The 57,671-nt window shown below is 43.5% G+C and carries 55 protein-coding genes and 6 pseudogenes; 47 read left to right on the forward strand and 14 right to left on the reverse strand.

Annotated elements, in window-relative coordinates:
* Positions 1 to 1,039: 1,039 nt before the first annotated feature.
* Together PR766_RS14515 and PR766_RS14520 are read right to left on the reverse strand one after the other, a co-directional pair.
* The gene (locus tag PR766_RS14515) at positions 1,040 to 2,062 is read right to left on the reverse strand and encodes a ParB family protein (RefSeq protein ID WP_036954454.1); all 1,023 of its coding nucleotides are present in this window, start codon (positions 2,060 to 2,062) and stop codon (positions 1,040 to 1,042) included.
* 5 nt (positions 2,063 to 2,067) lie between these two features.
* Complete coding sequence (locus PR766_RS14520; protein ID WP_036954451.1) at positions 2,068 to 3,312, reverse strand: ParA family protein; 1,245 nt, start codon at positions 3,310 to 3,312, stop codon at positions 2,068 to 2,070.
* 242 nt (positions 3,313 to 3,554) lie between these two features.
* On the opposite strand from PR766_RS14520, the gene PR766_RS14525 reads away from it, so the two are divergent.
* A complete protein-coding gene (locus PR766_RS14525) occupies positions 3,555 to 3,782 on the forward strand; it encodes a hypothetical protein (RefSeq protein ID WP_154635826.1) in 228 nt (75 codons plus the stop codon).
* Between the two features lie 890 nt (positions 3,783 to 4,672).
* On the opposite strand, the gene PR766_RS14535 is transcribed toward PR766_RS14525, so the two are convergent.
* From PR766_RS14535 to PR766_RS14550, 4 genes and pseudogenes are all read right to left on the reverse strand, one after another.
* Complete coding sequence (locus tag PR766_RS14535; RefSeq protein ID WP_036954448.1) at positions 4,673 to 5,221, reverse strand: toxin; 549 nt, start codon at positions 5,219 to 5,221, stop codon at positions 4,673 to 4,675.
* 14 nt (positions 5,222 to 5,235) lie between these two features.
* Complete coding sequence (locus PR766_RS14540; RefSeq protein WP_080675667.1) at positions 5,236 to 6,045, reverse strand: cytolethal distending toxin nuclease subunit CdtB; 810 nt, start codon at positions 6,043 to 6,045, stop codon at positions 5,236 to 5,238.
* Positions 6,046 to 6,065: 20 nt separating this feature from the next.
* Positions 6,066 to 6,815, reverse strand: coding sequence for a cytolethal distending toxin subunit A/C (locus PR766_RS14545; protein WP_036954445.1), 750 nt, complete (start codon positions 6,813 to 6,815; stop codon positions 6,066 to 6,068).
* Positions 6,816 to 6,995: 180 nt separating this feature from the next.
* Positions 6,996 to 7,142, reverse strand: a pseudogene (locus PR766_RS14550) (transposase); the annotation flags it as partial.
* Positions 7,143 to 7,192: 50 nt separating this feature from the next.
* On the opposite strand from PR766_RS14550, the pseudogene PR766_RS14555 reads away from it, so the two are divergent.
* A pseudogene (locus PR766_RS14555) lies at positions 7,193 to 8,223 on the forward strand (RNA-guided endonuclease InsQ/TnpB family protein); the annotation flags it as partial.
* On the opposite strand, the pseudogene PR766_RS14560 reads toward PR766_RS14555, so the two are convergent.
* Positions 8,210 to 8,901 (reverse strand): annotated as a pseudogene (locus PR766_RS14560) (transposase); the annotation flags it as partial. The pseudogenes PR766_RS14555 and PR766_RS14560 sit on opposite strands and share 14 nt — an antisense overlap.
* A gap of 172 nt (positions 8,902 to 9,073) precedes the next feature.
* Here PR766_RS14560 and PR766_RS14565 point away from each other — a divergent pair.
* A protein-coding gene (locus PR766_RS14565) for an IS3 family transposase (protein ID WP_154635825.1) occupies positions 9,074 to 10,302 on the forward strand; the annotation gives its coding sequence in 2 pieces (ribosomal slippage) (positions 9,074 to 9,389 and positions 9,389 to 10,302; 1,230 coding nt in all).
* Positions 10,303 to 10,343: 41 nt separating this feature from the next.
* On the opposite strand, the pseudogene PR766_RS14570 reads toward PR766_RS14565, so the two are convergent.
* The 3 genes and pseudogenes from PR766_RS14570 to ccdA form a co-directional block, all read right to left on the reverse strand.
* Positions 10,344 to 10,906 (reverse strand): annotated as a pseudogene (locus PR766_RS14570) (transposase); the annotation flags it as partial.
* 443 nt (positions 10,907 to 11,349) lie between these two features.
* Complete coding sequence (gene ccdB / locus PR766_RS14575; protein ID WP_036954433.1) at positions 11,350 to 11,655, reverse strand: type II toxin-antitoxin system toxin CcdB; 306 nt, start codon at positions 11,653 to 11,655, stop codon at positions 11,350 to 11,352.
* Position 11,656: 1 nt separating this feature from the next.
* A complete protein-coding gene (gene ccdA, locus PR766_RS14580) occupies positions 11,657 to 11,875 on the reverse strand; it encodes a type II toxin-antitoxin system antitoxin CcdA (protein ID WP_036954430.1) in 219 nt (72 codons plus the stop codon).
* 197 nt (positions 11,876 to 12,072) lie between these two features.
* Between ccdA and PR766_RS14585 the strand changes: the two genes are divergently transcribed.
* A complete protein-coding gene (locus tag PR766_RS14585; protein ID WP_036954428.1) occupies positions 12,073 to 12,666 on the forward strand; it encodes a recombinase family protein in 594 nt (197 codons plus the stop codon).
* 160 nt (positions 12,667 to 12,826) lie between these two features.
* On the opposite strand, the gene PR766_RS14590 is transcribed toward PR766_RS14585, so the two are convergent.
* Positions 12,827 to 13,123 (reverse strand): hypothetical protein, encoded by a 297-nt coding sequence (locus tag PR766_RS14590; protein WP_071992167.1) that lies wholly within the window; start codon positions 13,121 to 13,123, stop codon positions 12,827 to 12,829.
* 69 nt (positions 13,124 to 13,192) lie between these two features.
* Complete coding sequence (locus tag PR766_RS14595; protein ID WP_036954426.1) at positions 13,193 to 13,846, reverse strand: AAA family ATPase; 654 nt, start codon at positions 13,844 to 13,846, stop codon at positions 13,193 to 13,195.
* A gap of 289 nt (positions 13,847 to 14,135) precedes the next feature.
* Here PR766_RS14595 and parM point away from each other — a divergent pair, with 289 nt between their 5' ends.
* The 13 genes and pseudogenes from parM to PR766_RS14660 all read left to right on the forward strand — a co-directional run bounded on the left by parM (position 14,136) and on the right by PR766_RS14660 (position 25,091).
* Positions 14,136 to 15,107, forward strand: coding sequence for a plasmid segregation protein ParM domain-containing protein (gene parM / locus PR766_RS14600; protein WP_036954423.1), 972 nt, complete (start codon positions 14,136 to 14,138; stop codon positions 15,105 to 15,107).
* Between the two features lie 4 nt (positions 15,108 to 15,111).
* Positions 15,112 to 15,498 (forward strand): plasmid partitioning/stability family protein, encoded by a 387-nt coding sequence (locus tag PR766_RS14605; RefSeq protein WP_036954420.1) that lies wholly within the window; start codon positions 15,112 to 15,114, stop codon positions 15,496 to 15,498.
* Between the two features lie 77 nt (positions 15,499 to 15,575).
* Positions 15,576 to 15,959, forward strand: coding sequence for a translesion error-prone DNA polymerase V autoproteolytic subunit (gene umuD / locus PR766_RS14610; protein WP_036954415.1), 384 nt, complete (start codon positions 15,576 to 15,578; stop codon positions 15,957 to 15,959).
* A 6-nt stretch (positions 15,960 to 15,965) separates the two neighbouring features.
* Positions 15,966 to 17,233, forward strand: a pseudogene (gene umuC, locus PR766_RS14615) (translesion error-prone DNA polymerase V subunit UmuC).
* A gap of 114 nt (positions 17,234 to 17,347) precedes the next feature.
* Positions 17,348 to 17,578, forward strand: coding sequence for a hypothetical protein (locus PR766_RS14620; protein ID WP_036983749.1), 231 nt, complete (start codon positions 17,348 to 17,350; stop codon positions 17,576 to 17,578).
* Positions 17,579 to 18,281: 703 nt separating this feature from the next.
* A complete protein-coding gene (locus PR766_RS14625) occupies positions 18,282 to 18,533 on the forward strand; it encodes a hypothetical protein (protein WP_036954407.1) in 252 nt (83 codons plus the stop codon).
* 41 nt (positions 18,534 to 18,574) lie between these two features.
* Positions 18,575 to 18,913, forward strand: a complete 339-nt coding sequence (locus PR766_RS14630; protein ID WP_036954403.1) for a hypothetical protein — start codon at positions 18,575 to 18,577, stop codon at positions 18,911 to 18,913.
* A gap of 91 nt (positions 18,914 to 19,004) precedes the next feature.
* Entirely contained in the window at positions 19,005 to 19,238 is a 234-nt protein-coding gene (locus PR766_RS14635; RefSeq protein WP_036954400.1) for a hypothetical protein, read from the forward strand.
* A 43-nt stretch (positions 19,239 to 19,281) separates the two neighbouring features.
* Positions 19,282 to 19,890 carry a type I restriction-modification system subunit M gene (locus PR766_RS14640; RefSeq protein WP_051422759.1) on the forward strand — a complete coding sequence of 203 codons (609 nt, stop codon included), beginning with the start codon at positions 19,282 to 19,284 and terminating at the stop codon, positions 19,888 to 19,890.
* A gap of 71 nt (positions 19,891 to 19,961) precedes the next feature.
* Positions 19,962 to 21,416, forward strand: coding sequence for a restriction endonuclease (locus tag PR766_RS14645; protein WP_036954397.1), 1,455 nt, complete (start codon positions 19,962 to 19,964; stop codon positions 21,414 to 21,416).
* Positions 21,417 to 21,467: 51 nt separating this feature from the next.
* Positions 21,468 to 23,654 (forward strand): hypothetical protein, encoded by a 2,187-nt coding sequence (locus tag PR766_RS14650; RefSeq protein WP_036954393.1) that lies wholly within the window; start codon positions 21,468 to 21,470, stop codon positions 23,652 to 23,654.
* A 98-nt stretch (positions 23,655 to 23,752) separates the two neighbouring features.
* Positions 23,753 to 24,091 (forward strand): hypothetical protein, encoded by a 339-nt coding sequence (locus PR766_RS14655; RefSeq protein WP_051422756.1) that lies wholly within the window; start codon positions 23,753 to 23,755, stop codon positions 24,089 to 24,091.
* A gap of 580 nt (positions 24,092 to 24,671) precedes the next feature.
* Positions 24,672 to 25,091, forward strand: coding sequence for an antirestriction protein (locus PR766_RS14660; RefSeq protein WP_080675665.1), 420 nt, complete (start codon positions 24,672 to 24,674; stop codon positions 25,089 to 25,091).
* Positions 25,092 to 25,996: 905 nt separating this feature from the next.
* Here the strand turns inward: PR766_RS14660 and PR766_RS14665 are convergent.
* Complete coding sequence (locus tag PR766_RS14665; RefSeq protein WP_270104049.1) at positions 25,997 to 26,329, reverse strand: transglycosylase SLT domain-containing protein; 333 nt, start codon at positions 26,327 to 26,329, stop codon at positions 25,997 to 25,999.
* Between the two features lie 460 nt (positions 26,330 to 26,789).
* Here PR766_RS14665 and PR766_RS14670 point away from each other — a divergent pair, with 460 nt between their 5' ends.
* From PR766_RS14670 to PR766_RS14780, 23 genes are all read left to right on the forward strand, one after another.
* Entirely contained in the window at positions 26,790 to 27,185 is a 396-nt protein-coding gene (locus tag PR766_RS14670) for a relaxosome protein TraM (protein WP_051422754.1), read from the forward strand.
* Between the two features lie 113 nt (positions 27,186 to 27,298).
* A complete protein-coding gene (locus PR766_RS14675) occupies positions 27,299 to 27,514 on the forward strand; it encodes a YbjQ family protein (protein ID WP_148444771.1) in 216 nt (71 codons plus the stop codon).
* Positions 27,515 to 27,650: 136 nt separating this feature from the next.
* Complete coding sequence (locus PR766_RS14680; protein ID WP_036954385.1) at positions 27,651 to 28,355, forward strand: response regulator transcription factor; 705 nt, start codon at positions 27,651 to 27,653, stop codon at positions 28,353 to 28,355.
* 46 nt (positions 28,356 to 28,401) lie between these two features.
* Positions 28,402 to 28,593, forward strand: a complete 192-nt coding sequence (locus PR766_RS14685; protein ID WP_051422751.1) for a TraY domain-containing protein — start codon at positions 28,402 to 28,404, stop codon at positions 28,591 to 28,593.
* A 276-nt stretch (positions 28,594 to 28,869) separates the two neighbouring features.
* A complete protein-coding gene (locus PR766_RS14690; RefSeq protein ID WP_036954383.1) occupies positions 28,870 to 29,241 on the forward strand; it encodes a type IV conjugative transfer system pilin TraA in 372 nt (123 codons plus the stop codon).
* A 15-nt stretch (positions 29,242 to 29,256) separates the two neighbouring features.
* Positions 29,257 to 29,562 carry a type IV conjugative transfer system protein TraL gene (traL, locus tag PR766_RS14695; RefSeq protein WP_036954381.1) on the forward strand — a complete coding sequence of 102 codons (306 nt, stop codon included), beginning with the start codon at positions 29,257 to 29,259 and terminating at the stop codon, positions 29,560 to 29,562.
* A 13-nt stretch (positions 29,563 to 29,575) separates the two neighbouring features.
* Positions 29,576 to 30,145, forward strand: coding sequence for a type IV conjugative transfer system protein TraE (gene traE, locus PR766_RS14700; RefSeq protein ID WP_036954377.1), 570 nt, complete (start codon positions 29,576 to 29,578; stop codon positions 30,143 to 30,145).
* Positions 30,129 to 30,902 carry a TraK domain-containing protein gene (locus PR766_RS14705; protein WP_036954374.1) on the forward strand — a complete coding sequence of 258 codons (774 nt, stop codon included), beginning with the start codon at positions 30,129 to 30,131 and terminating at the stop codon, positions 30,900 to 30,902. The genes traE and PR766_RS14705 overlap by 17 nt, the downstream gene beginning before the upstream one ends.
* On the forward strand, positions 30,889 to 32,250 hold the full coding sequence (locus PR766_RS14710) for a TrbI/VirB10 family protein (RefSeq protein WP_036954369.1): 1,362 nt from the start codon (positions 30,889 to 30,891) through the stop codon (positions 32,248 to 32,250). The genes PR766_RS14705 and PR766_RS14710 overlap by 14 nt, the downstream gene beginning before the upstream one ends.
* A gap of 59 nt (positions 32,251 to 32,309) precedes the next feature.
* The gene (locus PR766_RS14715; protein ID WP_148444772.1) at positions 32,310 to 32,504 is read left to right on the forward strand and encodes a hypothetical protein; all 195 of its coding nucleotides are present in this window, start codon (positions 32,310 to 32,312) and stop codon (positions 32,502 to 32,504) included.
* Positions 32,505 to 32,508: 4 nt separating this feature from the next.
* The gene (gene rfaH, locus PR766_RS14720) at positions 32,509 to 33,000 is read left to right on the forward strand and encodes a transcription/translation regulatory transformer protein RfaH (protein WP_036954364.1); all 492 of its coding nucleotides are present in this window, start codon (positions 32,509 to 32,511) and stop codon (positions 32,998 to 33,000) included.
* Between the two features lie 194 nt (positions 33,001 to 33,194).
* On the forward strand, positions 33,195 to 33,749 hold the full coding sequence (gene traV, locus PR766_RS14725; RefSeq protein WP_036954360.1) for a type IV conjugative transfer system lipoprotein TraV: 555 nt from the start codon (positions 33,195 to 33,197) through the stop codon (positions 33,747 to 33,749).
* A 2-nt stretch (positions 33,750 to 33,751) separates the two neighbouring features.
* Positions 33,752 to 36,463 (forward strand): type IV secretion system protein TraC, encoded by a 2,712-nt coding sequence (gene traC / locus PR766_RS14730; protein WP_230086701.1) that lies wholly within the window; start codon positions 33,752 to 33,754, stop codon positions 36,461 to 36,463.
* Positions 36,439 to 36,864: a type-F conjugative transfer system protein TrbI gene (trbI, locus tag PR766_RS14735; RefSeq protein WP_154635824.1), complete on the forward strand. Its 426-nt coding sequence runs from the start codon at positions 36,439 to 36,441 to the stop codon at positions 36,862 to 36,864. Before traC ends, trbI begins: the two co-directional genes overlap by 25 nt.
* A gap of 8 nt (positions 36,865 to 36,872) precedes the next feature.
* On the forward strand, positions 36,873 to 37,505 hold the full coding sequence (traW, locus tag PR766_RS14740) for a type-F conjugative transfer system protein TraW (protein WP_036954356.1): 633 nt from the start codon (positions 36,873 to 36,875) through the stop codon (positions 37,503 to 37,505).
* The gene (gene traU, locus PR766_RS14745; protein WP_036954353.1) at positions 37,505 to 38,491 is read left to right on the forward strand and encodes a conjugal transfer pilus assembly protein TraU; all 987 of its coding nucleotides are present in this window, start codon (positions 37,505 to 37,507) and stop codon (positions 38,489 to 38,491) included. Before traW ends, traU begins: the two co-directional genes overlap by 1 nt.
* 15 nt (positions 38,492 to 38,506) lie before the next feature.
* Positions 38,507 to 39,241: a type-F conjugative transfer system pilin assembly protein TrbC gene (trbC, locus tag PR766_RS14750; RefSeq protein ID WP_051422746.1), complete on the forward strand. Its 735-nt coding sequence runs from the start codon at positions 38,507 to 38,509 to the stop codon at positions 39,239 to 39,241.
* The gene (locus PR766_RS14755) at positions 39,238 to 41,079 is read left to right on the forward strand and encodes a conjugal transfer protein TraN (protein WP_036954350.1); all 1,842 of its coding nucleotides are present in this window, start codon (positions 39,238 to 39,240) and stop codon (positions 41,077 to 41,079) included. Before trbC ends, PR766_RS14755 begins: the two co-directional genes overlap by 4 nt.
* Positions 41,079 to 41,864: a type-F conjugative transfer system pilin assembly protein TraF gene (gene traF / locus PR766_RS14760; RefSeq protein ID WP_036954346.1), complete on the forward strand. Its 786-nt coding sequence runs from the start codon at positions 41,079 to 41,081 to the stop codon at positions 41,862 to 41,864. The genes PR766_RS14755 and traF overlap by 1 nt, the downstream gene beginning before the upstream one ends.
* 10 nt (positions 41,865 to 41,874) lie before the next feature.
* Positions 41,875 to 42,177: a hypothetical protein gene (locus PR766_RS14765; protein ID WP_036954342.1), complete on the forward strand. Its 303-nt coding sequence runs from the start codon at positions 41,875 to 41,877 to the stop codon at positions 42,175 to 42,177.
* A complete protein-coding gene (trbB, locus tag PR766_RS14770) occupies positions 42,174 to 42,710 on the forward strand; it encodes a type-F conjugative transfer system pilin assembly thiol-disulfide isomerase TrbB (RefSeq protein WP_036954339.1) in 537 nt (178 codons plus the stop codon). Before PR766_RS14765 ends, trbB begins: the two co-directional genes overlap by 4 nt.
* Positions 42,711 to 42,789: 79 nt before the next feature.
* A complete protein-coding gene (locus PR766_RS14775) occupies positions 42,790 to 43,068 on the forward strand; it encodes a type II toxin-antitoxin system RelE/ParE family toxin (protein WP_036954335.1) in 279 nt (92 codons plus the stop codon).
* Positions 43,068 to 43,382 (forward strand): HigA family addiction module antitoxin, encoded by a 315-nt coding sequence (locus PR766_RS14780; RefSeq protein ID WP_036954329.1) that lies wholly within the window; start codon positions 43,068 to 43,070, stop codon positions 43,380 to 43,382. Before PR766_RS14775 ends, PR766_RS14780 begins: the two co-directional genes overlap by 1 nt.
* Positions 43,383 to 43,579: 197 nt before the next feature.
* Here the strand turns inward: PR766_RS14780 and PR766_RS14785 are convergent.
* A pseudogene (locus PR766_RS14785) lies at positions 43,580 to 43,936 on the reverse strand (transposase); the annotation flags it as partial.
* 408 nt (positions 43,937 to 44,344) lie between these two features.
* On the opposite strand from PR766_RS14785, the gene traH reads away from it, so the two are divergent.
* The 7 genes from traH to traI all read left to right on the forward strand — a co-directional run bounded on the left by traH (position 44,345) and on the right by traI (position 57,331).
* The gene (traH, locus tag PR766_RS14790) at positions 44,345 to 45,721 is read left to right on the forward strand and encodes a conjugal transfer pilus assembly protein TraH (protein ID WP_036954325.1); all 1,377 of its coding nucleotides are present in this window, start codon (positions 44,345 to 44,347) and stop codon (positions 45,719 to 45,721) included.
* 5 nt (positions 45,722 to 45,726) lie between these two features.
* Positions 45,727 to 48,618 carry a conjugal transfer mating-pair stabilization protein TraG gene (gene traG / locus PR766_RS14795; RefSeq protein WP_154635823.1) on the forward strand — a complete coding sequence of 964 codons (2,892 nt, stop codon included), beginning with the start codon at positions 45,727 to 45,729 and terminating at the stop codon, positions 48,616 to 48,618.
* A gap of 41 nt (positions 48,619 to 48,659) precedes the next feature.
* Complete coding sequence (locus PR766_RS14800; RefSeq protein WP_036954320.1) at positions 48,660 to 49,157, forward strand: hypothetical protein; 498 nt, start codon at positions 48,660 to 48,662, stop codon at positions 49,155 to 49,157.
* Positions 49,158 to 49,244: 87 nt separating this feature from the next.
* Positions 49,245 to 49,451, forward strand: coding sequence for a TraR/DksA C4-type zinc finger protein (locus tag PR766_RS14805; protein ID WP_036954316.1), 207 nt, complete (start codon positions 49,245 to 49,247; stop codon positions 49,449 to 49,451).
* A gap of 57 nt (positions 49,452 to 49,508) precedes the next feature.
* Positions 49,509 to 49,901: a hypothetical protein gene (locus tag PR766_RS14810; RefSeq protein ID WP_036954313.1), complete on the forward strand. Its 393-nt coding sequence runs from the start codon at positions 49,509 to 49,511 to the stop codon at positions 49,899 to 49,901.
* A 63-nt stretch (positions 49,902 to 49,964) separates the two neighbouring features.
* Positions 49,965 to 52,205 carry a type IV conjugative transfer system coupling protein TraD gene (gene traD / locus PR766_RS14815; RefSeq protein WP_051422742.1) on the forward strand — a complete coding sequence of 747 codons (2,241 nt, stop codon included), beginning with the start codon at positions 49,965 to 49,967 and terminating at the stop codon, positions 52,203 to 52,205.
* Positions 52,205 to 57,331 carry a conjugative transfer relaxase/helicase TraI gene (gene traI / locus PR766_RS14820; RefSeq protein WP_036954310.1) on the forward strand — a complete coding sequence of 1,709 codons (5,127 nt, stop codon included), beginning with the start codon at positions 52,205 to 52,207 and terminating at the stop codon, positions 57,329 to 57,331. Before traD ends, traI begins: the two co-directional genes overlap by 1 nt.
* The last annotated feature ends 340 nt before the right edge of the window (positions 57,332 to 57,671 follow it).

The raw sequence follows: 57,671 nt of genomic DNA on the forward strand, positions 1-57,671 counted from the left end.
AGTAGAATTCGGTAATGACGAGGATGATGGTCTCCCCGGGGCTTGTGTATTAACATTTCGTACCGAGAGTAATAAGAGAGAAATCCTCTGTGTAGGTGTAGTTGTATTTTGAGCTCTGTTTAAATTAACAGAGTTACTCCGGAGAGAGCTTATTAAAGAGCTACATAATTGTGGAATTTTCATATTTAAAAAACCTATATAAATAAATTGTCACCTATTATCTTATTTTTGTTTTCTTTTTTCTTTCAAGAAACGTTCATGTACCCATTCGGGGTGATATATAACTTTATATATCAACTAAAGTTTGGTTTTTATTAAAAGGAAATTATGTGTTTCTTTACTCTCCGTGTGATTGAGAGAATGTGTAATATTCTATTTTAGTATTAATGTATAACTAGTATGGGATACACATTGTTATCAAGATTTTTGTGTTTTGATTAGTATGTGAGAGAGTGATCTTTTATTTTTTAAATTTCATTTTTCTTTTTCAGAAAATAAATGAAGTTTAAGTAAAAATATACAAGATTTTCAAAATCATTACCTTAGATTGCTACTTTTTGACAATTTTAGGAGTTAAAACTAGATCATTCATAGCATGAAAATGAGATGAAGAAATGGTTATTTGCAAAACTATTAGAGTTCAATTTTTGGTGTGTAGTTTAACTATGCGAGGGGGTAACAGTATTTATTATTCGATTCATCGATAAAACCGAGTGCGATTCTAGAATGTGTCATACGGTTACACCGTATTGATAAGTTATCACTAGCCAGCTTGACTATAATACCTAATATCCTCTACTTGAATGCAAAGTTTAATTGCGTGTTGGATAAAGTAAATACTTTGTAGTTTTTGACGAACAAGGGGGGTGTTTTATTACGGGAAAATGAAAATAAAATCATAATGCATTGTTTATATTGGTTTAATTTTCTTAGTTGTTTTGGCGAAATACGGTTGGTTTCGATATGCTATTTTGCGGCATGTTACCTCTGTAAAGGAACGCCTCGCCATTTACGGCAAGACGTAGCCACATTATTCTGTTTATTCTTTACTTTTTTCTTGAACCATTTTAGACAGCTTTAGCTTTATCAAGCGTTCAAGCTCTTGAATAACGGTTTGATTAAGCCTATTAAATTCAAAACGCACTTTTCTACCGTTTCCACTGTAGCTAATACGGGCATATTGATCCTTATTATTGAATTCGACAATATCAGAGGTTTTCCATGCTGATGTGGGTTTAGTTTTGTCTGTCATCAACTCTAAAATAGTTGATAAATCGTCTAATATATTTTTTTGTGTTTCCTGGATATTGTCGATTACTAAGCCTTTACGATTATCTTTAACCTCTTTGCATAGTGCTGCTAAATCTATGCCCTCTTTATTTGCATTACTTTGGAGTTTAGAAAGACGGGCATAGAATGTATTGGGAATTCCTTCGCAGTCAGGAAATAAATTAATTAGACGCACATCAATTAATGCTGCCTGAATGCGTTTACGAACTGACTCAGTACTTATACCAATATATTGGGCTAGTTGTTCATTAGTTGTGAAGTTATTATCCTCCATTAGCTTTTGATACTGTATACCTACCTCGCGGTAAGATAGCTTTCGAGAACTCTGCGCAGCACTAATGATAGAGAAAATATCTTCATTGGATATGTCGTTTGGTAAAACCCATAATGGCAGATCGGTAGATAATTTTATGCAGCAATAGCGACGCCGACTTCCTTCAATTAAGTGGTAAATACCATCCTTTCTGACAGCAATACCTTCAGTATCCACTCCCCGTTGTTTTATTTGTTCCAGAATATCGCCCATGGAGTTCTCATCCAATGCTTCCTGGTTACGTGGATTAAGAGAATGAACAACAGTTTGTTCAGAGATTTTATCCCCTGCGACTATGATGTGTTCAGCATCAACTTTACGCCCGTCTTTCAGTGTAAAGGCTCTTTTGGGGATATTTTCCCCTTTTAAAGAGGGGAGTCCATTTCTCTGCTCAAAACGTGTTTTTTTCGAATTTCCTAAATACATATCTTTGTTTGTATCTCTTTCTACATCAGCCATGTGGATTACTCACTTTTTGCAGAGAAACTTTTGATTTCATTTATAAATTGTTGATATACTGAATTTACTGACATTTCAGCTATATCGAATTGTTTTGCAGGACATAAATCCTCTGATTTTTTGATATCTAAGATTGTCCTGCCCCTTTCCGCTGCTGCAACAAAAGCCTCTGAATGTTTTATATTAGTTGTCATGAATTTGTCTTGTACGGTACGTACAAGCTTGTTTAATGTTCGAACTTCATGCTGGCTTCTGTCATCGACATTAACAGCTAGTACCTTCATCCATTTGATATTTTCTCCCCTAGATGGCAGCTGCTGTAAACGTGCACCAATCGTTAGCATATAATTTGTTGTGGAAGCAAAGTCATATTCACGCGGCGTTATTGGCACTAGTAGTGCATCAGCAGCTTCATTTGTTGACCATATGATTGGCGAGTCTTGTGGGGGGGTGTCGATAAAGATAAGATCATAATGCTCTTTTAGAACAGGAACGACAATATCTCTAAAACGAGTGAGAAGCTTATTTCGTTCATCTTTGCTTAAACGCCAGTATAGGTCAGTGAATCTATCATCTGTGGGAAATGCTGTAATAACATCCATATTCGGAAGATGTGTACTGAATGGAATATTGGCGATGATATCTGCCTCAGAATAACCTGCGGCTATATATTGAGAATAATCACCATCAGGTTCGTATTCAGCCAGCAAAACATCCGTAATTGTCAGATAAATATCGTCATCATTAGTCGCTCGGATAAGATTATTTCCGAGTGATCCTTGAGGGTCTAAGTCTACGATGCAGCAGCGGGCGTTTAGGTGTAGATCTAATGCTGCCGCTGTTGCAATTGTTGCTGTAGTTGTACTTTTGCCTGTTCCACCTTTATGGTTTTCTATGACGATGACTCTTGGCTTATACATATCTGAGTAACGATGAGCACCCAGTTCTTCCATGATCACTTGAACGTCGAATCGAGTATAAAGATGGTTTTTATTTTGAAAAATAGGTTCGCCAATGATTTTTTTAGCCTGCATTTCAGTCACAATCTTTGAGAATGTATTGCGGGATTTTCCAAAAAAATCAGCCAAAGCTGTTTTGTTTAAACAGTGGTTATATATAAGCCGGTCCAGACCATCTACTTGTTCATCAGTAACTTTAATCGTATTTACTTCAGCGATCGATTCTTTTAGTGAAATTTGTTCAGCTTTCATCCGCTGACCAATTATTAGTATTTGATCTAAAATTGACATTGTTTACCCCGTGTTTGTTTTTTTATATTATTAATGTGAATTGAGCATATAACAAGTGAGTTTTTTGTTTTAATGCGCAAAATAAAGTTTTACGCTTGGTTATTTGCCTGTGATATCTTGGCGAACAAGGGGGTTGTTTTTATGGGGAATAGGAAATTTTTTGAAAGGTCTGTAATAGCAAGGGATATGGTATAACTTTTTTGATATCCTCCACCCCCTAAAGGAAGTCGATTCTTACAAGGTTGAGACTTCAGTCTGATTCGCCTCGATGGTTTCCTGCTTCTACAGGCTGCTCCCTCCCTCCACAGGCAAGTACGGCATGTCCTATTGCTAAGATGTTACATGTCCAAATTATTTGCTTACGTTCTCTTGGTCATAAAGTGGTGGATTACGAGTTAGTTCGCCAATCGATGTGTGTGTTTGCTGAACGCGCTGCAGAAAAACTGCGTGAAGAAAAACAGTATTATTGATTAGTGACATTGTGGGGGGCAGAGTAGCCTTTTTCTCATCATAAGCCGCCTATTATTGGCAAGAACTCCAAGCACTCATTTATCCCTCACAAGATACGCAGAATATTATTTAGGTGCAGTCACTTTGTTTGACCGACTTTGGCTTCTGAATGTGAAATACAGTAAAAGTGGCATATTGCTCAGTGAATTTTCCCCTTCAGGGTAACTGAATTTATTTGAGAGTGGCTATATGTGGTGAACTGATTCAGACGATTGACCAGATTAATCGAGGTAAAGGCTCTATCTGGTTTGCAGGTTAGGGTATTCAAGCTCATAATAATAAGAAAATAATTAACTTTATTTCGTACTTAAAAGAGCCCTATAAGTATCATATTAAAGCGTATATACATGAGCCAAGATCAAATAATAACGAAAATAAAAGAGTGCTTGAGACCTAAAACTCTACACGGAAAAGAGAAAATTCGGGGGAAGAAAATCCCCGCTAGGAATCACCGTTCTTCGTAAGAAAGACTAGCCTAAACAACTGTATTCCCACTAGAGTTTATCGCGCATTAACAAAGAAAAACACAGTACCGTTAAACAAACGGCAATTCGCCCTATCAGGGCGTACTTAGTCATTTTCCTTGCCTCCTACTTCTTAGAAGGCAAAATCTTCATTGCTAAGTAAAGAGTCTTGTCTCGTTGGTTGAACTTAAAAAACAACTAACGGGGCTTTCTTTTTTCTAGCTCTCACTAAATGCTTTATCCCGAGAGGATAAAGCATCCACAGAAAGATCCCTGTAACTTATCTATTATCCAATGATCCGTAAAACTCTGTTATTTATTGAGGTTAGGATGTCAATACGATAATGCTTTTTATGTGCCCGGCGAAATGCCGGGCAATGATGAGGTTAAATAACGGGGGACTCAGTATTTAATGGATTCAACATCCACAAATGGCTCTGTGGTACAACTTCAAATGGTTTTTTTATGTCAGCAATACATTCCCCTGTTTCAAAACTTAGCCCGCTATTTTTACTATCTAAGAAACAACGTTCGGATAGAACACTTTTGATTTGTACCGCCCCTGTTGTTGACGGTATGAATGAAAACAGAGTTTTCTTATCTGTTGGATTACACGTCATTTTTAGCAGATTTCTTCCATCAGGAGTTCCTAAACATTGGTCTGTATTTGGTGTTCGAATCATTATCCACCCGCTTTGATCGGTAACAAGAGCTTCAGCGGGTGTTTTTACTGGTACTACTTCCCATCCAGTGGTTTCTTTGCCATGCAGATCTAAGCTGTTATGAAGCATCTGACCACTTTGAATATTGCGGAATGTAAATAGAGAATTATTTTCTTTTCCTAATTCTTCATCTATCAGATTATTGGCTGCTTCCTGTGATGAAGAACACCCTGCCATTAGTAGTACAGTAAAAATAATCGCTAATCTTTTCATTATGATAACCTCTCTTACCTTCTGAATACGCCAACAGGGTAATGATCTGAAGATATCTGAGTCCTTCTGGCTCCATACACAATTCCAGCTTGTAGCGGTAATGGTCTAAAGGCTACAGCGTTTCCTGCTACAGCATAATCTAATGTTCGTTGACTGGTTTGTGTTGCTGCTGCAGGGAAAATAATTTCAGATGCATTTCTTACAGGAACGGTAAGGTTCATCTCTAAATCATCCGGTTCACGGTTGAAATCACCAAGAATCATCCAGTTAAGAGCTTGGTGTAGTGGATCTCTGCTGTCGCGGAAGAAGTTATATACCTCTTCAACAAGAGCAGGTGCATCATTGTTTCGCGTAGCTATTGCATGTGCAGTGAAAAAAGCATCATTACCAATTCGTATACCAAGCAACGGTCGTCCTCCTTGCCTTACTGGGCTCAGAACAAACACTTCATCGGCTCGCCGATTGCTAATCAGAGCAAGATTAACCCTTCCTCCAAGGGCATCAACAGCAGAAAAATATATATATACTTGCTCTGGTCTACTATTTGTAGATAAGTTCCAGATAAGCTCTCGGATAGGAATTCCTGGGGAATGAATAACTCTCCCTGTATCTACAGCAGTTGATGGTGGGGAACCTGCCTCTTGTATAGCTAAAATGTCTACGGCATTTTCACCCGAAATTAATTGCCGGACATTTATATTCCATTTACTTTCAGTAGTCGCTGATGCTCCTTGAAGATTCCAAGTAGCAACACGAAAATCAGTTAAATCTGCTTGAGCGTAAAACGATAAAAACACTATCAGAGATATAATATATTTTATCATTGTTCTCCTCCAGTTGAATGCTAATCTAGTTCTATTAGCTGTGGTGGAAATGGGCGTATTTCTGGCTTAGCAATAGTGGCTAGAGCCGGTCTTAATGGTTCGCTTATTGACCACATAAATTTAAAGTTTTTCTCTCCACTTGAGGGGCAACGCTCCATTGTTAATGTTGTTGCGTATGGAGATGAGGGGGTTCTTCCTAAAAAATTTGCTCTGATGCATAAACCTGTAGATAAAGATTTTAACTGGTAATTACCATTGTGTGTTGCCATTGGCTGGAAATCGAAGCGTTGTGATCCAAATTGGCAAGGTGCAGTAGAAAGTTGCACTCCTCCTTTGAATCTCGGGAAGGTTGTCATACAAGTACCAACATCTGCATTACGAAACTGTATTGTATTTGGTCTGGTTCCTGTAATAATCTGCCAATTACGTAGTTCTCCGAATGAATTGGAATCGCTGATATAATACGCCCATAATGATGAACCAGCTCCGCGGCTCCACATTGTTAGAACTGAGCCATCCATATTCATTAAAGAGACGGCTGGGGCAGTACCAGGTACAGGGATAGGGATTGGCGCATTTGTGGAAAGTGCAGCCCCTGGTCCGGGCAATGGAAGTCCGGGCTCATCGGGAGACGGAATTGTTGGTCCTCCTTCTCGTTGAGGAGGGAAAACTTTGGGGTCAAGATGAGTTTTTTTTCCTGATGAGCAGCCATTTAATAAAATGGGTATCAATGCTCCAACTATAAAAATAGATGTGTGTTTATTATCCATTATTATGATCCTGTTTATGATGTTGACGAAACAAAATTTGGTAACTCGCATCATTTTATGGTCCAGACATAAACACTCCGCATTTTTATCCAACACGCTGTAAAGCCACGACTTTCCTGGGGGGGATAGCGTCGGGCTATATCTAGTCGGTCACGACGAGGCAGTCTGCTGAAGACGCTTTTTAAGGCTGTTGACCAGATTTGATATTGCCAGCTTTGGCGGGGAGTTGATCAACAAATGAACATGGTCTCTTTCTCCATCCATTTCAGCCTGTTCAACATCAAAATCAGTGCAAATGCTGGCAAAGTGGCTGAGTAGCTTTTCGATGGCATCCAAATCAAATATCTTTTGTCATAGATCAAAGTATAATGATAATCATGAAACGACTTCAAGCCTTCAAATTCTAATTAAGATCAAATGAGCAGCAGGAGCGCCCGTTTTGTTTTCAATCGGGCGTTAGCGGCTTCAAAAAGAGAATCACAAAGCAGGGAACAAATATATTCCCTACACAAAAATGGCTTCATGGCTCGTTGAATGGAAATCTGACACAGAGACACAATGGATAAAAGAAGCACTATCACAACCGCTTCAACAGTCACTTAAAGACCTTGAGCGAGCCTACAAAAATTTCTTTCAGAAACGCACGGTTTTCCCCTCGCTTCAAAAAACGCGGGCAAAATGACGCATTTCGTTACCCACTGGGAGTGAAGCTCGACCAAACTAATAGCCGTATATCCTTGCCAAAGTTTGGTTGGATACGTTACCACAACAGCCGTGAAGTCACTGGTGAAGTGTCAACTGTTTTAAAGCAAGCCTACACAAGCTGGCAAAGCTCCAGCGTCTGCACTCGCATATCGCCAACATACGCAAAGACTAACCAGGGGGGAGCTGGCAATGTGTCTGCAGGATACTGTCAGGGGCGGGATTATCGTCAGTTGAGTTATCCTATGCGCCGTAAAACCCCGTCCTTCAGGGCGGGGATATCACGCTTTCAGATGGCACGATATATCCGCCAGTCAACAGCTTCAACGGCAGCTAAGTCGCAAAGTTAAATTCAGCGCCAACTGGCAGAAACAGAAACGAAACATCCAGCATCTGCATTCACGCATGCCAACATTCGCCGCGACTACCTTCACAAAGTCACCACGACAATCAGCAAAAAACACGCGATGATCGTCATTGAGGGCTTGAAGGTCAGTAATATGTCGAAGTCGGCAAAAGGCACGGCAGATCAACACGGGCGGAACGTCAAAGCCAAATCAGGATTGAACCGTGCGATACTGGTCAGGGCTGGTATGAACTACGTCGCCAGCTTGAGTACAAGCAGCTTTGGCGTGGTGGTCAGGTGCTGGCAATCAACCCAGCCTACACAAGTCAAAAATGTGCCTGTTGTGGTCACCTACCCAAACTTGGTTTGGCTCAGTGACCGCAAATTGTCGCCTGAGATGATTCGGTATTTCAACGTGCTCTTGAGTTGATTTTGTATATCGATGCTTCCGTGTTTGGCAACTCACCAAGCCAAGTGATTTCATAATCTGAGTAGCACGATAGCGCGTTAAAGGAACCTGTTTTGTCTTCGATACAATATCAGCAATAGTACGAGCACCAGCAGAACCGTGACTGCTTTTATGAGCTTCTCGAACAAGGGCCCGAAGCCGAATTTGTTCCGTTGATGGTGTTTTTGCACGGTGACGCCAGCATTGATAGCTACTGCGATGAACACTGAACACGTTACATAGTTGTTTAATACTAAAGCGCCGGCTGAGTTTCTCGATCAGCGAGAATTGTTCAGAGAGTCGGACATCACCAGCGCTGTAGCCTTTTTTAAGATCTCATTATGCTCTTCAAGTTGCACGATTTTCTTTTTCAATTCACGGATTTCAACCTGCTCAGGCGTCATGGGTGACGCTTTCGGTGAAATGCCTTTGCGTTCTAGTTTGAGTTGCCGAACCCATTTGTCCATAGTTGATTTACCAACACCCATCGCGTTGGCAGCCTCGACCACAGAATAGTTTTGGTCAAGCTCCAGTTGGGTCGCTTCAAGTTTGAATTCAGCACTGAAAAGCCGCCTTATACGTTTTGCCATAATTGTCACCTATCTGTTTGTGAGGTGATGATATCCCCTCTGAGTTGGTGACCAAATTAACTATGCCACTACCCCCCAAAATAGACTGACCCCTTAGATCTCCAGACAGTTGGTATCACTTAAATTAGTGATAATCTTAATACTAGTTTTTAGACTAGTTCTTGGAGATAACATGATCGAGATATTAGGTCCTGAACGCAGAAAACGACATTCCCCACAAGAAAAAATGGCCATTGTTCAGCAAAGCTTTGAGTCAGGTATGAGTGTTTCCATAGTTGCTCGACAACATGGTGTCGCTGTAAGCCAGCTTTTCCTTTGTCGTAAACAGTATCAAGAAGGAAGCCTGACCGCGGTAACAGCAGGTGAACACGTTGTTCCTGCTTCTGAGCTCGCATCAGCAATAAAGCAAATTAAAGAGCTACAGCGGTTGCTCGGCAAAAAAACAATGGAAAATGAACTTCTTAAAGAAGCCGTCGAGTATGGCCGTGAAAAAAAGTGGATAGCGCTCGCGCCCTTATTACCCAAGGATGGAAAATAAGCTTAGTGAGCCGAACCTTATGTGTGTCACGAGCGCAGTTATACGTTCTAGCAAAACGAAAAAGTGATTGGAAAGATAAACGAGGCCGCCGCCCTCAAGATGATAGCGAGGCGCTTGCTCGTATACACAACGTAATTGATAAGCTCCCTACGTATGGCTATCGGCGTGTCTGGGCGATGTTACGTCGGCAATCTGAGCATGAAAATATCGCAATGATTAATGCCAAACGTGTTTACCGTATGATGAAGCAATCCGCATTATTGTTGGAGCGTAAACCAGCAATCCCGGTCTCGAAACGAGCTCATACAGGAAAAGTGGCGGTAAATGAAAGCAACCAACGTTGGTGTTCAGATGGTTTTGAGTTCCGATGTGATAATGGTGAAAAACTGCGCGTCACGTTCGCTTTAGACTGTTGTGATCGCGAAGCCCTGCATTGGGCGGCTAGCTCGGGAGGCTTCAACAGTGAAACCGTGCAAGATGTCATGATGGGCGCAGTGGAGCATCGCTTCGGTAACGGGTTACCGACAAAGTCAGTAGAGTGGTTGACCGATAATGGTTCAGCATATCGAGCCCATGAAACGCGGTGGTTCGCTAAACAAGTTGGATTATCCCCTAGACATACGGCGGTACGTAGTCCACAAAGTAACGGTATTGCAGAAAGCTTTGTAAAAATCATGAAGCGAGACTACATAAGTTTAATGCCAAAACCTAATGGATTAACGGCAGTAAAGAATCTAGCGGCAGCCTTCGAGCATTACAATGAATGGCATCCTCACAGTGCACTGGGTTATCGTTCTCCGCGAGAGTATCTGCGGCGTCGAACTCATAATGAAATAAGTGATAAAAAGTGTCTGGAAATATAGGGTCAAATACACAAAATAAAATTCCCCCTGAAACCACTGTATATTATATGCAAGTACACCATCAGTTTTGCTGCCAGCCAGCGCCCCATTTTTATACCATTATTGGCAGCCATTGACACAATACTGCGCACGCCGGCTGAACCATGACTGGTATTATGATATTCCAGCACCTGACTGCGCAGAGATAGTCGTTCAGCATCTGGTCCGGCAGGACGCTTCTGCTGATACTGGTAGCTGCTGCGGTGAACCCCGAACTCGCGACAAAGAACTGCCACGGGATAACGCGCTCTGAGTTTTCCTATTACCGAGAATTGTTCAGGGAGTCTGACATTAAGAGCTCGGTAGCCTTTTTTAGAATATCGTTTTCCATTTCAATACGTTATACTTTTTTCTTTAGCTCACGTATATCAATTTGCTCCGGCATGATGGGCGACGCTTTCGGTGTTTTGCCTGCCTGTTCATCCCGCAACTGCTTTACCCATCGGGTCATAGTGGAAAGCCCGACATTCATGGCGTTTGCCGCATCAGCAACGGTATAATTTTGGTCAACAACCAACTGAGCCGATTCCCGTTTAAATTCTGCACTGAAACTTCGTCTTCTCATCAGATCACCTGTAATGTTTTGAGGTGAGCATATCACTTCTGTTCAGGTGACCAAATTCATTAAACCACTTCAAAGACTCATTTAAAGGTGGTGGGATAGGTGCATATGTAGTTAATCGTAAACCTGTAAAACATCAATTAATTGGTGAGGGAAGTATAATATTTAACGTTATTACTAATAAACCTGCTAGCAAATCAACTTTCTCTGTACCAATAGGGAGGCTAAGGATTGATGCGGGAATAGTAGGAGAGCCTTCTAAGAGATGCTTATCTTGAGATTTTTTAGGCCTCATTTTTTCAATATTCCAATCGCATAGCTTTAGGTAAAGTGCATTTAGTGAACAGAGCTTTCGGTTTGTAATCCGCTTTGAGTAGAGAAAGGTTCCTCTTTATTATTTTATTAAACAGTGCCGAAAAATCTGGGATCCCGGCATAGAATTTCATTTAAACTCCCCAGAACATAAGATTAATGGCATTTTTTATGATATCTGCATCAGTGCAGATATCAGCAGTGACGTTCCCCATCATGGTTTCAGACACACTGGTTAGCTCGGTGGTCATTACACGGTAGTCATTACCATTAATGTTGACTACTGGAAATAAGGAATGGCTTACTTTTTCTGACAGGTTATGGGATTCAATTAACGGGATAACCATACGGCGGCCTGGTGTATCAACTATGTCGCTCTGTACATCAACTAACATTTTATAATGGCTTACTCGTTTATATTCATAAACAATGAATTGCATATCACCAGTTCCTGTTTTCATCTGCAAAGGAGCCATATTGCGCAATAAAATTTGCAACTTCCTGCATACCTTCGCGGTTATCAGCTTTCCACCGTTCACGCTTTAACTTATCAGCTTCTTTACGCATAGCATCATTGACGATGCCTGAAATATTTATGCCTGAAGCACTAAGAAGCTGATAATTTTCTTTGTCTACAGTAACACTGATTCTATGTTTCATAAGTATGCCCTCATAGTATGTATTTGCACTATATACTTATGGTGAAGTAAATAAAAGTAGAAAAGTAATCGTATTAAATTAATATACGAAAATGTTCGGTTTTGTACATGGGGGAATAATTGTGTCCGAAAATGAGATTAATTTATTTCGTACACATGCTATTATTCGGACATCTATTTCGGATGGATAATCACGTTATGTCACGAATTTTTGCTTATTGTCGGGTTTCGACGTTGGAACAAAATATAGAAAACCAAAAAAGGGAAATTGAATCGGCAGGTTTTAAGATAGAACCTTATCGAATTATTGAAGAGCATATTAGCGGATCTGTTGCTGCCAGTGACCGACCTGGATTTTCACGTCTGCTGGATAGAATGGAGTATGGTGATGTCCTGATTGTGACTAAGTTAGATCGCCTTGGTCGCAATGCAATTGATATTCGGAAAACTGTCGAAAAACTATCAGAGCTAAATATCAAAGTTCATTGTTTAGCGCTCGGAGGTGTAGATCTGACAAGTCCTGCGGGGAAAATGACGATGCAAGTGATTTCTGCCGTTGCTGAATTTGAACGAGATCTGTTGATTGAACGGACTCATGCTGGGATTGTAAGAGCAAAACGTGAGGGGAAACGTTTTGGTCGCCCCCCTACTCTCAATGATGAACAAAAAAAGGTTGTGATAGCGCGTATTCAGAGCGGTGTCAGTATTAGTGCTATTGCTCGTGAATTTAATACGACAAGACAAACAATATTGAGAGTTAAAGAAAAAACAACAATAAAAAACACGTATTGAAGCAAGGTACTTAAGAGGAATAAGTGCTTGTTATTTTTTATTATACCTTGGCCTAAATACATTTTTATTAAAGAGTTCATTTACCTTCAATATAGTCATCTTAATATTGTTTTAATATTAAATTAAAGTTTGAATGATGTTTGATTAACTTGTTTTCATGTTAACTTGATGTTTTTTTTCCTTGGATTTGTAAGCCATAGTTTAAGGTATTTATACATGACATATTGATCCATGCGGCTCTGGATTGACCATTTTCTGCGGCGGCAGTGTCAATTTGTTGTATTAGTTCTGGTGTCATTGTTATAGTTATCTGATGTTTTTTGCCTTTAACAACCCCCTTTTTTTGTTCTGCTTTTCCATCTGGGGCTGCATTGATAAAACTTGTTGCTGCATCTTCGTTTAAAGTTGCTGTTGTACTATTTGTAGGTTTTTTTCTAAACTTTGATGTGGATGTCATAATTATCCTTGTTATATTTTGATTAATATTGTTTTCATATTAAAATGATATCATTTGGATGTCTATTTACTATTTGTATAGTATTGATATAAGTTTATTTAACTCTGTTATCGCTATCTTATCTCTACTCTTTAATTTTAATTCTTCGACGGTTCTACCGCTTCCTGCTGCATTTGCAAATGCTTTCCTTTGATAAATTACAGTATCAAGAACAGGAATATCATCTTGGTAGTCTTTCATCATTTCTATCATTTCTATATTGTCTGTTGAACGTGCGTGCGTATCACCTTTATTTAACAATGAGTAACAAATCAAATTATCTCTGATACTTCTAGCTTCTCTTATTAAGGCTACATTTGCATCCATTGCCCATGCTTCAAAACTACCTGGAGCAGAAGGAATAACTAAAATATCTGTAATTGTTAATGCTGCTCTCATTGCTGTTGAGTCCCGCCCTCCACACTCAATGATGACATCATCATAATTATCTTTTTGTAGCTGAACTTGGCTTCTTAGTACTGGGCCTTCTGGATAATGTGAACAAGCTATACCAGGTTCTATTCCATCTTCAGATCTAACCAAAATTGCGGTTTGGGATGAACCTTGTTTATCCCCGTCAACAAGCCAGACTTTTTTACCTTGCCTAGCTCTGGCCACGGCGATATTGACAGCCAACGTAGATTTACCTACCCCGCCCTTTGTATTCGCAATTGTTAATATCATAATGCATCCACTTTAATATTGATCTCATATTTAATAATAGAAGTATTGTAAATAAAGTCAAATGATTATTTTGATGTTGTTTTAATATTAAAACAATCTCAAAAAAGATGTTTGTTAATTGTATTTTAATGTTGATTTGGTTGTTTTTGAATGCTAGAGTTGGAAAATACTCAAAATGAGTTTCAGTAAAAGTTACTCATTTTGATAAAGGGAAAATATTAGCCAAATACTCAAATTTAGTGTTAATCAATTATTTCTAATACTCATTTTGAGTTGTACGAGAGGGTGTATGAAATTATATTGCGATGATGGTTCTACAAATGTGAAATTAGCATGGTTTGATAAACAAGAACTTCAAACCAAGTTATCAACGAATTCTTTTAAAAAAGGCTGGAAAATTGAAGGGTTAGGCGGGAAGGGGACTTTTAACTATGAATTAAATGGTCAAAAGTTCACTTATGATGAGGTGAGTGAGCAGGCGATTAGAACGACTCATATTGAGTATCAATATACAGATGCGAATGTGCTTGCTATCCACCATGCACTTTTAAGCAGTGGACTTGAACCTCAAGATGTCGATTTGGTTGTCACTTTACCTATCAGTGAGTTTTATACGGCTGATTGCCAAAAGAATGAATTGAATATCCAGCGTAAAATTGAAAACGTCCTCCGTCCCGTACAACTGAATAAAGGAACAACATTTACGATTAAGAATGTCGAAGTGATGCCTGAATCTTTACCTGCCGTGTTAACTCAGTTAGTGAATGATAATGTCGGTGAGTTTGAAAAATCACTGGTGATTGATTTAGGAGGAACAACACTGGATGTGGGCGTGATTGTGGGGCAGTTTGATGGTGTGAGTGCCATTCATGGTAACTCTGAAATTGGTGTCTCAATGGTCACTCAAGCTGCACTGAGCGCATTGAAAATGGCGTCCAGTGATACCAGTGCGCTTGTTGCGGATGAACTCATTAAGCAACGTCATAACGAGCAGTTTGTTCGCCAAATTGTCAATGATGAGTCTAAAACCCCATTAGTGTTAGAAACCATTGAATCTGCGATTAAACAATTAGGGGAACGCGTTGTTGATGAACTTAGCCAGTTTAAAAATGTGAATCGTATTTATCTGGTTGGCGGGGGGGCGTCTTTAATTGAGCCAGCAATTCGAAAGGCATGGCACCTTATTGATGATAAAATTACACTGTTAGACTCGCCCCAAACGGCACTAGTTGAAGCTATCGCCTATTTTAAAGAGGATTAACTCAATGAATCATGAGCGGAAAAAATTTACGTTATACCTTCATCCCGAAAACCCTGCTGATAAACAGGCTTTAGAGATTATTGAGTCTATACCTCGTTCTTCTAGGGGAGAGTTTTTCCGCCATGCGTTTATTTGCGGCACGGCATTACAACACCTTGATGCACGTTTGCCTGCATTATTGGCGACGTTATTTAATGATAAATTAACCGCAGAACAGCTTGTCACATTAATTTCGCAAACAACAGGGTGGAAGCCATCTCAAGCTGAAATACAGGCGGTTATTCAAGCGCTTGGTATGAATTCAAGACTAAGTGAAGACAATAGCCCCACTGAGATAAAAGCCAATCCACCTTTAGCGAAGGTGAAAAACAAATTATCAAAGTTAGTTTAAAAAATTCTCGGGATATTTGTGTAGCGTGAAAATATACAGTATATTGGGGCTGTGTATTTATACAGTATTGGTGCGCTATGCAAATTCCCATTTTTGAAAGCCAAATTACCTGCGGCTTTCCAAGCCCAGCTCAAGACCACGTCGAGCGTCGTTTATCGCTCGATGCAGAACTGATCCGCTATCCTGAAAGTACCTATTTTCTTCGGGCATCAGGGGATTCAATGAAGGATGCGGGGATTTTTGACGGGGATTTGTTGGTCGTCGAAAGTCACCTGACAGCCCGTCATGGGGAAATAGTGGTCGCTGAATATGATGGTGAATTTACCTGTAAATACCTGCAAATCACACCGACTAAAGCGCTTATTCCTGCTAACAGACTATTTCCCGCTATTCCCATCAATGACAATATGGAAGTGATAATCTTCGGTGTCGTACGTTATGCCGTGCATACCTGTTGGTGAAAAAACATGTTTGCTCTCATCGATGTTAATTCAATGTATACCTCCTGTGAATCTGTTTTCCGCCCCGATTTAAAAGGAAAGCCGATTGTTTGCCTTTCCAATAATGATGGTTGTGTGATTGCGCGTTCGGCGGAGGCGAAACCTTATATCCATATGGGAGCCCCTTATTTTGAAATTAAGCAGATAATCAAACAAAGGCAAGTGGCTGTATTTTCTTCAAATTATCCCTTATATGCCGATTTTAGTAATCGGTTTATGACTGTAGTTTCCCAAATTGTGCCTCAAATTGAGGTATACAGCATTGACGAGTGCTTTTGTAATCTCACAGGCATGAATACATTGTATTCCTGGCATGAACTTGGCTATAAATTAAAAGAGGATGTATTCCGATGTGCGCATTTGCCTGTAGGGGTAGGGATTTCCAGTACCAAAACGTTAGCTAAGTTAGCAAACTACGCCGCCAAAACTTGGAAGAAAACAGGTGGAGTCGTCGATTTAAGTTCGTCTAGCCGTCAGAAAAAACTCATGAGATTAGTGCCTGTTGAAGAGGTTTGGGGGATTGGACATAAACTGGCTAAACGTCTAAATCAACATGGGATTAAACCGCTTTGGATTTAAGTCGATTGCCTACTTCCGAAGCTCGCAAGATGTATTCAGTGGTCTTAGAGCGAACCGTTCGGGAGCTGAACGGCGAATCCTGTCTTCAGTTGGAAGAAATCTCGCCCGCCAAACAACAAATTATTTGTTCCCGTTCATTTGGCCATAAAGTGATGGATTATGAGTTGGTGCGCCAGTCGGTGTGTGCATTTGCTGAACGTGCGACAGAAAAACTGCGTGAAGAAAAACAATTCTGTCGGTTAGTGACCTTGTGGGTGCAAAGTAGTCATTTTTCTCATCATGAACCACACTATTATCGACAAGAGACTCAAGCGCTCATTTATCCCACACAAGATACGCGCGAGATTATTCAGGCGGCTGTCTCTTTATTTGATCGACTTTGGCTCCAGAATGTGAAATACAGCAAAAGCAGCATATTGCTCAGTAAATTTTCCTCCTCAGGGCAAGTACAACTGAATTTATTTGAGAGTGGCTATCGTTTTCGCAAAAGTGATGAACTGATGCTGACGATTGACCAGATTAATCGCGGAAAAAGTGCTATCTGGTTTGCTGGTCAAGGGATGCAATTGCAATCTGCTTTATGGAAAATGAAACAGCAATTTCTTTCTCCTCGTTGGACAACCCAATTTTCAGATATCCCTATCGTAAAATGCTAATTAATGCTTGGTGGTTTTTTGAGCGTTACTATTATTCATTTATTAATCAGGATGTTAACGCTGTTATCAACATCGTTATTTAAAGTTATCCACTGATTTTGTGAATACGCCTATTTGAGTTTTGGGCATGCTGGCATTGAGCCAGTATTCATTAAGGTGCCGGATTGCCCCCATTTACACACAGTTGGCGCTGGTTCCCCGTACTCTCTCGTTCACGCGCCTTTTTGGGGGCGTTCACTGGCTCGCCAAATGTGGCAAATGGGGACAACCAGCTTGAAAGGTCAACGGCTACGCCTTTTTACGCTGACGCCTGGCGCAGATGGAAGTAAAGGGCTGTTCGGGTAACCCCGAACAGCCCTTTATCTTTTGATATTTGGTCATGGATAGCTAAGTTTCCTGAATGAAAACGATAGAACCGGTTAAACAAGATGAGGCTATTACTAATAGTACGATAATTTAAAGTTATTTTTTATAAAAAAACAAAAGGGTAATGCCCTTTTATTCAAGGTTGGGAGCATGTTCATATCTGCATAAAAAGAAAATAATCTCTTTTGGGTTCCTACGGCAGCTCGATGTCCTCGAGCTGTCGCCTGCACTTCAACGCCATTCGCTTCACGAATGGGTTTCCGCAGAGCCGCTTTGCGTCTCTGTCCTTCGGATAGCAAGCGAAACCTAAAACCCACGGCATTTGGTGCTGCGCACGGCCGTTAAGGACGCCACGCGTTGCGTGTCGGTCGAATTCATCCTTACCTATCGCTTTTATCTTTCCGTAAGTCCTTCCGCTAGGGCTTAAGCATAGCCTCAACTCGTCATCCAGCAAGTGTAAAGTGCACTCCAGCAAAATTCTTGTCGCTGCGCTTTCCAATAATTTTGCTTCCGCCCTTGCTTCCTTCCTCGTCTCAGCTATGCACGCCCTTGCCGCGAAAGAACTCACAGAGAGATGATTTAAAACTGGCAGGTAAACCAGGATGCCTTCGGAGAACGTCAACACCGCCGCTCCTGAATCTTCAGAAAGATGAGTTAAAAGCCAAAAACAAGGAGTATCAATATGAATTATCAAGTTTTATTTTCAGAAACCAATAAGAAGGGGACAACCGAGGAAGAATATGACGTTTATCATTTTGACTCAATTAACGCTTTTTTCACTTTTTTAAAAGCAACTAAATTCGCTGAAAAAATGAACACACGTTATCGCTATATTTTAACCGATGGGACAACACACTTTGATTTAACTTACCGCGAGTTAGTCAGTGCAAACCACATCAAACCCTTTAAACGCGCTATTCGCCAATATTGTTAACGCGAATGGCATCATCGACAAAAACACAAAAGGAGAAAGGTATGTATCAGGCATTAGAACAGAACGAAACCGACCATTACCAAGAAACCCAATGCTCGGAAATGATGTATTGGGTCGGACGTGAACAAGCAGCCAAAACTAAACCGACAGAAATCACCTTAGCGCAATTTATGGATGCATTATCCGTTATGCCACCGTTGGATTGGCAGGGGGATCACAAAACAGAGTCATTTAAGTTACAAGAAATGATTATTGGGAATGTGACCGATATTTTCGTCAAAGTGGACGAGCGTTATTTCACGTTTCGGGATGTCTCAACGTTATCTCACGCGCAAATTGTGTCGCGTGTACGTTGTGCTAGACTGCTGGCGCAACAATGAAAAAAGCAGGCTTTCGCCTGCTTAATCCGTGCCTTGAGTGACTTTAGCGTAGGAACTCAAGGCATATCATTAACTCAAAGGAGTAAATCTAATGAATGCAAATATGATGGCATATGATGCCAAACCTGTAAAGTCTGACGTGTCAAAACGTCGGGTCATCCGTCATGACTTGACGATAGATGAAATTCAGCCGTGTTACCGCGCTATGGCGCGGCATATCGATAAACAACTTAAACGAAAACAGTCTGTTCGTATCCCTGCCATGAATAACCATTGTTTGGGGCAACTCTTGCGCTGTTTGGAACTACGTAAATCGTGGATTTAAGTTAACACACAGCCCCCGTTGAGGGCTGTTTTGGAGTATCGATATGTCACAATTAAGTTTTTTTGATGTGGATTTAAGCCAATCCCCTGAAGAGCATCCCCTTATTTCAGCAACACAAGACCGACAATCACAATGCCAGCCCAAAAAACACAGCAAAGGACAGCGGCTTGCATCGGTCAATGCGTCATCAAATCGTGATTTTCATAAAGCATTTACGCAACTGTTTCACCAAACAGCACGCTATCATAGTCGCTCTGAGGTGTTTCGGGATTTTATTCACATTGCCACTATTTCATTAGAGAACAGTGTGAAACAGTGTCCTGAGTTAGAACAAACCTATTTTAAAGTGATTGCTCGTTATGAAAAAGAGGACTTAAACGCTTTCGCTAAGCTCCTCGCTATTTGTGTGAATGCGTTAGACCACCAAGCCACGGACTTTTTGGGCGAGCTATTCATGACATTAGAACTGGGGGATGGGCGTTGGGGGCAGTTTTTTACGCCGTTTCAGATGAGCCAGCTAATGGCTGAACTGATTCTTGGTGATTGCCGCTCTCACATTGAACAAAAGGGGTATATCTCGGTGTGTGAGCCCACGTGTGGCAAACGTTACATACCAAGTTTTAATCGCACACTATACATGTTTCAATGGTGACAAATTAGACTACTCTATGCTCAGAAGTAATTCCTTCCTGAACGGCATTGAGTCGTCGAAGGGGGAAATCAATGGCAAGCCTTGAGCAAATCAACTATCAGCCACATCGAGCAGAAATATCGGACGGCTCGTTACAGTGGGCTCCACTAAAAAGAAAACCGATCAAAAATCTTCCCCAAATAGTCTGGGAAGATAATTCAACCTGGGCAGAAGCAAATCTTTGGGTCCTGGATCAGGCAACATCATCAAAACGGGATCTGAAAACTGTTCGATCCAATATGTCTCACCTGCTTGCCTACGCAAAATGGCTAGAAGCAGAGTCAATCCAATGGTGGCATTTCCCAGAGCGAGAAAGTGAGCGTTGCCTTGTTCGCTTTCGTGGAGCACTTGTTGCCGCCAGAAATAATGGTGAGCTTGCTCCAAGCACTGCTTCGCAGAGGATGGCAGCAGTCATCCGTTTCTATAAATGGACACAATCGCGTCGATTAATTTCACCAGAATGGCCAATGTGGGAGCAGCGATTTGTTGGAATCAAATTAACCAATCCGTTTGGTCTCGAACAGCCCCATGCAGCACAGATTGTGTCGGTACTGAAAAAAGTATCCGGTAACCTGAACATCAAGAACCGCGATGACAAAGCCAAGGTTTCCCTGAACAAAGTGGTGTATCTGAGCCCCGAGTTCCAGGCGCTGTGGGATCGTATTAAATACAAAACTGCATTCCGCGTGGACTTTGATACCAATGCGCTGATCGATAAGTGCGCCGAAGAAATCAAAATCAACCTTCAGGTGGGCAAGGCTCGCTTCACTTACCGCAAGGCGAAGACTGAAATAGACCGTGGTGGAGTGCATACACAACAGGTTCAGGAAACAACCAGCGTGTACGAATCCCGAGCGTTTGATTTGCCAGATCTCATAACATACCTACAAAACGAGACCAATCTGACGCGCCGAACCATTGTTGCCATTATCAACAAAAGTGGTCGCCTGGAATCATTCAAGAACAATCCGCAGAAATTTATCGAGCAGGCCGCCAACATCATCAAAAGCCAGATGCACCTGTTTATCGTCGATGGCATCAAGTATCACAAAATTGGTGATGACCAATTCTATGCCCAGGAATTATTCCAACAGAACGAATTGTTTGGTTATCTGAAAGACAACATGATTAAGGCCGAAAAGTCCGTTTTTGACCATGTGGTTTACGACTCCGATATCGAGCTGGAATTTGCCTCGGCGTTCGAGTTAAACGACGATATTAAGCTCTACGCCAAGCTCCCCGGATGGTTCAAAATCGATACGCCATTGGGTGGATACAACCCCGACTGGGCAGTGTTGATTGATCAGGATGGGAAAGAAAAACTCTATTTTGTCGTCGAAACCAAGAGCACGCTTTTCTCGGTGGAACGACGTCCGGAGGAAAATGCCAAAATCAAATGTGGTTATGCACACTTTGAAGCACTGGGTGATGACGTGAAGTTTACGGTATCTAATTCGATGGATGAGTTTTCAAGTAGGTATGCGTGAGCATTGTTAATTCACAGTTTTTGAAATGAACGATTTTAAAAGGAAGTCAAAATGAAACTTGGGCTGGATCTGGAGAACTGTTATGGCATCAATAAACTGGTGCAGGAGTTAGACTTTACCAGAATTGATGGCGTTGACGGCGTGTGCTCTTTGTATGCGCCCAATGGAACATTGAAAACCTCTCTGGCCAAGACACTAAAGGACATTGAAGACGACAGGAAGTCAAAGGACGTTATCTTTCCTGAGCGAGCAACGAAACGAGTTGTTACTTTAGATGGCCAGCCAGTTGATGCTGGCCAAATAATGGTCATTAATTCATACGACGAAAGTTATAGCTCCAAGCAGGTTTCCACGCTATTGGTTAATGAGGCCCTAAAGCGTGACTATGATGAAGCCCTAAAAGAAGTCGATGATAAAAGAGCCCTGCTAATAAAAGAGTTGGCAAAGTCATCAGGAAAGCAGAACAAAGCGATTCCGGAGTTGATCTGTGAAGCATTTGATCGGCCGGAAAAGGAGTTTCTTGACCTGTTGGCTGAATTGAAGCTTCAGGCTGCGCAAGATTATTCTAGTTTTGCCGAGTTTAAGTATGGAGATCTTTTTAATCCAAAGGTTCTGGATCTCGCTGCTACAGAGAGTTTCGAGCAGGAGTTGACTGGTTATGTGGAAACCTATGAAAAACTCATTAGCGAATCAGCGGTTTTGTCGAGGAGTTTCAATCACCAGAAAGCGGGAACTGTTTCTAAAAGCCTCTCCGATACAGGCTTCTTTGATGCATCTCATAGCGTCAATCTTTCAATTAATGGCCAAAAGCAAGAAGTAACTTCCAAAGACCGTTTAAATGAAATTCTGCAGGAAGAGCAGAATAAGGTTTTTCAGAATCCCGAACTGAAAGAAAAATTTAGCAAGGTCGATAAAAAGCTAACCACAAAAGAGACTCATGCCTTTCGAGATTTTATTTCAGAACACCAAGAGCTATTGCCGGAATATAAGGACGTAAAGGGCTTCAAGAAAAAGCTGATTACAGGCTATCTTCAATCACACCAATCAGTTTGGGATGACCTTGTCTCAACCTACAAGTCGAATCAGGAAAAAGTTAAATACATTATTGATCAAGCGAAGCAGCAGGAAACGATTTGGAAGGGCGTTGTCGATATATTCAACAAGCGATTTTCCGTTCCGTTCAAGCTTAGGGTGGACAATCAGGATGATGTCATTCTTAATAACGCTGCCCCATCTATCGAGTTTGACTTTGATGATGGTCGCGGTGGTCAGCAGCAGGTTAAACATGAAACCTTGCTTGATACTCTAAGCCAAGGCGAGAAACGTGCACTTTACATCCTGAATGTTCTTTTTGAAATTGAAGCTAAAAAGAACGCAGGCGCACCGATATTGATCGTCATAGACGATATTGCCGACTCCTTTGATTACAAAAATAAGTATGCAATCGTTGAGTACCTTCGTGATATTGCTCAGGTTACACATTTCTACCTTTTGATTCTTACGCATAACTTCGATTTTCATAGAATTGTAGGTGGTCGAATAATTGGAAGCAGAAATCGCGTTGCGCGCAATAGGCGAATGCTGGCTACTAAGACATCGACGGAAATAAAACTTAATCCTGAAAAGTACCAGAATGATGTATTCGTCGCTTGGAAGCGAGATATGCATCAAAATGAGCATTACATGCTAGCCAGTATTCCATTTGTTAGAAACCTCGCTGAATACTGTGGGTACGATGCCCATTACTTAACACTGACATCACTGCTTCATCTAAAGGCAAATAGTCAAAACATCACGGTGCAGGAATTACAAGATATATATCGAGCTGTACTTGTAGATAAGCCTGCCTTGATCCTGCCAGATACTACATCACGTGTGATTGACAAGATATTTCAGAAGGCAGACGTATTATCAAGCGCTGCGCATGAGTCACCTGAGCTTGAATCCAAAGTTATTGTTGCAATGGCTATCCGGCTGAAAGCAGAGCAATTCATGATTGCCCAGATTAATGACCAAGCATTTGTAGATAGTATCGAATCTAATCAGACACGAGAGCTGTTTGATAAGTATGTTGAAATGCTTCCAGGTCACACAGGCATCATACGCTTACTGGATCAAGTAAATTTGATGACACCAGAAAACATACATTTGAACTCATTTATGTATGAGCCAATCCTTGATATGTCTGCTCATCGTCTTTATACCTTGTACAATGAGGTGAAACAGCTTGGAAACTAATGGCAACGTCTCATTCTGAAGTCAACAATAGAGATGACGTGCAGGATGACAAGGTGGTGACAAAATTACACAAATGTCACCACTTAGATTGGTAATCTATGGACAAATCGGAAATCGCCTACGATACAGAGAAATTCAGGCCTAAAGCCGTTGTCACCAGTGATGAATGTTACGGGTGGTGTGGCGCCGGTGGCATGGTGATTGCTTGTGCGAATGTACTGATAAATCAAGGCTATAATCCACAAAAGCACATGATAGCGGTGTGTACGGATATTGATGAGGTCGCAGCGAGAATGTGTTATCTGCAATTGGCGTTGTTGGGGGTTCCGGCGATAGTCAATATTGGTAATAGCTTAACCTTGGAAGTTCGTCAAACGCTGTATACGCCGATGCTGATGTTAAATCCCTTGCGCTTTAAATCCTTCTTACACGCTTAATTCTCAAGAGGGGGATTTCCTCTCTTTTTTTGCGCCCTGCGGTTTTCTCCTGGCATCGAACCAGGAGAAAACCGAACGCCCGTTATCCACATTACCCACAATCGGTGCGGGTTCCCCGTACACTCCCGTTCGCCCCACTGTTGAGGGTGGGGCTCACTGGCTCACCTCATGTGGATAATGTGGATAACGGGCTTTAAGGTCAACGGCAGCGCCTTTTTACGCTCACGCGTGGCGCAAATGGCAGGTAGGCAAGCTCCCTTTGGGAGCTGCGCCTGATTGACCGCTTAACCTTGTTAAGCTCAAAGGGCGACTTGCGGTTCGACGGTCTCACCGCAAGTCGGGGCTCGTCATTTTCAGCTACTGTGTTGTTCCTCTTTCGTCAAGTCCCTCCGCTCGAGCTTAAACATAGATTCCACTCGTCATCCAGCAAGCGTAAAGTGCACTCCAGCAAAATTCTTGCCGCTGCGCTTTCCAACAATTTTGCCTCCGCCCTTGCTTCCTTCCTCATTTCATCTATGTACGCCCTTTGCAGCGGAGGAACTCAACGAAAGAAATCATTAACACAGAGGAGGTCTCAAAAATGTCATCACATCAAAACCTTGCAGCTCCAGAATCTAACGAAAGAAAGGGAAAAGACGAAACTGTCATTACGGCTATAACGGTGAAAACGCCGCAAGCTCGCTTAAGGTTTTTACCTGCCAAGTTGGGAAGGTATTATCTTGTCTTTGAAAATGCGATTTATCACTGGATGAATCGACATGCCGTTACTTATCACGGCGGGTACTGGGAATTTTATCAACTGTCGAATGGTGGCTTTTATTTGCAACCGCCAAAAAACTATATGCTTAACTCCCCAAATGGTTTTTGTGGGGAAGTGAACGCTCAAGAAGCGGGGATTATTGTCTGTTTAATCCTGTTAAGTCATTTTTCATTTATCACTCATGAAAAAGGACATCAGGAAGATTGTGAGCGTATTTCTGCTTGTTTTCATCAATTGTGAGATTTTGTTTTAACATTATCCCTTGAATCACAAACCAAAATATTCAACGCGATTGATTAATCAATTCCTGCGCAAGCCTTTGGCTTGCGCTTAATTACATGTCGGGGATCTATTTGTGCGTAGTCAATAAATAACAAATATTATCTATGAAATAATGAATATTGCCAGTATCACATTCTTGTAGAGAAAAAACGAAAACAAGAGGCCAATATATTGAATAAGGCTGAATCGCTATTTTTATCTAAATCCTTTTCAGTGTGATAAATCAAACACTTCAAACTATTTATCGATTCATGTAGTTTCGTTTGTAAGAGGGATGTAACTTGAAATAATAGTCGAGTGGATTTAAAAAGAAATATTCTAATATTTAACTTCTTAATTTTAACTGATCATCATGGTTCTTGTTATCTTTATTCGATAGATGAAGAAGTGGGTTACATGGTTAATAAGCATGAAGTCTATCAATCTTATTTTGTTTATGGTGGTGTTAATTGCGTTTTTTTATCACGAACTTTAACGTTATTGAAAATGTTATTCCATATCACATTGAATATATTTTCATTGAAAATACTATGTAATAAAAAAGTTTTTTATCGGTAAAAAGAAAGTTTGTTTGTGGGGAGGGTAGGTGTTTAGTTGATGTCTTTGAATAGTGAGGTCGTTTATCGGTAAATGATCTGTTTATTATTAAAAAGGGAACGCGCTCGAAAGCGCGTTTTTTTGATATTAATACACATGCACCAATTAATATCAGAGGTCATTATAATGGATTAATGAAAATAAACAATATCACGATGACTTCTTTTTTAACGCCAGATAAATATGATAGACTTCGTTAGCATACTTGTATCTTTTTTGTTCTTGTTTAATCGTTTTTTTAATCCCGCATTATATGCTCCAAAACCTTACAAAACATCACCTTGTATTTTTATAAACTTTGCTAGATAGTAAGCACCGGTATAAATATTTAGACAGGGATCATCTCTTAATTGTTGTTCTGTAATACCAAATCGAGCCAATTCATTAAAATTCTGTGAATGAATTTGCATTAATCCAATAGCATAACTAGATGGAGATACGTAATTAATCGCATTTGGCTTAAATGCACTTTCTCGATAAGCGATCGCCCGTAATAAGTCAGCATCCAATTGATAGTCTCTTGCGGCATTATTGAAGCAATCTTTGGCAAAGATAGTGGATGTATAAAGCATAAGTATCGTTATTATCCATTTTTGCATAATGGTCGAACCTATTGTTATTTTGTTTCGTGCTAACACGAGCGGGATTTTTATTTAAAATTCGGAATACATTTTATTTCGAGCCTACACAAACGCCAAGCATTAAATTGCGCTCCTCAGAAGAAAAGATTTCACACCCCACGCAAAATTTCATTTTGCAAGAATTTACTGTTAAATCATGGTGTTAATTAAATGTAAATGCGTAGAAATTTTAAAACTCTTTGTGTTAAGTGCTAAAAGAGTGCTTAAATGTGGCTAAGTTAGTGCTGTTTTGTGGCTATCTTGTGGCTAAGTAAATTAAAACAATAAGCTATGAATCACGGTGCTTTATCTGTGCCGTGAAATAAGCACTGAGTGAGTGCTGAAAATATTTAGAATTAGCACTTCTAAAGCACTAAAAATATGATACTATCGATTTTTATAGGCACTCAATTAGCACTCAAATAAATAGGTTAAATAAATGGCAAGACAAAACGTATATATGTCACAAAAAGTTTATGATGCAATTAGAACTATTGTTGATGAACGGCGAGCAGATGGCGCAAGCCATGCAGACGCAAATATGTCGAGCGTCTGTTCAGAAATGCTGGATATTGGCGTTCGTGTCACGATGAATTTAAAAAAGAAGGCTGATGAAACAGATGATGAAGGAATGACATGGGAAGAGCTTTATAAAAAGCAAATGTTAGAGGACTCAGCAAAAACACGACAGTGTATTCAAATGATTTTTCAGATGTTATTTAATATTAATGAAATAAAAGAAGATAGTCGTTATGATTTTAGAGAAGGAATTGCAGAGATGAAAAAGGAAACTGAAAGGCTGGTAGAACAATTTTTTAATATTAATGATAAGTGATATTATTTATGAAAATATTTACATAAAATCCCATAGTGCATGCTCCTTTGATTGACAGTAATATCTACTCATCGAGTTGTATCCCTAATGCCAATATAACAAAAAATCTAGGTATGGTTAAAATAGTCATATCTGAAAATTGGGATAAATTCAAAAATGAAGATGAAGTAGCAAAGGTAGAGCTAATAACTCTAACTCAAGAAAAAGGAGGGAATGCAATAATTAATTTCAAATACGAAACCGGGTCATTTCAAAGAACAGGAAGTGGTAGCGTTTCAAGTTATATAATTGCATATGGAGATGCGGTTTTTATTGAATATAACGATTGATTTTATCTGTAAATATAGGTATATTTATCTTAAGTAATTTTAATTGCTCGATTAAAATTTAAGAATCGCCCAATAAAGGAGTTGAGACCTCCCTTATTGAGCTAAACACATAACCTAGACTCAAGGAGATGGTTACATGTCTACTCATGATCCTATTGATCTCGATGCGATAAAACAAGCGGTTTTTCGAGAATACCTACCTGATTTTTTAAATAGCGTATATTTTTGGTTGATTCTTGACCAAAGTGGTCAAGTTCTATCCTGTAGCTCTCCTGAAAAGCTTCATTCAATTCTAAACTCACTGAAAATTCCTAAAAAAGAAAAGCGTTTTAATATTTCATCGATTGAATTAGTTAAGCATCAGTTATATCCAATTGCTATTGCAATGGATGTTATTGACCTTGTATTTTCTCATGAAGGTAATATTATTAATTTGAAAATATATGATTACATGGAAAATACCAATATTAAATTTAGAGTTTTCAATTCTGAATTCTTTATAAGAAAAGATAGTTTTTATAATCAACTGGATTTTTTATCTTCAATAAAAAGATTAAAAGAGATAAACCCCTTGGAATTACTAACTAGTACTGAATGGACTGTTGCATGGCTAGTTATTCACGGATTAACTAATCCAGAAGTTGCTAAAATAATGAAACGAAGTAATGAAACTATAAAAGAACATGTTAGTAGAATACTTGGTGCAAGTAGATTGCGTGTTTTTAATCGTTATTTATTATCAGATATTGCGTTTCAACTTAATTGGGACTGTTTTGTTCCATTATCTATTTTAGAAAAATACCAGGAGAATACCCCCCGAGTCGGGTGGTTTACAGACTAATTTTTTTATATATGATAATTTCATGGTTAAGAGAAATGAGGATTCCATGAAAGAAAAAGAATATAAGGCGGTCACAATAAGTGTACCGATTAGTGCTGAAACAAATCGTTTATTAACTGAATCCGCTAAGCGCGCACGACGTTCTAAAAAAGTCGAAGCAGTTATACGATTATCAGATCATTTACGACTTGTTGAACATATTGAAGGAAATTACCAAGAGTTATTAATTAAATATTAATTTACTCTATTACTGAGTTTATTCCATTTTGGTTTTTATTTTTGTTGATTACACACAGCAATGGGATCGCTTTGCCTAAAAAATGGCAGTGTACACCTGGGGCGGTAGCTTTACCCAAAGCCAGGGAAAATTACCGCGTTTTATTTCTTACTTTTTATATGTGTTATTTACACATTAATTAAGTAGGGAATAAAGCGAGCTAATAAGCTCTTATTGAAGTAGATAATTATTTATTTACGTAACCATTGGCATTTATTTAATTAAAAAGGAAAGACTATGAGTCAAATTGCTATTGATTCACCGGTAACCAAGCGCAAGGGGATCTTCTCACGTGCATGGAGCGCCTTAAATACGAAAACGGCAAAATCCCTCTATAAATATGTGGCTGCGCCCTTAGTGTTATGGATGGCTGCTCGTGGGTTTGCGCAAGCGGCTGACTTAGCCAAAGAAGGGGTACAGGACGCAGGGGATACGTTTGGTAGTGGTTCCTCCGTCATGTATTACATCATGATCGCCGAAGCGATTTTGATTTTCCTGGCGTTCATGAAAACACAAAACCCCGCGTTATTACTGCTGATCCCGGTGTTCATCGTAGGGACTAAAATTGTGTTTGGTTTAATTGGTGGTGCGCCATCCGGTACACCGTAATAAAGGATAATTTTGATGGAAGATGAACGTGCAGCACGTTTTCTTTTTCCTCAGACATTATCTCAGCAAGGCGGTATTCTTCCCTTACCCAATGATGAAGCCGCTGTTCTCATAAGCCCCATGTTATGGGGCTTTTATGAAGGACAAGAAATAGCCGGTCTTGTGGCTGGCGCGTTGCTCTGGTATGCACTGAGGTATTTTAAAAAAGGGCGGGGCAGTCTCTGGTTACTGAACGCCTGTTATTGGTATTTACCCGCCTACTGTTTTAAAAGCATTTACAAAACTCTCCCTGAATCCGCGTTCAGACTCTATTTAAAGTAAGGAAGGAGGCTGCATGAAACTGAGCGCAGCAAAGTCCGCCACAAAATACACCTCGTTACTGTTTGTCTCTCTCACCTTTATGTTGGGCTTGAGTTTAACGGGCAATATTTTTGCGTGGCTACGATTAGATGATTTATTAAACAGTCGACAAGAAACATACATTCCGATGTTTTTCGACACCCCCTTTACCTTGACGCGTTCACACGCGGATGCGAACTACCTTGAGTCAGTGGCGCAGTCACTGATTTATCTGCGTTACAACGTCAGCCCTGAATCCGTGAAAGCCAATCACCAATCGCTACTGCGATATGTGAGTAAAGAGTCTCGCCCTGAAATGCAAGATGTCTTGGTTCTTGAAGCTAAAGAGGTGATTGCCAACAACGTGACGTCCGCATTTTACCTGTCAAAAATGGAAGTCTACCCCGTTGATGGCATTGTCGACATTCAAGGTGAGCTGAAAACGTGGATTGGTAAGCGTGAAGCGTTGCCCGAGTCCAAAAAAGTTCGATTGCATGTGAAATATCAAAACGGCATAACCGAGGTCATCAGTTTCGAGGACATCATTGATGAAAACAAACCGTAACAAGGTGATGGGGACACTGTTAGCGTTGTTCATTAGCAGTGTTTTGCATCCCGCCAGTGCTGAACCTGTCGCCCAGCTTCCCACCAAAATTCCCGTGTCGCCGGATGCACAAGTGAAAGTGGAATTCAGTAACAGTGAACCCAATCTCTTGGTGGTGCCAGGGGACAGAGTGGTGGGTATCGATAGTGCGCAAGGGATGTTTATTAACGGTAATAATAAAGGCACTGCAGGGATTGCGAATGGTGGCGTCGTCTTAATGACGGCACAAACGACGCCGTTCACGTTTTATGTCAGAACTGCAGGGGGATTAACCGTTTCTGTCGTGGCGGTGCCGAAAAAACGCGATGGTCGTGTACTGCAATTGATATCCAACAAACCGGCACCACAGGTCGCAGCGAAACGCTGGGAGCGTTCATTACCGTACCCTCAAATGCTGATTGAACTGCACAAAGCTTTACTCAATGGTGAGCTGCCGAACGGGTTTGTTGAGGCGCCCGTGATTGCGGTGCCTAACTTTCAGTTGCCGTCAGGGTATGCCGTTTCAGCCGATACCATGTGGAATGGGGGCGGTTTGCGGGTGTATCAGTTGCATGTGCGTAATACCAGTTCTGTGGCAAAACCCCTGTCAGAGCGTTTATTCAATCAATCCGGTGTTCGTTCTGTGGTGATTTACCCTTACAGTGAAACTGTCTTGGCGGGGGCGACGGCGACTGTCTGGTTGACGGTGAGTAATGAGGTGGATAATGGCCAACATTAATGTGAAAGCAAAACGCAAACAGACAGTGATTTTTGTGTTACTCGCGCTGGGTTTATCGGGTGTCGGTGCGGCCGCGTGGTACATGAGCTTACCGCCTGCGCCCAAAAAATCGGTTTCACAACAAGCCAGACCCGCGCCGAACATGACTGGCGTAGTCTCTTCCACCTTTGATAAGAATGTCGGTAAATCTGCGATGGCAGATTTGCAGTCAACGGCATCCCAAGTGGATAAGAAGATGAAGCAGGTGGATGCGCGGATTGCGAAGCTAGAGCAGGAAAATAAAGCCTATCGCGACAAAATTGAGCAGCAGGATAAAGATTTAACGACATTGCAAGACCAATTAACGGACATGAGTAATGGGATGATCCACGGTGATAACGCATTACCGCCTCTACCACAGTCATTGCCTGTCGGGCAAGTTCCCACATTAAATACGGGACCGAATCAACCGATTATTCCGCCGCCAACCCAGTTTTATCCCGCAGGGCAATACCCTATCGGGCAACCCCAAATCAATATTAATCCTGTCTTGAAGCAAGATTTGGAATCTATGACCTTTGAGTATGAGGGAGACAACGTTCGCGTGGAACTGCCGCCACTGCCTTATATTCCGTCAGGCAGTTTTGCCAAAGCGAGTGTCATTGAAGGGGCCGATGCAAATGCGTCGGTCACGGGAAACAGTAACCCTTCTCCGATGCAATTTCGTCTGATTGGTAAACTCATCATGCCGAATGATGAAGAATACGACCTGAGTGGTTGTGCGGTGACAGCGGGGGTGTATGGGGATATTTCCAGTGAGCGAGGATTAGTTCGCACCGATCGATTATCCTGCAAGTTGTTAGGGCATACCGTCGATATGCCGTTTAAAGGGCATGTGTCTTTTATGGGGAAAAACGGGATTAAAGGCGAACCGGTTATTCGCAATGGCCAATTGGTTGGGTATGCCTTTGCCGGCGGGTTTATTGATGCACTGGGTTCTGGGATTTCTCAAGTGGGTTCCACTTCTGTCGGGATGGGGGCCAGTAACACGACCTCGTTTGGTGATGTGGCGCGGGGTGGTGTCGGGGGCGGGGTGCAGCAGTCAGGCAAAATGGTGTCAGAGTATTTAATTAAACGGGCTGAGCAATATCACCCTGTGATACCGATTGGCGCTGGGGTTGAAGTGACGGTCGTTTTCCAAGAAGGCTTTCAACTGAAATTCATCGAAGAGATGAATAAAGCGAAAAAAGGTCATTCAGAATCACCCACGCTCAAAGAGTCCGTCAATAATGGGATTTCCGTTTCTAAACAGGTGCTTGAACGCATTTCACTGGGCGATACCGTGCCTACAGGTACATCATCGCAATAAATTGTGAGGGTCAGGCCGTTCTGACCTTTTCATCCACCTTTCGCATTCAGGTCGTATTGATGAAAAAGCCAATCCAATTCTTAAAACTCAATCTGTCTATGCCGGTGTTGTCGATAACGTTATTGACCATTCTACCTGCATTGCTGTTTGTCTGTGTCAACGTCAGTTGGGATACGGTGCTCTTTTTAGCCGTTTACAGCACCTTGAGTATTTGGGTTGTGCAAGTTTTGAGTGCAGAACACCAGGGGCATTAACATCATGGAAAAATGGTATTTGTTGTATTGCAAAACAGGGCAAGATTTACGGGCGATTGAACACCTTGAACGTCAAGGTGTGAACTGTTTTTCTCCGCGTTATGAGGCGGAGAAAATGGTGAGAAACCGCAAACGGAAAGTGATGGAACCCTTATTTCCAAACTATTTATTTGTGAAGTTCGATTATGAATTTATTCACTTCTCAACCATTAACTCAACGCGGGGGGTAAATTACTTTGTGCGCTTTGGCAAATTACCGGTATTGGTTCCCGATGAAATTATTGCGTCACTGATGGTGCCGAACTTCATGAAAGAGGTGAGTGAGCAACTCCCGCAAAAAGGGGATGAAGTAGTCATCTATGATGGTGTTTATCAAGGTGTACGAGCCATTTACAGTGAACCGAATGGGGAAGCGCGTTCGGTATTACTGCTTAACATTCTCAACCGGGAAGTCCCTAAAATTGTCGATAACCGTAATTTCGAGACGATTAAATAATTATTTCAACACCATTACTACCTCATCGTATCATTTGTTACTTGGCTCATATCGAATTAATGCAACATCATGATCCTGAAACCTATGCACGATACAAAAGATTAATGCAGCAATTGGGGATTATGCCTCAGCCGTAGTCAAATTTCCTCGCAGTCATTCTTTTTTCAAACTCTGTATTCAATAAGGTTCATTTTATGAAAAAACTCCTAGTTCTAGGCGCATTAACCCTGCTCGCCGGTTGTACGGCGGGTATGAAAGATTCCTTTGATTGTAATACCACCGCGCAAGACAGCTGCATGACCATGGAAGAGGCCAATCAACGCGCCTCAGCGCAAACGTCTCCCCTTGGAAAATCACAGACGTTAGGAGGGACAACGCAAAAGCGAGCAGAATTGCCGCGGTTAGCGCCGTTGGCAACCCCCATTGTGCCGATGACGACCACCGCACTGGCACGTCCGGTGAAACCGGTTGAGACAAAAAATTCCGTTGCTCAGGCGTCGGTCTCATCCTTGGGAGCCTTTGCGCATTCCGCACCACCGGTGAAAAAAGTGGCATCCTCGATGCCAGTCATCACTGACACTTCAACCCCGTGGGGGGCTTGGGGGGATATTGGTATGGCGCCACCTCAACGATTACCGACGTCAACGGCCCGTTTATGGGTCGCCCCGTGGGTTGATGAGCACGATAATTTATATCAACCTGCCGTGGTGTCCTTTGTGGTCAAAGACGGTGAGTGGAGGGCGCAGTAATCATGAACGAAAAACGCAGTTTACTGGATAAGTTAGTCGCCCCGTTCTTACCCAATAAAAAAGAGATTGCTTTTGATGACGAACCGCAACCACTGAGCCTGCAAGAAGCGCTATTAAAGAACCTCTTTACCAGTTGGCGTGACACGGATGGCAACAAACGCGCGGAAGAAGCACTGGAGGACATGGATTACCCGTCGTTTTGTAGCATGTTGCCGTATCGTCATTACGATGAAAAATCGGGGTTATTTATTAATAAGTCCACCATTGGCTTTGCCTTGGAGTGTACGCCACTGATTGGGGCCAACGATAAAATAGTGGACGCGTTGGATTACTTTTTACGTAACAAGCTACCACGCAAAATCCCGCTCACGGTGTTATTGCTTGGCAGTAAATGTGTGAGCAATCTTCTCGATTATGGGCTGAAGGACTTTGGGTGGCAGGGGGAGATGGCCTCTCAATTTAATCATATCACTCGCGCTTTCTATGAGCGCGGCGCATTGCAAGGCTTTAATAATAAGCTCGATTTGCCTTTATCCTTACGTAATTATCGCTTGTTTATTATCTACGCGGAAGAGCATAAAAAAGCCGACGTCATTACCTTGCAAAAGGTCAATCAAACCTTGAGTGTGGTACAGCAATCACTGGCGGCGGCGGAACTGTATGCCAATCAGTTGAATGAAAAACAGTTACTGCAAGTGGTTCGTGAACTCAGTAACTTTAAGCATGACCAGATTACCTTGCCGAGTGCCGAGGTTGACCCTTACGAATCCTTGAATGAGCAATGTGCAGACCGCTCTCTGACGTTGGAAATCCGCCCCGATGCCATTCATCAGACACTATCGACCGCGCGAGGGCAAAAGAGTAAAACGCGCATTTTAAACTACATGCTGGAGAAAAACCCGACCCAGTTTGCCTTGTGGCAAGCGGGGGATAATCTTAGCAATTTGCTTGACCCCGCATCCACCGTTGCATGTCCCTTTGCCATCAGCATGACGGTGTATGTGGAAGATTTGGTCAAAATCCAGAATGAGGCAAAGAGTAAATTTGTCGCCAATAACGGGCGGGCCAACTCCAAGTACGTGAACTGGGTGCCAGGGGTGAAGAAAAAAGCCAAAGAGTGGGGGGAGTTACGTGAAGGATTGGACGCCAATCAAATTGCCTTAGCGCGTTTCAGTTACGGTATCACCTTATTTTGTGAGGATGATGATGACAAAGCGCTGAAAGCCGAAATGGTGTTAGTGAACACCTACACTACCAATAAGTTAACCTTGTGTCCCCCGACGTTCATGCAACTGCGTAATTACCTCGCCATGTTCCCCTTTGTGATGCAAGAGGGGTTATGGGGGGACATGGTGCGCTCCGGTGGCACCTTGCGGGCGAAGACTTTTAATGTGGCCAATTTAATGCCCGTGGTGGCCGATAACCGAATTTGTCAAAGTGGTTTACCCATACCGTCGTACCGCCATCAGTTGTCCTACTTGGATATCTTTGATCAAACGTCGGGTCTCGGTAATGACAACTACAACATGGCGGTGTGCGGAACGTCGGGAGGCGGTAAATCGTTTTTAATTCAAGCGATGATCCGCCAAGTGTTGGACAGTGGGGGTTGGGCGTATGTGCTGGACATGGGGGATTCGTACAAAGAGTTATGCCGCAGTTTAGGTGGGGTCTATGTTGATGCTCGAGATCTGAAATTCAACCCGTTTGCTGGCGTGGTCAATATTAAGGAAGCGGCCGAAAGTATCCGTGACTTGTTATTAGTGCTCACCAACCCGTCAGGGGATATGGATGACACCTCTAAATCCATCTTACTGAATGCGGTGCAAGAGGTGTGGGAAGGTAAAGCGCCGAGTGGTCACAAAGGCAATGAGGTGCTGATTGATGATGTTCAAGCGTATCTTAAGGCCCAAATCGATGGCGCTTACTTTGATCCACAAAGTACGGTGCGCAATAAAATGCAAGAAATTGTGGTCTCCTTGCAGAAATACACCACCCAAGGGATTTACGGTGAGTATTTCAACAGTGATAAACCCGCACTGAATGAGCAGGTACGTTTTACGGTACTGGAAATGGGCGGCTTACAAAACAAGCCTGACCTGCTTGCCGCAGTCATGTTCTCGATGATGATCTTCATTGAACAGCGTATGTACCTTTCTCCGCGTAACGTGAAAAAAGTCGCCATTATCGATGAAGGCTGGAAATTGCTGGATAACAAAAGCAGCTTTGTCGGTGACTTTATTGAAGGCGGTTATCGTACCGCCCGTAAATACTACGGCGCGTACATTACCATCTCGCAAGGGATTGAAGACTTTGATGGGGACATGGCCAGTGCTGCTGCTAAGGCGGCGTGGAGTAACTCATCGTTCAAAATTATCTTGCGGCAAAACATGGAAGCCTTTCGAAAATACAACCAGAAAAACCCTGACCAGTTCAGCCCCGTGGAGCGTGCGGTAATCGAAGGTTTCCCGTCCGCCAAAGATGCGCATTTCAGTGCCTTTATGTTGCGAATTTCGGGACGTTCGTCGTATCACCGGCTCATTACCGACCCGATTAGTCGTGCCTTGTTCTCCACCGACGGTAAAGACTTTGAATTCCGTGAAGAAAAAGCCGCTGAAGGCTTGAGTCAACAAGCATCCTTATTGGCATTAGCTAATCATAAATTCCCGCAAGAAATGGAGAGGTTATCTCAATGGCAAATTCAAACACGGCATTAATCGAAAAGCCCGCCACGGCAATTTCACCTCGCCGCAAGCGTCGTCAACGCGAATGCCTAAAAGCGGTGTGCTTTTTTATGTTAATTGGACTGGGGCTCAGTGTCGCGGTGTCGGTGTTCGTGATGCGTACCTTATCCCCCGTCACGGTCACGTTCGATATGACCGATACCGTCAACCAATATCAGCAGCAAATGGCCCAGCAATTTAATGCCGAAAACTCGCTGAGTGAACAACAAATCGCGCAAGCGACACAGCGATTTCAGGTGGCGTTAAGTGAAAGCCTGTCTGAATACCAAGTGCAGCACCGCGCCCTGATTTTAGTGACGCCCGCCGTGGTGATGGGCGCGGACGATATTACCGTCGATATTCAGGCGGCGATAGCCAGCAAAATGGCGCAATAGGGGGGGGCATGAAGCGATTACGGCAATTCTCTCTTGCGCTCTTGCTGTGCGTTCCTTGCATTGGGGGGGCAAAGGATTTAGGCGTATGGGGTGATGTGTATCCCGTGCAAGAACAAAGTATGTTGTCGTTTATTCAAGGTCGCCTCAAGCAGTTGGAAGCGACAGGGGAAATGGCTCAAATGCAACACGATTTTAAGGAACGGGTGATTGAAAACACCTTGCGACCGCCCCCGGTTGAGGGATTATTGACAGACACACAGCCACATACCCTGTGGTATGACCCCACTTTTACGGTGCAAGGGGATTATGCCGATCACCAAGGAACCGTATTTGCCCGTCAGGGTGACCGGATTAATCCGCTAAGTCATGTCGGACTGGGGCAAACGCTTTATTTTCTCGATGCCGATGATCCACGCCAAGTGGCCTGGATGAAGGCACAAACCCCACCGACGCTGCGCTACAAAGTCATTCTGACGAACGGCAACATCAAAACCGCGACACAACAGCTCAATACGCGCATTTACTTTGACCAAGCGGGCAGCTTAACGCAGCAACTTGGTATCCGGTACATTCCTGCCGTGGTCACACAGGAAGGCGATAAGCTGAGAATTGTCTCTGCACCGATGCAGGAGGGGCGTTAATGAAAGCTTGGTTAACCAGTTTATGTTTATTCGGGAGTATTTTCCTGTCTCCCCCCGTGAAGGCAGATGCATTGTGTGAGGGGAATTTTGTCAATCCGATCAGCGATATTTGTTGGGATTGTCTTTTTCCGATGACCATAGGGAAAGTGCCTGTGTTTCCAGGCATTGCCCCTGACACTGAAAATCCGTCCATGCCGATTCAAATTTGCCCGATGGGCATACTGTATCGCGTGGGATTGGCGATTGGCTATTGGGAGCCGTTTGCCATGACCGATGTGACACGGTCACCATATTGCATGGTGAATCTGGGGAGCTTTAACCTCAATGTGGGGAAAGCGGGAGGTGGAAAAGGGACACAAGATGAGCCTGCAACCCAAGGGGCATTCTACCATGTGCATTGGTACAAATACCCGCTGACATATTGGTTGAATATCATCACGTCGGTGGGTTGCTTAGAGCGAGGTGATATGGATATCGCCTATTTATCGGAGCTAGACCCCTTGTGGAATGACAGCTCGTTATCCTCCATCATTGCCCCTGAAGCTTTTGTGTTTGCAAATCCCATCGCGCAAGGTGCGTGTGCGGCGGATGCGATTGCCAGCATTGGCAGTAAGCCGCTCAATGCCCTTTTTTGGTGTGCCGGCTCTCAGGGCAGTATGTATCCGTTTACGGGCTATACCTCGAATCAATTTAGTCCACAGGCCGCCTCCGTTTTATTGTCTGAACGCATGGCGTTCAAACTGCATCGGCAAGGGTTGGTGATGAACAGTGTCGGGAAAAATCAGGAAGTGTGTTACATGTACCCTTCTCCGATTATTCCCAAAGACCGCTATCGGTATCAAATGGTGAATATGCATCCTGATACCGCGCAGTGCCACCCGTTTGGTCGCTCGGTGATGCGTTGGCAAGCTGGCTATGCATCGCCCAACAGTCGCCAAAACTTTGGGTATCTCATCTGGCGTAAACGTAACTGCGTTTTCCTCTAACGCGAGGTTCTTATCATGAAATCCCTTTTATTTTTGTTCGCAAGCGTTCTGCTTGCGCCGACTTGTCATGCCTTAACGGATGACCAACAGTTCTTAGAATCTTTACGAGACCAAAGCGTGAGTGCGCTTGAAGGCGCTAGCGTATCACCGGATGATCAGGCGTTTTTAGAGACGTTGCGTGCGCAACCGTCTTCGGTGGTTGCACCGCAGAGTGAGCCTCAGCGACTGGATTTACCGTCGCCATCGATACCCACGCCACCGCCTGCGGCACAAGTTAACGGGATATCGGCAAAGAACCAAGCCTGGATCAACGACATTCTGGCGAAACAAAAACAGTCGCAACAAGAGGCTCAAAACGAGGCACAAGTAAAAGCGCAACAAGACAGTCCGTTTGTGTATTTTGTCTCGTTTTCCATTCCTGAAGCGGCACTCAAACAGATGTTACCGGAAGCCAATCGACTGAATATTCCCAGTGTCATTAATGGCTTAATCGATAATGACTTTCGAAAAACGGCCAGTACGGTGTTTGAATTGACCAAAGACAGCGGGGATGGCGGGGTGCAGATTGACCCTAACGTTTTTGCTCAGTATGGCATTACGCAAGTGCCTGCACTGGTGCTTCGGTGTGAGCAAGGGTTTGATGTGCTGTATGGCAACGTGCACCTTCGCACCGCGATTGAACGTATGGCGTCATCGGGCGATTGCCAGCAAGTGGCACAACAGTGGCTTCACGCCCAGGAGACGCCATGAATCTACGATTGATAGTACTCAGTTGCTTATTATTGACTGCCCTCAGTCCCGCTGCGGATGACTATAACGCGGGCTCGCAATTTGCCAGTGGGCTGAAAAATCAAGGGGCAAACACCCTCAGCAACACTAAACCGAATGAGATTATCCCCAATTATACCCCGAACCCGTCAGAGAGTGGGTATTACGGGGGCGTGACCTCGGGAGCCGCGTCGGGGTTGGAAAACGCGGGCATGAAAGCCATGACGGGATCGGATGCCGGTAAAACCACCACGGAAGTGATGAAACATCGCCCGCCTGACAAGTTGGATTTGGAGGCACCCTTTTTGAAAGCAGGGTTAGACATGCGCGATAAAGCCGAGTCGGAAAGTGGTCACATTACCGTGCCGTGTCAGGATGTGACGGTGGATAAAACGGAAATCACCACCCATCAATGCGAGCGTGTCCCCGCTGCCAGTTTAGCTTGTACGCGTACGGCCAAAATTACGTGGGAAGAGGTAGAAAGGTGGGAGACGCGTACCGTGACAATTTTGCCTCATCAATTTGTGTTTCGAAAAGGTGGAGGTAGTCGAAACAGCTATTTTACCTTTGAATTTCGTTCTCCGATAAGCGGGGTTATCCAAACAGGGACACTCAATATTTGGGTTCAAGATGGGACGTTGTTTAACCGGATAGGGGAGTTTATGAAGACGTCCATCAAGTTCTGGAAAAGTGAAATCAAAACACTGAATGCGCACGGAATAGAGCTGCAGGAAAATACGGTGGTGTCGAGCGGGCAATTTTCGGGGAGCGGTGCGTGGGCGGGTAAAATTACCGATGCAATAGTGGGCCGTTTTCAAGGTAGATCGGCAACGTTAACATTGACCTTGACGGTATTGGTGAAGACAAAAGTTCCATCGCCAAAAATTGAATGGGTAGAGCATTGCCCGTTTGATAAGTCTGAAGAAGTCAAAATTGAGAGCCAATGTACTGAAAAAGGCGGTACAAAAACGGTCACGGTGGGCGGTAAACAGTACGATGTGTACAGTGAGTGTTGGCAATACACCGATTATTACGCCAAGCAAGCGGCTGACAGAGGCAGTTGCGGGGAGTATATGGACAATCCGGCGTGTACAGTGGTCAAAACGGTGTGTACGGAATCAGTCGCTGGAACGTGTTTGCGTGAACAGGCGGTCTTTTCCTGTCAAAAAGGGTTGAGTGGTACGGGGAAAATGTGCGGCGTCGAACTCGTTTGTGCCAGTGGTGAGTGTGACCAAATTAAGAACGACAAGGCCAACAGCTTTCAAAAAGCGGTGTCGGCGTTAGCCGCGGTGGCCGCCGCCGGTGAAGATGTGGCCGAACTCAATGATGTGAATGTGAGAGCCTTTACCGGAAAGCGGACCACTTGCCGCAAAGCGGCGGCAGGATTTAATAACTGCTGTAAAAGTGGCGGGTGGGGAAGCGATGTCGGTTTGGCACATTGTGACAGCGAAGAAAAGGCGCTCGGTAAAGCCAAGCAGAGAAAGCTCACTGTGTATGTCGGGTCGTATTGTTCCAATAACGTATTGGGCGTGTGTCTTCAGAAAAAAGAAGCCTACTGTTTGTTTGATAGTAAGCTGGCCAAAATTGTGCAAGAGCAAGGGCGGGCGGGGCAGCTGCGTATTGGTTTCGGCAGTGCCAAAAACAGCGATTGTCGGGGCATTACCGTCGATGAATTGCAAGCGATTAATTTTGACCGTCTGAACTTTGCTGATTTTTATGCGGACTTGGAATCCGGCTCAACCATTCCGGCCGACCAAGAATTGATTGACCGTGTGAAAGACCAGATAGCCAATAGTCTTCAAGGGCAAGGAGGTCAATGATGAAATGGACAATCTGTTATCTCACGCTGGGATTATGGGTGTCATTTCCGATAGTCGCGGCTGAAGTATCCACACAGACTCATACCTATGTGGATGAACCGATTGTCGGGTGGCACTGGTATAACGAGCCTCAACCGGAAGACGAGGACGAGGAGCCGCCACCCGAGCAAATCCCAGTTGCCAGTTTGTCGCCGACTTTGCAGAAAAAAGTGATGCAAGCGTTGACCCAAGAGGCGTTAGATACAGCCATCATGCAGCCGTCAGCGGAAAATGCCGCGAAATACATGGCGCTACAGCGTTTTTGGTTAGACCAGTCTGGGTTGTTTGAGCGTTCAGTGAAAAAAGCGCTGCTACACACGCCTTCCCTGGATTACAACTTAGAGCACAGTCATTACAACAGTACCGTGCCGTTACAGCTGTCACAGTTACAAGGAAAAGAGCGGGCGGCCATTACCCAACTGTCTGCACAATACGGTTTATTTCTGTTCTATCGCGGTAATGATCCTTTGGACAATCAACTCGCCAGCGTGGTTGATCAGTTTGCAAAACAGCACGATATCACGCTCATTCCGGTGTCGGTTGACGGCGTTCGCAGTCAATATTTACCACAAACACGGCCCGATACGGGGCAGGTTGCCAAAATGGGGATAACCCATTTTCCGGCGTTATTCTTGGTTGACCCGAAAAGTGAGCAATATCAACCGTTGGCGTATGGGTTTATGACACAAGATGCGTTGACCCGCCGGTTCTTAGAGATTGCCACTGACTTTACCCCTAATTATTAAGGAACACACAATGACTCAACCCACGTTTAAAGAACGCCTTATTGAGAACAGCTTAATTTATATCGGCATAACATTAATTTTTGCCTCCCTCATTTTTTACGGGTTGCTGCAGTATTTAGTGGCGATGCGCCAAGCCCTATTCAGTGAATCGACATTACAAACCCTGCAATTGATACAAGAAACGGGCATGGTGTTCATTTTTGCCTTGGGGGCGGCGTGCAGTTTGGCAGGCATGGTGTATGCCGTGGTGAAAGCCTGGCAGCGAATTAAAGCGCCCTCTGACTTTTCCGATGATGAGGTAAAACATTCATGAGAAAAGCCTTTCTATTAATCAGCTTATTGTGCTCAGCTGTCGTCAATGCCAGTGTGTTAGATGAGATTAAGGAACTTGAAGCCCATAAAGGTAGTAAGGTGATTGAGCAACCCTCTGTTATATCAGAAACGCCTGAACCTGTTGTTCCCATTACGCCAGAGGCGCGACCTTACCAACTCCCGAATGGCAAAGTGGTCAATTTGAATGATTATACCTTAGTACTGTTTATGCAATCACAATGTCCTTATTGCCACCAGTTTGACCCGCAGTTTGCCTTATTGTCTGCTCAAATGGGATTTAAGGTATTTCCTTATACTTTAGACGGACAGGGGGATATGGCCTTTCCCAATGCGATACCAGCCCCGCCAGAAGTGGTTCAAACATTTTTTGGAGGCGGATTGCAGGTGTTGACGCCGTCGGTTTTTTTAGTGGAGGTCAATACGTTAAAAACCTACCCACTGTTACAAGGACTCACGGATATGCAGGATGTAGTAAACCGTGTAAACAGTAACTTAATGTTAGCCACACAATGAATAAGGGAAAGTTGAAGGGTATTGCATGCCGTGTAATGCTAATGTAATATATTACACATTGTGTAATGTGGTGAATTCAATGATTAAATCGTTTAAACATAAAGGGTTGAAACAACTTTTTGAAAAGGGGAACACATCCGGTGTTCCAGCTCAAGATGCTGAACGGATCAACGACCGTTTACAAGCAATAGACACCGCTAACGATATTCGTGAATTAGACCGCCAAATTTACAAATTGCACCCACTGAAAGGTGACAGAGAAGGTTATTGGTCAATCACAGTGCGAGCGAATTGGCGCATTACTTTTCAATTCATCAATGGTGATGCTTACATCTTAAATTATGAGGATTATCACTAATGAGACAGTTTAAAATATCTCACCCAGGTGAAATTATTGCACGAGATTTGGCTGATATGGGGATCAGTGGTCGACGTTTTGCATTAAATATTGGTGTAACGCCAGCAACAGTTTCCCGTTTTTTATCAGGTAAAACGGCATTGACTCCCGCATTGGCAATCCGTATTGCTGCGGCATTAGGTAGTACGCCTGAATTTTGGTTACGTTTACAAAGTGCTTATGATTTACGCCAATTAGAAAATAAAATTGATACGTCCGATATTATCTTGTATGAAGAACCATCAGATAGCTCCGAAGGCATATCGAAACATTAAGGACGACCATAATAGCGTCGTTGTTCTCTTCTTTTTAATCTTTATTAATTAACCCACAATTCAATATAGTATGACAGGCTCCTTGTTTAATGAGCCTGTCAATAAATTCGTCTACATATTGGCAGTACAACAAAAAAGATATCTATTGACTGCTCCCCGCCCTAAAGGACGAGGATTCCCAATTCACAGAGTCCAATTTAAGCCGCGCTAAGCGATTTAGGAACCACTGACTCTCCAAGGGCTAACACTGCTAGACCAGCAGCTTTTATATTTCTGGCAGCGTTAAGATTTCGATTATATTCAGCCTCACACTCACGTTGCAGGACAATTTGTGCAAGTTATCCATTCGGCAATCAGCAATTTTTGCGTGGAGTTTTGCGAGTTTTAGTTTTACTTTAGCGCGGTTACTTGAGCTTTTTTTTCTTTTTGCTCAATCTCCGCTGTAGCAGGGCTAAACGTTTTACATATTTCGCAGTGTGGCGGGGATTGCTAATTTTTAATCCGGTATCAATGACGAACAAATCTTTTAAATCAATATCAATGCCTTCTGTCTTTGTATCCTGTCAAGGACATGGTTGCCCTGTAGACTACTGGAAGCCCTATATTGCATTTATGTCTACAACAGAATACGCAGCGAGACTTGAAAAACTATTGCGGGAGGATATGGAGTCACCGTTACCCAAGCTTAATTAGGGATGGATGATTTTTCCGCTATCGAAACAATGATCATTGCGGAGTTTGGAACGATTATACCAATCAATTAATTCTTTTTTATTCGTTATCTCACGTTTTATCTCACTTTACTATTTCAATGCCAATACGCTAGCACCTAGCGGGTAATGGCGCTCAATGAGGTTTCATCATAATGACGTATTTATTCAACCGATTTCCTTTGCGGAAAGCGGCGATGCATTTTGCCTGTTTGGCGTGTTGGTGTCGGGTTCAACCAGGAGGTATTCGCGATGCGTAATCAGATGGTTGTCGGACTTTGTGTGTCACTGCTTGTTAATCCAATGACGATGGCCAGCGTGAACAGTGACATGAATAGTTTCTTTAATAAGTTAGGCTTTGAAGGGAATGCGACTGCAGCGCAGGCATGGCAAGGGCAAGCTGCAGGGTATGCCACAGGCGGAAACTTATTTCTGCGTAGCCAAGTGAAACAGTTACAAATTGCGTCATTTACACCGCCGTCAATTAATGCCGGTTGTGGCGGTATTGATGCTTACTTAGGGTCGTTCTCCCATATCAACAGTGAACAGCTCCAGCAATTTGTGAAGCAGTTAATGACGAACGGGGCGGGCTATTTCTTTGACTTAGCGCTGCAAACCACTGTACCCGAGTTGAAGTCAGCGAAAGATTTTTTGCAAAAAATGGCGTCCGATATTAACAGTACCAACATTTCATCGTGTCAGGCGGCACAAGGCATTATTGGCGGTCTATGGCCGACCAATACCGTGCAATCACAGAAAATTTGTCAAGATATTGCGGGCGAAACCAACATGTTTGCGGACTGGGCCGCTTCGCGCCAAGGTTGTACGGTTGGCGGTAAGATGAATGATGCGCTTAACCGCGCGCCGGAGAACATGAAAGACCAGGTCATGAAAAACAAAAATCTCATGTGGGAGATTTTAACCAAAAATGATTTTTTGAAAAATGACACGGAACTCAAAGAGTTGGTCATGAACTTAACCGGCACGTTGATTTTTGATGCGAAAGGCAATGTGAAGGCCCTAATCCCGAAAGTGAATCGCCAAGACATTATTAAAGCGTTGATGGAAGGGGGAACCATTACGTTAGAGGGATGCGTGTCGACCGTCGATTGTTTAGATATTCGCACGAAAAAAATCACCATTGACGCTAAAAATGGACTCAATGCGATGACGAAAACGATGGTTGAACAAATCCAAGGCAAGTTAAGCAGTGATACAGCGTTGTCAGCCAAAGAAAAAGGCTTTATTCAAAGTACCTCTATCCCCATTTTACGTTACCTCGTTGACCCAATGCAGCTCAATATTAAAGCCAGTTTATTGCCTGCACTCGCGGACTACATCGCTTACGACATTTTACTGCAGTATCTGCAGGAGCTCATCGACCAAGCGAAAGTCGCCATGGGTAGCCGTAACTACCCGGAAGAGCCGTTAAAAATCTTGCGTGAAAACGTGTCAGAAGCCTCACGCCAACTGGAGGCCCTACAGCAGATGGTCAATACCAAAGCCAATGTGTTGATTGAACTGGAGCGACAAATGAGTTTTTTACGTCAGCAAACCTCCAGTCAGTTGCAAGAGCGTTTTCAGCAGAACTACCGTTTCCACATCGTTAACCCAGAGCAAAAAGGATAGTTCCTATGGCCACCATTGATACAGTGTATGTCTTGGGCGGCGGTGAATACATGATGAATGTGTTCAATGGTGTTGCTGCCCTCATCGGTTCAGACAGTTGGACTTCTATGTACCGCATTGCGTTGACCTTATCCGGTGTTGCGGTGTTGGTCTCCTTTATGAAAGCTCATGACCCCAAAGAGTTACTCAAATTTGTGGCGATGATGGTGTTGATGTCGAGTATTTTATTGGTGCCAAAACACACGGTACATATTATTGACCGCGCCAATCCGACCGGAGTGTATTTGGTGGATAATGTCCCTGTGGGGTTGGCTGTACCTGCACGGTTTATTACGTCCATCGGCACCAGTTTAACGGAGGCGTATGAAACGGTATTTCATACGCCGGATGCCCTGACCTACAGTAAAACAGGAATGCTATTTGGTGCGGATTTGGTGGGGAACGTCAGCGATATTCTGTCCGTGGATGGCGATTTGGCTGAGTTGATGGGGCTTTACACCAAAAACTGCGTGATAGGCGATATTTTAATTAATCATAAGTATTCCTTCCAAGAGCTGATGAACAGCCGTGACCCCTATACCTTGATTTTTCAAAAGCCCAGCCCGCTTCGCGGCATTATTGTACCCAATGGTAACAGTGCGGCAGTGGGCGCCAATGGCGCAGCGCAAAGCGGTTTTTGGACCTGCGAGGATATGGCGCGGCGTGTCTTGATGCCGAAGCTGAATTTAGACACCACCACGGGCGGAAAAACCTGGAATTATACGGTAAAACAAATCTTTGGTGGCCGACCGGATGCGAATGTGCTGTATGCGTCGATGTTGGGAGACAGCTACAACTTTTATTACCAGGGCGGTGAAACTGCGAGTCAACTCATGCGTTCTTCTGTGGTAATGAATGCGCTAAAACAAGGTATCAGTGGCTACAGTGCGCAAAGTGGGGATACGGCCAGTTTGGTGAATTTGGCGTCAACATCATCGTACAACAAAATGCGGCTCAGTTGGGCGACGTCATCACAGGTCGCGGTGGCGTTTGTGCCAATACTCAACACCATTTTATTATCGTTGGTCATTGCGCTATTCCCTATTTTTATCTTATTGGCTGTCATTCATACGCTAACAGGGCGAATGTTGTTTAATTACATTATGTCGATTATCTACCTGCAATCTTGGCCACCGATGTTTGCCATATTGAACTACGCGACCAGCTTTTATTTGCGGGGCAAAACGGGCGGTATGGATTTTAATTTGGCAAACCAAGCCAGTATTCAGCAAATGCACAGTGACATTGGACTCATTGCCGGTTGGTTGTCCATTTCTATCCCGTTTATTGCCCTGGCAATAGTTAAAGGGTTAGGCCCTGCAATTGCACAAGCGGGGAACTACTTGGGGACGGCAATTAACAGCTCGGCGACCGCGACGTCGTCACAAGCGGCGGACGGCAACTGGTCATTCAATAATATGCAAACCGGTAATGTGTCTGGGAATAAATGGGACACCAATGCCAGCTTCCGTGACGGTCAAATGACGCGACAGTTATCGAGCGGGGCAACCAGCACGTTAACCAGTAACGGGCAAGAAGTGGTCGATACCAGCGGAGCAATGTCGCGCATGGCCGTGTCGATTAAGGGCAGTGATGCGATGGTGAGCTCACTCCAGCAAAGTGCGCGTCATGCCAAAGCGACGGCGGCAGCATCAATGAGCGCCTATCAAAGTTCGGTCAACTCGGCTTGGAATCAGGCTAGCCAATTTAGCAAACAGTATGGCAACAGCGCCACGGATTCGACGACAACGGACTCAGGTGTCAGTAGTTCGCAAACGGAAGGGTTCAAAAAGCTCATTAATGCCACGGAAACGCGGGCGAAAAATGACAATATCTCGAATGAAGAAGCTTTCTCGAAACTGGTTAGTGAGAATTTGGATGTGTCCAGCACAATAGGCGGAAAAGCCGAGGGCGGATTCTCTCTCCCTGTCATTGGGGGCGCTCAAGCATACACTGATGGTAATACCCGAGATACCGACAGTACACAAAGCAGTGTTCAAGAACGTGGCGCAAGACATAAGGATGCTCGAAGCGAAGCCAGTTCACAAACGACGCGTGACTTTAATGAAGCGTTGGACATGATCAACAACAGTAAACTGTCTGAAGGGACGAATCGACACGATAATCAGGCAAATTCTGAGGTGGAGCAATTTGGTGCGACATTAAATATTGCGAAGAATCAGTATGAACAGTATTCCCGCAGTACTACAGAAAGCCAAGAGTACAGCGATATGGCCAGCTTTGCACAAAACAACAGTGCGCAGATTGACCGTAACTTAGACCAAGAATTTGCTAGCTACGTGAGGCAAAAGGCCCCGAGTGACGCGGATGAAATTCTGGGTAACACCAGTGATATGCGGGTTGCAAAAGAGCGTGACGCCTTGGCACAATCGTTCGTTAAAGAACGGTTATTGCCGCAGTTGGAAAGCGATTATGCTCAAAATCGTGAGAAAATTGATGCCAAAGACGCGTCAATGTCGACAGGCCATATTCCATCATCCAGTGATTTAATCTCGGAATATCAGTCGAATGATAACCGCATTAAAACCATGAGTACGGATGCGGACATAAAACATGACACAGCTCAAACTGTGCAATCAAAAGAAGCGTTAAATAAAGAGAATATTGCTAATATTAAAGATAAGATTGAAAAAGGAAAAAATGATGTAAATCAGCGTAGAGATGATTTGGAAAATAATTATCATGATGAGATTAGAAAACAAGAAACAAAAATGATAGAGGAACAAGATAAAAAGAAAAAAGCAGGACTTATGGTCGATGATAGTCCAGTGGAAAAAAAGCCTGGCTCCAATGGCATTATGGAACCTAATGATTATTATAAAAAGAATAGTGATTGATAATATGGGTAAAATTAAAATGTATTAAATAAGGAATTAATATGTTGAGAAATTTCTTTGTGATTGCATTAACTTTTGTTTCATTTTTTTCCTATTCGGAAGTTAATGTTATAGGGTTAACAATTAATCAGGATACCAAAAGAACGGTTTCCGAAAAATACACAATAAAAAACAATGAATCTCAGTGGAGATGGGATTTAATTCCAAGTGAAATATTGATTGATGAAATTAAAAAAGCTGATGTTTCATTTGATGGAGAGACTCTAAAAGGTGTGTGGTTAACATTACCTAAAGATAAATTTGGTTTTTTTTATGAAATCCTCCGAAGTAAATATCCATTAGATGATGAAAGTATACCATTTGTAGGTGATAAATATGCCATTTTTGAAAAAGATAATGTTCTTATTTGGATTCAAGCAAAGCATATGTCATTTGATATGAGTGTTGTATATATGGATAAAAAATTCAAAGAAAAACTAGATAAGGATATTAACGAAACAAAACAAAAACATAAAAATAAAGTTATGAACCAATTATAAAACTAACGCGCTTCGCTTGTTAACATTCCGTTCCCCCAAATAATGAATTTTTCAGGGGAACGGAACGTTTCTTCTCAAGAGGTTCCCATGGCTGATGAAATTGATATCTCTCAAGCTGAGAGTGATTTTTTGCTGTCTTTACGACTGAGTCAACGTGCTCAGTATCAAGGTCAAAGTGCTGAGGCCTGTATGGAATGTGGTGAGCGTATTCCACTTGCTCGACGAATTGCACTACCAGGTGTGAAACACTGTGTTGGCTGTATTGAACGACAAGAGCTGTCTCGCACAAAATAATCAATAATTGAATTAATCCTGCCTAAGTTATACATCGACTTATAATTTGAGGTTTATATGAAAAAAACAACACGGAATAAAGTAGGGGTTGCTTTATCTTTATTTTTGGCGACCCAATTTTCTTTTGCTTCCACGTTGAGTGGAAAAAATGACGGATCGTTATGTTATCTTGCTCAACGAGATGTGATAGTTGGCTGTAGCCAATATGTTGTTGGTTATCAAAATCCGAGTCAATCCAATCAAAAAAACGTGAGTCAATATTTAAATCACATGGGTATTCTCTCTCCTAATTTAGATGTCATTCTTAACGAACTCAATAAAATGGATTCAAAAAAGATAAGGGTCGATATTTCTGAATATATTAAAATGAACAATTTGAGTCGAGCGCAAGGGATCATATTTTGCGCGCTTAAATCTAAACAGTCAGTCGATGATATATTAATGCAATAAAATCGATTTATTCATCTCTTCTTATTTATTCTCTATTCGTTATTTCGACGGAGTATTCTTATTATGAGTTCAACCAAGCATATTACGCAGGGTGGGCAGGTCTTTAGCTATATGCTGGGCATGTTCATGCAAGTGAATAAGCGAATATCCTTTTGGCTTATTCTATTCTTCTTACTTATTTTCCCTGTTATTTTTTATTTTAAAGTTCCCATTCAAGAAATGAAAAATGGGGGATTATATTGGTGGCTCTATTTTATGTCTGGCGGGGAACAAGCCCTTTATCGTGTGCCACCTATTTATGACGTCAGTTTTGATGGACAACTCTATCGTTTTACCTCCGAGGCCATTCTCAAAGACGATTACATGATCTATGCCGGGAATATTGTCTTACAAGAATTGGGCTTATCTGTTTTATGGGCCATTATTTTCGTCATTGGTTTGGCGTTTATTGTCTACCGTTTTTTACATCGTTTGGGGCAGCGCCAAGCTCATAATGATGTTATCGGCGGGCGAACCCTGACCGACGATGTTAAAGCGGTCCGAAATATGCTGCATGCCCGACGCGAAGCTTCGCCGATCACGTTTGATGGATTACCACTGAAACTGAACAGTGAAGTGCAAAATATCTTAATGCACGGCACACCCGGTTCAGGAAAATCCAATGCCATTAATAAGCTGTTAATTCAACTGCGTAAACGCGGTGACATGGTGATTGTGTTTGATAAAGGTTGTTCGTTGGTCAAAAAGCACTACAACGAAAATATCGACAAATTGCTCAATCCCCTGGATGACCGCTGTGAAAATTGGGATCTGTGGCGTGAATGCTTAACGACACCCGATTTTGACAGTATGGCGAATACACTCATCCCTCAAAGCACCTCCGAAGATCCCTTCTGGACTGGGTCTGCGCGAACCATTTTTACCGCCGTCGCCGCTAAGTTAGGGGGGGATTCGAATCGCAGTTATAACAAATTATTACGGACTTTATTAGCCATTGATTTAAAAACGTTACGTGCGTATGTGGCAGGCACGGAAGCCAGTAACTTGATGGAAGAGAAGGTCGAGAAAACCGCCATTTCTATCCGAGGTGTGTTGACGAACTACGTCAAAGCCCTGCGCTACCTTCAAGGGATTGAACGTAATGGCAAACAACCGTTTGCTATCCGTGAGTGGATGAAAAGTGTTAATGAGAAAAAAGAACGTCACGGGTGGCTGTGGATCACCAGTAATGCCCGTCAACATGAATCCTTAAAACCGCTGATTTCCATGTGGTTAGCCCAAGCCGCTAACTGTCTATTAGAAATGGGGGAAAACCCAGAGCGGCGAGTGTGGTTCATTTATGACGAGCTGGCCTCTTTGCATAAGTTGCCGGAGTTACCGCAAGTATTGTCAGAGGCCCGTAAGTTTGGTGGGTGTTTTACGCTGGGTTTTCAGAATAAACCGCAGTTGGACTACACCTACGGTCGGGATTATGCCGATGCCATGATGGATTTGCTCAATACCCGTTTTTTCTTTCGTTCACCGGATGAAAGTGTCGCGAAATGGGTGCGAGATCAACTCGGGCAAGAGCGGATCAGGCGATTTAATGAGCAATACAGCTACGGCAAAGAGACGGTGCGGGATGGGGTCTCGTTCAGTAAACAACAAGAAGACAGTGACTTAGTTAACTACTCAGATGTTCAGTCTTTACCCGATCTGACGTGTTATTTGACATTACCCGGTCAATACCCCGTTGTCAGGCAAGCCATGAGTTATGAAAAAATTAAGCCAGTCGCCGCTGAATTTACTCCGCGTAACATCAATGACAGTTTAGACCAAGAAATTGAAACGGAAATTGAGTTGCGACTGAAGCACGACACTTTACCCGCCAATGTGGGACGTTTTATTGATGGTCTCATTAGCGGCAAACCCGTTGACATTCCTACCGAAGTGAGTGCTACCACGACGGTAGAAAATGCGGTGTTGAACGACAGGATGCCTGAAGAGCTTTTACCCGCCATGCCCTCAGTCTCAGACACGTCATCGCCCAAAGTGGACTCCAGCGAGACACAAACCGATCCATTGACCAATATAAATAGCACGAGTGGTAGAGAGGTGGTGATGGAGGGACTCACTGTGAATACTGAAACGGGTGAGGTTTTAGGTGCCGCCGTCGAATCAGAAGAAAACCCCCAAGACCTGTATGAAAGCTATACGCGCATGCGACAGGAAGAAAAGGAAATTTTGGGGGATCCCCATGTAAAAAATGTGAGTTCTTCACCTGATTTAGAGCGTGAACACGATAACGGTTGGGGGAAATGGTAATGATGACAGTTGCACCGATTGCCAATAATGCGGCAAATTATTATACCCATGAAGACAATTATTATTTCCTTGGCAACCTTGAAGCCCGTTGGATGGGCGAAGGTGCGAAATCGCTTGGACTGGAAGGCGAAGTTACTAAAGACCAACTGGGGGAAATCCTGGAGGGGCGCTTACCCAATGGCCAAAGTCTAGAGCGCAGGGAAAACGGTAAAAACGTCCACCGCGAAGGGCAAGATTTAACGTTTTCGGCACCCAAAAGTGTTTCTGTATTAGGGTTAGTGCTAGGTGATAAGCGCATGATTGACGCGCACAATCATGCGGTCGAGGTTGCCCTAAAGGAAGTGGAGAGCCTCGCGTCAACGCGGGTGATGGTTGAAGGCAAAACCTCGCTGGAAATGACCAAAAACTTGGTTATCGTGGCATTTAACCATGATACATCCCGCGAGCACGACCCTTTAGTCCATACGCATGCCCTTGTGATGAACATGACCAAACACAATGGCGAGTGGCGCACGTTATCCAGTGATACACAGCAAAAAAGCGGCTTCAGTGAGGCTGTTTATGCATTGCAAGTGTCATTAGGGCAAATCTACCGCCATGCTTTACGTGAGCGCGTAGAAAGCTTTGGTATGCAAACTCATGAAACAGGAAAAAATGGGTTATGGGAAATCGTGGGTGTGCCCGTTGTGCCTTTTTCTCAACGCCATGCTCAAATTATGGATGCGGTGGGGCATGAAGCCTCACTCAAATCCCGTGATGTAGCGGCGCTCGATACTCGTCAAGCTAAAACAACCCCTGAAAAAAGTGAGTTATTAACCGACTGGTTTGACCGCTTGGATAAAAATGGCTTTGGTCCTGAAGAACGTAAAAAGTTTTATGCCGACGCAGAGCAGCGCATGGCTAAAGGGGATACGGGTTCCATGCCTCGGGAGATCCTGCCGGATATCACACGCGCTGTCACCGATGCCATCGCGCTACTCAGTGATAAGCAGCTCAGTATGAACTACAGCCAAGTGCTCGCTAAATCGCTTGGGGGATTGGAAGCTCGTGCGGGCATGATAGCGCAGGTGCGTGAGGCTATCGATGTGGCGATTGAACAGCGTCAACTTATCCCACTGGATGAGAAAAAAGGACTATTTACCTCGTCTATTCATTTGATGGACGAGCTGAAGCTACAACAAATTGCTACCGACATGAAGCAACATAACCGTACCATCAGTTTTCAGGCGCGGACAGAAACCCTCGCACCAGTCATGGAAAAAGTGGCAGATACGTTACCCAGTATTGCAATTGTCGCTAGTCAAGGACTCGGTAAAGCGCAACGAGACGGGGTATTAGACGGTGTCACGATGGCTCAATCACAGGGGCGTGACGTAGCGGTGATGACCCTTGATACGACTAGTCGTCAAGCCTTTGCCAATGATAAGCGTTTTGCTTATGTGCCGAAAATGACCCTGAGTGACAGTCAACCGCTTAAACCCAACAGTACCTTGTTGGTTGCCAATGCGGAAAAACTGTCATTGAAATCCGCCTTATCCCTACTTGAAAGCGCCCAATCTGCCAATGTGCAAGTGCTCATGATGGACAGTGGTGGGCGCAAAGGCACGGGAAACGTATTGGCGACGTTGCAAGATGCAGGAGTGCCACGTTTTCAAGGTGAGGCTTCAGCTGTCTTAACGGTGAAAACGGCACATATTCCCGATAAAAATCATCGTTATGCGGCACTGGCGGCGGATTATGCACAGCTGCACAGTGACATGAAACCCGTGGTCGCACAGGTCAGTGGCGTTCGTGAGCAAAAAATTGTCACCGACACCATTCGGCAAACGCTCACCGAGCACGGCATGCTCAGTGAAAAAACGGTGACGGTGACACAGCTTAAGCCCGTGTGGCTCGACAGCCATTCACGCAAGCAAATCGACAGCTACCGTGAAGGCATGGTGATGGAGCGTTGGAATGCGGACAAAAAAGAGGTTGAACGCTACACCATTGACCGTGTGACGCCTGAAACCCGTTCGGTCACGTTGCTCGATGACCAAGGGCAAAAACAGGTGATGAAGCCACAGCAATTTGATGGCCAATGGAGTGCCTATCAGCGCCAAACGATGGACATCAAGCAAGGCGAGCGGTTAACGATACTGGCGAAGCAAAATAAACTCTCTGCACGTGACGCTGTCACGGTTTCCGGTTTTATGCCAAACGCCATCATGATTAATTTCAATGGGAAAACGCATCGTATTGATGTACGGGAGGGTGTCAAAGCCGATTATGGTTATGTTACCGCCCCAGGGCAACAGGCTAACGATACAGGGACGGTGTTATTGGCCGCATCTGCACGGGATACACAGCCGACCTTACTCAATACGGCGGCACGCAGTGGTGAGCATATTACCGTGTATACGCCACTGGATAAGATGGAAACCGAGCGTCGTTTATCGCGTTCTCCAGTCTATCAGCAAGCGCGTCAATTGGTTGGAGTAGAGGGGCAGGATGCGAAAGCCATTGAGCAAGCCGCTGATAATGCGGCACACGCGCTATGGTCTAAACCCGAAAAAGCCTTGCAACAAGGGATGGGGCTAGCGCAAGAGAGCCAGGTTTTTTTCTCGCGTATCGATGCGATTGCCAAAGCGTTGCCGTTACACGCCTCGCTCGACAGTCAATCGGTGGGAAACGCTTTTGACCGCTTAGTTTCCCAAAAAGCCATCATCCCCGTGAGCAGTGGCAAGGGGGCAGCCCAACAACATTATGTGGCCGCCAGTACGTGGGAGATGGAAAAACAAATTCTCACAACGATTTTAGCGGGTAAAGGTACACAAACACCGTTGATGGCGTCTGTGCCAGAGGCGCAACTGGACGGATTAACCTCGGGACAAAAAGCGGCAACTGAGCTGATTTTAGGCAGTCGTGACCAATTTGTCGGCATCCAAGGCTATGCTGGGGTAGGGAAAACCACGCAATTTACTGCCGTTCTCAAGGCGTTGGATACCCTCCCAGCAGCACAGCGACCGGAAGTGATAGGTCTTGCGCCTACTCACCGTGCCGTTGGGGAAATGGCCGATGTTGGTGTGAAATCGCAAACCTTGCATGCCTTTTTGATGGATGCGAATCAACGCCAACAACAAGGCGAAACGCTCGATTTTAAAAATACGCTATTTTTAGTCGATGAAAGCTCTATGGTCGGCAACCGAAATTTAAGTGAAGTTTTGCAGATCATCGCGCATGGAGGGGGGCGAGGCGTGCTCAGTGGGGATACGGCCCAGCTATTATCGGTGGACAGTGGAACGCCCTTTGCGCTTGCGCAAGAACGCTCAGTCCTTGATACCGCCATTATGAAAGAAATTGTTCGGCAAAGACCCGAACTTCGTCCGACCATTGAAGCCATTATAGCAGGCAATATTCAAACTGCTATTGACACGATGAATCGGGTGACACCGGATGTGGTTTCCCGTCGAGCGGGGGCGGAATTACCCGAACAGTCGGTGATAAATTCAGGTGACAAGGTCATTACACATATTCTCGATGACTATCGCGGGCGAACGGCTGAAGCGCAAAAAGAGACACTGATTGTGGTGCAAACCAACCGTGATAAAGATGAACTTAATCGCGGTATTCATCAAATCCTAGTCGAACAAGGGCAACTGCAAGGCGGGAGAAACGTACCAATCTTGGTGCGTGAAAGCACCCGCACCGAAGCCTTGCTCTCAACGGTTGGGATGGCGGCACATGTCGGTAAGATTGCGCTGATTCAAGAGCAGTATTATCGGATTGCGGTGACGGAGACGGGAGTGAGTGAGGGGGTTGTGACCCTGGTTGATGAAGAAGGTAAAGGGCATTTACTCTCGGCTTTTGAAAGTAGCTTACGGGATATCGGTATTTACCGCCAAGAAAGCCGTCATATCGCGGTTGGCGAGAAAATTAGCTTTACCCGTACCGACAAAGAGCGCGGACGCGTGATGAACAGTGACTGGACGGTCAGTGAAGTCAGCGAAAATGGGAAAATCACGATCACCAAGGGCGATGAGTCACGCGAGCTTGACCCGAATAGGGCATTGACTGACCAACACGTGGATTACGGCTATGCCGGTACGGCTCATAAAGCGCAAGGGACCAGCAGTCAGTTTGTCATCGTCCTTGGTGGCGTGGCAGGAGACCGACGCTCTCTGGCGACCTTGCGCGATGCATACGTGGCGTTATCTCGTACGAAAGCGCATGTGCAAACCTACAGTGATGATTTGGATAAATGGACCAAAGCCATCGAGAACCCAGGGAACCGGCAGACGGCGCATGATGTGCTATTGGCTGAACAAGACCGCGCCGCCAAAGTCGGTAATCAACTGTTTGACCATGCGAAACCGCTTAATGAGACAGCGATTGGTCGTGCATTAAGCCGCCAAATGGGATTGGGTGACACCCATGAAGGGAAGTTTGTTTACCCGTCCACTAAGTATCCCGAACCGCATGTCGCGTGGCCGGCTTACGATGTCCACGGTAAAGCTCAAGGTACGATGTTACAAGCGATTGAACTTGACGGTGATAAATTGCAAGGACTTCGAGCTGAAGGGCGTTTACTGGGGAGCGAACAGGCACAATTTATCGTGGTGAAACCCAGTCAAAACGGGAAAACCGTGATTGTGAACAGTTTGGATTCAGCCTTTGGGGCGATGGCGCAACAACCCGAACAAGGTGTAGTCGTACAACTCTATCCCGATGAACGTTTACACACGGCCATGATTGAGAAAATCACGCAAGGGGAAGTGGATAACGCCTATGCGAATCCGAATGCCACGCAAACCGATAAAGCAAACAGTGACCCGAAATCCCTGCAAACCCCCGAGGAGCAGGCGATGGATAAAGCCTTAAAAGAGGCTGAAGCTGCCCTGCGTCAACAAACCAGTAGTGAGTCTAAAACCCCTGAGCTTAACGAGGAGGAATTGAAACTGGTGATGGCTCAAGAGCGTGACAGCTTACTCAAAGGCGAACATGACTTCATGGAGGCGAAAGAGCGTGTCATTGAAAAGGCTGTACAGTTTGAGCGCCAACATCAGCAACAACAACGAGAGGCATTGCGTCAGCAAGAGCGTGAAATCGTGATGGAAAAATCTCGTGATCGTGAGTTTGGTGATTAAGTCTCTGTTATTTCTGTTTTAACCCGCATTGTCGGCGATTTCCGCCAGTTTCTTTTAGTTTTCTCTCGCGTCGAACCTCAAGTTTTATCATAAATTATTGTGAATAAATCGCGTCTTGACGTGAAGACGTTGCTTGGATGCGCATAGAATGCTAGATTAGCCGACAATTGATGTGGATTTTGTGGTCGCCACGCCGAAAGGTGGCAAGAGATGGGATGTAACACACAAAAATGTGCTGTGAACCCAAATAGAAAACCCCTGTAATCTTCTTCATTCTTGGCGGGACGAAAAGATTATCAGGGGTCATCAGAGTAATTCCGCAAGGGGTATGTTGTACTCC

It is taken from the genome of Providencia sp. PROV208 (assembly GCF_028479465.1).
GTDB classification, from domain to species: Bacteria; Pseudomonadota; Gammaproteobacteria; order Enterobacterales; family Enterobacteriaceae; genus Providencia; species Providencia alcalifaciens.

Coding starts and splice junctions, on each gene's coding strand:
- PR766_RS14515 (WP_036954454.1), bottom strand. CDS start 2,062: ATGGCTGATGTAGAAAGAGATACAAACAAAGATATGTATTTAGGAAAT.
- PR766_RS14520 (WP_036954451.1), bottom strand. CDS start 3,312: ATGTCAATTTTAGATCAAATACTAATAATTGGTCAGCGGATGAAAGCT.
- PR766_RS14535 (WP_036954448.1), bottom strand. CDS start 5,221: ATGAAAAGATTAGCGATTATTTTTACTGTACTACTAATGGCAGGGTGT.
- PR766_RS14540 (WP_080675667.1), bottom strand. CDS start 6,045: ATGATAAAATATATTATATCTCTGATAGTGTTTTTATCGTTTTACGCT.
- PR766_RS14545 (WP_036954445.1), bottom strand. CDS start 6,815: ATGGATAATAAACACACATCTATTTTTATAGTTGGAGCATTGATACCC.
- ccdB (WP_036954433.1), bottom strand. CDS start 11,655: ATGCAATTCATTGTTTATGAATATAAACGAGTAAGCCATTATAAAATG.
- ccdA (WP_036954430.1), bottom strand. CDS start 11,875: ATGAAACATAGAATCAGTGTTACTGTAGACAAAGAAAATTATCAGCTT.
- PR766_RS14585 (WP_036954428.1), top strand. CDS start 12,073: ATGTCACGAATTTTTGCTTATTGTCGGGTTTCGACGTTGGAACAAAAT.
- PR766_RS14590 (WP_071992167.1), bottom strand. CDS start 13,123: ATGACATCCACATCAAAGTTTAGAAAAAAACCTACAAATAGTACAACA.
- PR766_RS14595 (WP_036954426.1), bottom strand. CDS start 13,846: ATGATATTAACAATTGCGAATACAAAGGGCGGGGTAGGTAAATCTACG.
- parM (WP_036954423.1), top strand. CDS start 14,136: ATGAAATTATATTGCGATGATGGTTCTACAAATGTGAAATTAGCATGG.
- PR766_RS14605 (WP_036954420.1), top strand. CDS start 15,112: ATGAATCATGAGCGGAAAAAATTTACGTTATACCTTCATCCCGAAAAC.
- umuD (WP_036954415.1), top strand. CDS start 15,576: ATGCAAATTCCCATTTTTGAAAGCCAAATTACCTGCGGCTTTCCAAGC.
- PR766_RS14625 (WP_036954407.1), top strand. CDS start 18,282: ATGAATTATCAAGTTTTATTTTCAGAAACCAATAAGAAGGGGACAACC.
- PR766_RS14630 (WP_036954403.1), top strand. CDS start 18,575: ATGTATCAGGCATTAGAACAGAACGAAACCGACCATTACCAAGAAACC.
- PR766_RS14635 (WP_036954400.1), top strand. CDS start 19,005: ATGAATGCAAATATGATGGCATATGATGCCAAACCTGTAAAGTCTGAC.
- PR766_RS14640 (WP_051422759.1), top strand. CDS start 19,282: ATGTCACAATTAAGTTTTTTTGATGTGGATTTAAGCCAATCCCCTGAA.
- PR766_RS14645 (WP_036954397.1), top strand. CDS start 19,962: ATGGCAAGCCTTGAGCAAATCAACTATCAGCCACATCGAGCAGAAATA.
- PR766_RS14650 (WP_036954393.1), top strand. CDS start 21,468: ATGAAACTTGGGCTGGATCTGGAGAACTGTTATGGCATCAATAAACTG.
- PR766_RS14655 (WP_051422756.1), top strand. CDS start 23,753: ATGGACAAATCGGAAATCGCCTACGATACAGAGAAATTCAGGCCTAAA.
- PR766_RS14660 (WP_080675665.1), top strand. CDS start 24,672: ATGTCATCACATCAAAACCTTGCAGCTCCAGAATCTAACGAAAGAAAG.
- PR766_RS14665 (WP_270104049.1), bottom strand. CDS start 26,329: ATGCAAAAATGGATAATAACGATACTTATGCTTTATACATCCACTATC.
- PR766_RS14670 (WP_051422754.1), top strand. CDS start 26,790: ATGGCAAGACAAAACGTATATATGTCACAAAAAGTTTATGATGCAATT.
- PR766_RS14675 (WP_148444771.1), top strand. CDS start 27,299: ATGGTTAAAATAGTCATATCTGAAAATTGGGATAAATTCAAAAATGAA.
- PR766_RS14680 (WP_036954385.1), top strand. CDS start 27,651: ATGTCTACTCATGATCCTATTGATCTCGATGCGATAAAACAAGCGGTT.
- PR766_RS14685 (WP_051422751.1), top strand. CDS start 28,402: ATGAAAGAAAAAGAATATAAGGCGGTCACAATAAGTGTACCGATTAGT.
- PR766_RS14690 (WP_036954383.1), top strand. CDS start 28,870: ATGAGTCAAATTGCTATTGATTCACCGGTAACCAAGCGCAAGGGGATC.
- traL (WP_036954381.1), top strand. CDS start 29,257: ATGGAAGATGAACGTGCAGCACGTTTTCTTTTTCCTCAGACATTATCT.
- traE (WP_036954377.1), top strand. CDS start 29,576: ATGAAACTGAGCGCAGCAAAGTCCGCCACAAAATACACCTCGTTACTG.
- PR766_RS14705 (WP_036954374.1), top strand. CDS start 30,129: ATGAAAACAAACCGTAACAAGGTGATGGGGACACTGTTAGCGTTGTTC.
- PR766_RS14710 (WP_036954369.1), top strand. CDS start 30,889: ATGGCCAACATTAATGTGAAAGCAAAACGCAAACAGACAGTGATTTTT.
- PR766_RS14715 (WP_148444772.1), top strand. CDS start 32,310: ATGAAAAAGCCAATCCAATTCTTAAAACTCAATCTGTCTATGCCGGTG.
- rfaH (WP_036954364.1), top strand. CDS start 32,509: ATGGAAAAATGGTATTTGTTGTATTGCAAAACAGGGCAAGATTTACGG.
- traV (WP_036954360.1), top strand. CDS start 33,195: ATGAAAAAACTCCTAGTTCTAGGCGCATTAACCCTGCTCGCCGGTTGT.
- traC (WP_230086701.1), top strand. CDS start 33,752: ATGAACGAAAAACGCAGTTTACTGGATAAGTTAGTCGCCCCGTTCTTA.
- trbI (WP_154635824.1), top strand. CDS start 36,439: ATGGCAAATTCAAACACGGCATTAATCGAAAAGCCCGCCACGGCAATT.
- traW (WP_036954356.1), top strand. CDS start 36,873: ATGAAGCGATTACGGCAATTCTCTCTTGCGCTCTTGCTGTGCGTTCCT.
- traU (WP_036954353.1), top strand. CDS start 37,505: ATGAAAGCTTGGTTAACCAGTTTATGTTTATTCGGGAGTATTTTCCTG.
- trbC (WP_051422746.1), top strand. CDS start 38,507: ATGAAATCCCTTTTATTTTTGTTCGCAAGCGTTCTGCTTGCGCCGACT.
- PR766_RS14755 (WP_036954350.1), top strand. CDS start 39,238: ATGAATCTACGATTGATAGTACTCAGTTGCTTATTATTGACTGCCCTC.
- traF (WP_036954346.1), top strand. CDS start 41,079: ATGAAATGGACAATCTGTTATCTCACGCTGGGATTATGGGTGTCATTT.
- PR766_RS14765 (WP_036954342.1), top strand. CDS start 41,875: ATGACTCAACCCACGTTTAAAGAACGCCTTATTGAGAACAGCTTAATT.
- trbB (WP_036954339.1), top strand. CDS start 42,174: ATGAGAAAAGCCTTTCTATTAATCAGCTTATTGTGCTCAGCTGTCGTC.
- PR766_RS14775 (WP_036954335.1), top strand. CDS start 42,790: ATGATTAAATCGTTTAAACATAAAGGGTTGAAACAACTTTTTGAAAAG.
- PR766_RS14780 (WP_036954329.1), top strand. CDS start 43,068: ATGAGACAGTTTAAAATATCTCACCCAGGTGAAATTATTGCACGAGAT.
- traH (WP_036954325.1), top strand. CDS start 44,345: ATGCGTAATCAGATGGTTGTCGGACTTTGTGTGTCACTGCTTGTTAAT.
- traG (WP_154635823.1), top strand. CDS start 45,727: ATGGCCACCATTGATACAGTGTATGTCTTGGGCGGCGGTGAATACATG.
- PR766_RS14800 (WP_036954320.1), top strand. CDS start 48,660: ATGTTGAGAAATTTCTTTGTGATTGCATTAACTTTTGTTTCATTTTTT.
- PR766_RS14805 (WP_036954316.1), top strand. CDS start 49,245: ATGGCTGATGAAATTGATATCTCTCAAGCTGAGAGTGATTTTTTGCTG.
- PR766_RS14810 (WP_036954313.1), top strand. CDS start 49,509: ATGAAAAAAACAACACGGAATAAAGTAGGGGTTGCTTTATCTTTATTT.
- traD (WP_051422742.1), top strand. CDS start 49,965: ATGAGTTCAACCAAGCATATTACGCAGGGTGGGCAGGTCTTTAGCTAT.
- traI (WP_036954310.1), top strand. CDS start 52,205: ATGATGACAGTTGCACCGATTGCCAATAATGCGGCAAATTATTATACC.